General features: G+C 36.2%; 51 protein-coding genes and 2 tRNA genes. 52 read left to right on the forward strand and 1 reads right to left on the reverse strand.

Annotated features, from left to right (window positions below; translation table 11 throughout):
- The first annotated feature begins 230 nt into the window (after nt 1–230).
- The 9 genes from CN288_RS18595 to rsmI all read left to right on the forward strand — a co-directional run bounded on the left by CN288_RS18595 (nt 231) and on the right by rsmI (nt 6,751).
- A complete protein-coding gene (locus CN288_RS18595; RefSeq protein ID WP_026593095.1) occupies nt 231–410 on the forward strand; it encodes a sigma factor G inhibitor Gin in 180 nt (59 codons plus the stop codon).
- A gap of 82 nt (nt 411–492) precedes the next feature.
- Nucleotides 493–1,914 (forward strand): aminotransferase class I/II-fold pyridoxal phosphate-dependent enzyme, encoded by a 1,422-nt coding sequence (locus CN288_RS18600; protein WP_098302823.1) that lies wholly within the window; start codon nt 493–495, stop codon nt 1,912–1,914.
- Between the two features lies 1 nt (nt 1,915).
- Nucleotides 1,916–2,542 carry a dTMP kinase gene (tmk, locus tag CN288_RS18605; protein ID WP_026593097.1) on the forward strand — a complete coding sequence of 209 codons (627 nt, stop codon included), beginning with the start codon at nt 1,916–1,918 and terminating at the stop codon, nt 2,540–2,542.
- Nucleotides 2,543–2,577: 35 nt separating this feature from the next.
- Entirely contained in the window at nt 2,578–3,561 is a 984-nt protein-coding gene (gene holB / locus CN288_RS18610) for a DNA polymerase III subunit delta' (RefSeq protein WP_090694655.1), read from the forward strand.
- Nucleotides 3,562–3,566: 5 nt separating this feature from the next.
- On the forward strand, nt 3,567–4,394 hold the full coding sequence (locus tag CN288_RS18615) for a PSP1 domain-containing protein (protein ID WP_003194202.1): 828 nt from the start codon (nt 3,567–3,569) through the stop codon (nt 4,392–4,394).
- Nucleotides 4,395–4,408: 14 nt separating this feature from the next.
- Nucleotides 4,409–4,759, forward strand: a complete 351-nt coding sequence (gene yabA / locus CN288_RS18620) for a DNA replication initiation control protein YabA (protein ID WP_000412052.1) — start codon at nt 4,409–4,411, stop codon at nt 4,757–4,759.
- 130 nt (nt 4,760–4,889) lie between these two features.
- Entirely contained in the window at nt 4,890–5,630 is a 741-nt protein-coding gene (locus CN288_RS18625) for a tRNA1(Val) (adenine(37)-N6)-methyltransferase (protein WP_098302824.1), read from the forward strand.
- Complete coding sequence (locus tag CN288_RS18630; protein WP_026593100.1) at nt 5,617–5,907, forward strand: GIY-YIG nuclease family protein; 291 nt, start codon at nt 5,617–5,619, stop codon at nt 5,905–5,907. Before CN288_RS18625 ends, CN288_RS18630 begins: the two co-directional genes overlap by 14 nt.
- Nucleotides 5,876–6,751 carry a 16S rRNA (cytidine(1402)-2'-O)-methyltransferase gene (gene rsmI / locus CN288_RS18635; protein WP_026593101.1) on the forward strand — a complete coding sequence of 292 codons (876 nt, stop codon included), beginning with the start codon at nt 5,876–5,878 and terminating at the stop codon, nt 6,749–6,751. Before CN288_RS18630 ends, rsmI begins: the two co-directional genes overlap by 32 nt.
- A gap of 20 nt (nt 6,752–6,771) precedes the next feature.
- On the opposite strand, the gene CN288_RS18640 is transcribed toward rsmI, so the two are convergent.
- Nucleotides 6,772–7,056, reverse strand: a complete 285-nt coding sequence (locus CN288_RS18640; RefSeq protein WP_026593102.1) for an AbrB/MazE/SpoVT family DNA-binding domain-containing protein — start codon at nt 7,054–7,056, stop codon at nt 6,772–6,774.
- 336 nt (nt 7,057–7,392) lie between these two features.
- Between CN288_RS18640 and metG the strand changes: the two genes are divergently transcribed.
- The 43 genes from metG to lysS all read left to right on the forward strand — a co-directional run bounded on the left by metG (nt 7,393) and on the right by lysS (nt 49,246).
- On the forward strand, nt 7,393–9,402 hold the full coding sequence (gene metG, locus CN288_RS18645) for a methionine--tRNA ligase (protein WP_255260005.1): 2,010 nt from the start codon (nt 7,393–7,395) through the stop codon (nt 9,400–9,402).
- 179 nt (nt 9,403–9,581) lie between these two features.
- Nucleotides 9,582–10,349 (forward strand): TatD family hydrolase, encoded by a 768-nt coding sequence (locus CN288_RS18650; RefSeq protein ID WP_098302826.1) that lies wholly within the window; start codon nt 9,582–9,584, stop codon nt 10,347–10,349.
- 148 nt (nt 10,350–10,497) lie between these two features.
- Nucleotides 10,498–11,727: a G5 and 3D domain-containing protein gene (locus CN288_RS18655; protein WP_098302827.1), complete on the forward strand. Its 1,230-nt coding sequence runs from the start codon at nt 10,498–10,500 to the stop codon at nt 11,725–11,727.
- A gap of 123 nt (nt 11,728–11,850) precedes the next feature.
- A complete protein-coding gene (gene rnmV, locus CN288_RS18660; RefSeq protein ID WP_026593106.1) occupies nt 11,851–12,408 on the forward strand; it encodes a ribonuclease M5 in 558 nt (185 codons plus the stop codon).
- Nucleotides 12,405–13,280, forward strand: coding sequence for a 16S rRNA (adenine(1518)-N(6)/adenine(1519)-N(6))-dimethyltransferase RsmA (gene rsmA, locus CN288_RS18665; RefSeq protein WP_026593107.1), 876 nt, complete (start codon nt 12,405–12,407; stop codon nt 13,278–13,280). Before rnmV ends, rsmA begins: the two co-directional genes overlap by 4 nt.
- A 111-nt stretch (nt 13,281–13,391) precedes the next feature.
- Entirely contained in the window at nt 13,392–14,255 is an 864-nt protein-coding gene (gene yabG, locus CN288_RS18670; RefSeq protein ID WP_098302828.1) for a sporulation peptidase YabG, read from the forward strand.
- A gap of 265 nt (nt 14,256–14,520) precedes the next feature.
- Complete coding sequence (gene veg, locus CN288_RS18675; protein WP_026593109.1) at nt 14,521–14,784, forward strand: biofilm formation stimulator Veg; 264 nt, start codon at nt 14,521–14,523, stop codon at nt 14,782–14,784.
- A 92-nt stretch (nt 14,785–14,876) separates the two neighbouring features.
- Complete coding sequence (sspF, locus tag CN288_RS18680; protein ID WP_016116903.1) at nt 14,877–15,056, forward strand: acid-soluble spore protein SspF; 180 nt, start codon at nt 14,877–14,879, stop codon at nt 15,054–15,056.
- Between the two features lie 196 nt (nt 15,057–15,252).
- Nucleotides 15,253–16,122 carry a 4-(cytidine 5'-diphospho)-2-C-methyl-D-erythritol kinase gene (gene ispE, locus CN288_RS18685; RefSeq protein ID WP_139265610.1) on the forward strand — a complete coding sequence of 290 codons (870 nt, stop codon included), beginning with the start codon at nt 15,253–15,255 and terminating at the stop codon, nt 16,120–16,122.
- A gap of 54 nt (nt 16,123–16,176) precedes the next feature.
- Nucleotides 16,177–17,025 (forward strand): pur operon repressor, encoded by an 849-nt coding sequence (gene purR, locus CN288_RS18690; protein ID WP_026593111.1) that lies wholly within the window; start codon nt 16,177–16,179, stop codon nt 17,023–17,025.
- Between the two features lie 204 nt (nt 17,026–17,229).
- Nucleotides 17,230–17,604, forward strand: coding sequence for a RidA family protein (locus tag CN288_RS18695; protein ID WP_026593112.1), 375 nt, complete (start codon nt 17,230–17,232; stop codon nt 17,602–17,604).
- 152 nt (nt 17,605–17,756) lie between these two features.
- The gene (gene spoVG, locus CN288_RS18700) at nt 17,757–18,050 is read left to right on the forward strand and encodes a septation regulator SpoVG (RefSeq protein WP_000454042.1); all 294 of its coding nucleotides are present in this window, start codon (nt 17,757–17,759) and stop codon (nt 18,048–18,050) included.
- Between the two features lie 313 nt (nt 18,051–18,363).
- Nucleotides 18,364–19,743 (forward strand): bifunctional UDP-N-acetylglucosamine diphosphorylase/glucosamine-1-phosphate N-acetyltransferase GlmU, encoded by a 1,380-nt coding sequence (gene glmU / locus CN288_RS18705; RefSeq protein WP_026593113.1) that lies wholly within the window; start codon nt 18,364–18,366, stop codon nt 19,741–19,743.
- 18 nt (nt 19,744–19,761) lie between these two features.
- Nucleotides 19,762–20,715, forward strand: coding sequence for a ribose-phosphate diphosphokinase (locus CN288_RS18710; RefSeq protein WP_000107420.1), 954 nt, complete (start codon nt 19,762–19,764; stop codon nt 20,713–20,715).
- A 72-nt stretch (nt 20,716–20,787) separates the two neighbouring features.
- Entirely contained in the window at nt 20,788–21,348 is a 561-nt protein-coding gene (gene pth / locus CN288_RS18715) for an aminoacyl-tRNA hydrolase (protein WP_090694635.1), read from the forward strand.
- Nucleotides 21,349–21,418: 70 nt separating this feature from the next.
- On the forward strand, nt 21,419–21,643 hold the full coding sequence (locus tag CN288_RS18720; protein WP_026593115.1) for an anti-sigma-F factor Fin family protein: 225 nt from the start codon (nt 21,419–21,421) through the stop codon (nt 21,641–21,643).
- Nucleotides 21,644–21,750: 107 nt separating this feature from the next.
- Nucleotides 21,751–25,281 carry a transcription-repair coupling factor gene (gene mfd, locus CN288_RS18725; protein WP_098302829.1) on the forward strand — a complete coding sequence of 1,177 codons (3,531 nt, stop codon included), beginning with the start codon at nt 21,751–21,753 and terminating at the stop codon, nt 25,279–25,281.
- Nucleotides 25,282–25,416: 135 nt separating this feature from the next.
- Nucleotides 25,417–25,953 (forward strand): stage V sporulation protein T, encoded by a 537-nt coding sequence (gene spoVT, locus CN288_RS18730; protein WP_026593117.1) that lies wholly within the window; start codon nt 25,417–25,419, stop codon nt 25,951–25,953.
- A 175-nt stretch (nt 25,954–26,128) separates the two neighbouring features.
- A complete protein-coding gene (locus CN288_RS18735) occupies nt 26,129–27,730 on the forward strand; it encodes a putative polysaccharide biosynthesis protein (protein WP_090694628.1) in 1,602 nt (533 codons plus the stop codon).
- 12 nt (nt 27,731–27,742) lie between these two features.
- Nucleotides 27,743–29,206 carry a nucleoside triphosphate pyrophosphohydrolase gene (mazG, locus tag CN288_RS18740; protein WP_090694669.1) on the forward strand — a complete coding sequence of 488 codons (1,464 nt, stop codon included), beginning with the start codon at nt 27,743–27,745 and terminating at the stop codon, nt 29,204–29,206.
- A 14-nt stretch (nt 29,207–29,220) separates the two neighbouring features.
- Nucleotides 29,221–29,496 carry an RNA-binding S4 domain-containing protein gene (locus CN288_RS18745; RefSeq protein WP_026593120.1) on the forward strand — a complete coding sequence of 92 codons (276 nt, stop codon included), beginning with the start codon at nt 29,221–29,223 and terminating at the stop codon, nt 29,494–29,496.
- A gap of 59 nt (nt 29,497–29,555) precedes the next feature.
- The gene (gene yabP, locus CN288_RS18750) at nt 29,556–29,864 is read left to right on the forward strand and encodes a sporulation protein YabP (protein ID WP_090694624.1); all 309 of its coding nucleotides are present in this window, start codon (nt 29,556–29,558) and stop codon (nt 29,862–29,864) included.
- Nucleotides 29,861–30,514: a spore cortex biosynthesis protein YabQ gene (gene yabQ / locus CN288_RS18755; protein WP_026593122.1), complete on the forward strand. Its 654-nt coding sequence runs from the start codon at nt 29,861–29,863 to the stop codon at nt 30,512–30,514. Before yabP ends, yabQ begins: the two co-directional genes overlap by 4 nt.
- Nucleotides 30,511–30,870, forward strand: coding sequence for a cell division protein DivIC (gene divIC, locus CN288_RS18760; RefSeq protein WP_026593123.1), 360 nt, complete (start codon nt 30,511–30,513; stop codon nt 30,868–30,870). The genes yabQ and divIC overlap by 4 nt, the downstream gene beginning before the upstream one ends.
- An 87-nt stretch (nt 30,871–30,957) precedes the next feature.
- Nucleotides 30,958–31,443: a S1 domain-containing RNA-binding protein gene (locus CN288_RS18765; RefSeq protein WP_026593124.1), complete on the forward strand. Its 486-nt coding sequence runs from the start codon at nt 30,958–30,960 to the stop codon at nt 31,441–31,443.
- Between the two features lie 169 nt (nt 31,444–31,612).
- Nucleotides 31,613–31,686 (forward strand) — tRNA-Met (locus CN288_RS18770).
- A 13-nt stretch (nt 31,687–31,699) separates the two neighbouring features.
- Nucleotides 31,700–31,771, forward strand: a tRNA-Glu gene (locus CN288_RS18775).
- Nucleotides 31,772–32,034: 263 nt separating this feature from the next.
- Nucleotides 32,035–34,506 (forward strand): stage II sporulation protein E, encoded by a 2,472-nt coding sequence (spoIIE, locus tag CN288_RS18780; protein WP_139265609.1) that lies wholly within the window; start codon nt 32,035–32,037, stop codon nt 34,504–34,506.
- A gap of 222 nt (nt 34,507–34,728) precedes the next feature.
- Nucleotides 34,729–36,159: a tRNA lysidine(34) synthetase TilS gene (gene tilS, locus CN288_RS18785; RefSeq protein WP_098302830.1), complete on the forward strand. Its 1,431-nt coding sequence runs from the start codon at nt 34,729–34,731 to the stop codon at nt 36,157–36,159.
- Nucleotides 36,156–36,698, forward strand: a complete 543-nt coding sequence (hpt, locus tag CN288_RS18790; RefSeq protein WP_026593127.1) for a hypoxanthine phosphoribosyltransferase — start codon at nt 36,156–36,158, stop codon at nt 36,696–36,698. The genes tilS and hpt overlap by 4 nt, the downstream gene beginning before the upstream one ends.
- 85 nt (nt 36,699–36,783) lie before the next feature.
- Complete coding sequence (gene ftsH / locus CN288_RS18795) at nt 36,784–38,685, forward strand: ATP-dependent zinc metalloprotease FtsH (RefSeq protein WP_026593128.1); 1,902 nt, start codon at nt 36,784–36,786, stop codon at nt 38,683–38,685.
- A 226-nt stretch (nt 38,686–38,911) separates the two neighbouring features.
- Nucleotides 38,912–39,700 carry a type III pantothenate kinase gene (locus CN288_RS18800; protein WP_026593129.1) on the forward strand — a complete coding sequence of 263 codons (789 nt, stop codon included), beginning with the start codon at nt 38,912–38,914 and terminating at the stop codon, nt 39,698–39,700.
- 6 nt (nt 39,701–39,706) lie between these two features.
- A complete protein-coding gene (gene hslO / locus CN288_RS18805) occupies nt 39,707–40,582 on the forward strand; it encodes a redox-regulated molecular chaperone HslO (protein WP_026593130.1) in 876 nt (291 codons plus the stop codon).
- A gap of 115 nt (nt 40,583–40,697) precedes the next feature.
- Nucleotides 40,698–41,621, forward strand: coding sequence for a cysteine synthase A (cysK, locus tag CN288_RS18810; protein WP_026593131.1), 924 nt, complete (start codon nt 40,698–40,700; stop codon nt 41,619–41,621).
- A 220-nt stretch (nt 41,622–41,841) separates the two neighbouring features.
- Nucleotides 41,842–43,239: an anthranilate synthase component I gene (gene trpE, locus CN288_RS18815; RefSeq protein ID WP_098302831.1), complete on the forward strand. Its 1,398-nt coding sequence runs from the start codon at nt 41,842–41,844 to the stop codon at nt 43,237–43,239.
- 5 nt (nt 43,240–43,244) lie between these two features.
- A complete protein-coding gene (gene pabA / locus CN288_RS18820) occupies nt 43,245–43,832 on the forward strand; it encodes an aminodeoxychorismate/anthranilate synthase component II (protein ID WP_098302832.1) in 588 nt (195 codons plus the stop codon).
- Nucleotides 43,826–44,698: an aminodeoxychorismate lyase gene (pabC, locus tag CN288_RS18825; RefSeq protein ID WP_098302833.1), complete on the forward strand. Its 873-nt coding sequence runs from the start codon at nt 43,826–43,828 to the stop codon at nt 44,696–44,698. The genes pabA and pabC overlap by 7 nt, the downstream gene beginning before the upstream one ends.
- A complete protein-coding gene (folP, locus tag CN288_RS18830; RefSeq protein ID WP_081811090.1) occupies nt 44,673–45,533 on the forward strand; it encodes a dihydropteroate synthase in 861 nt (286 codons plus the stop codon). The genes pabC and folP overlap by 26 nt, the downstream gene beginning before the upstream one ends.
- Nucleotides 45,534–45,896, forward strand: coding sequence for a dihydroneopterin aldolase (gene folB / locus CN288_RS18835; protein ID WP_098302834.1), 363 nt, complete (start codon nt 45,534–45,536; stop codon nt 45,894–45,896). It abuts the gene before it with no gap.
- Nucleotides 45,893–46,408 carry a 2-amino-4-hydroxy-6-hydroxymethyldihydropteridine diphosphokinase gene (gene folK, locus CN288_RS18840; protein ID WP_026593137.1) on the forward strand — a complete coding sequence of 172 codons (516 nt, stop codon included), beginning with the start codon at nt 45,893–45,895 and terminating at the stop codon, nt 46,406–46,408. The genes folB and folK overlap by 4 nt, the downstream gene beginning before the upstream one ends.
- Nucleotides 46,360–46,563, forward strand: a complete 204-nt coding sequence (locus CN288_RS18845) for a helix-turn-helix domain-containing protein (protein WP_026593138.1) — start codon at nt 46,360–46,362, stop codon at nt 46,561–46,563. Before folK ends, CN288_RS18845 begins: the two co-directional genes overlap by 49 nt.
- Before the next feature lie 23 nt (nt 46,564–46,586).
- Nucleotides 46,587–47,585 (forward strand): tRNA dihydrouridine synthase DusB, encoded by a 999-nt coding sequence (gene dusB / locus CN288_RS18850; protein WP_098302835.1) that lies wholly within the window; start codon nt 46,587–46,589, stop codon nt 47,583–47,585.
- A gap of 161 nt (nt 47,586–47,746) precedes the next feature.
- Nucleotides 47,747–49,246, forward strand: a complete 1,500-nt coding sequence (gene lysS, locus CN288_RS18855; protein ID WP_090694602.1) for a lysine--tRNA ligase — start codon at nt 47,747–47,749, stop codon at nt 49,244–49,246.
- Nucleotides 49,247–49,648 lie beyond the last annotated feature (402 nt).

Genomic DNA, 49,648 nt, shown 5'->3' on the forward strand with positions numbered 1-49,648 from the left:
TGACTCGTGCTTTTTTTGTACTTTAAAGTGAGATGATAATAAAAAGATTATATTATGTAAGTGACAAACACACTGCCCAAATTAGATTCATATCATATGTATATAACTAAACGATGTATATTTTTCGAAAAAGTGTCAAGGAATAGGGATAAGCATATTTAAATTCAAAATGGAGAGGGGGAAATATCCTACATCATTTTCATTTAGAAGAAAGTGATAAGGAGAAACATATGGAGACAAAAAATGAGGTTTGCATTATATGTGAAAATAGGAAAAATGATGGTATACATGTACACATGAATTTTATATGTGATGATTGTGAACGGGACATGGTGGAAACTGAAACGAATAATCCTAAATATATATACTATTTACAACAACTGCGAAAAATTCAAATATCATATTCATAAATAGGCACTATGCCTATTATTTTTTTTTGTCCAGATATCTCTGTATAATAGGTAGTGAATGAAAAGTAAGGAAGAGATGAACATGAATCAAAATCAAATACCGTTATATGAAGCATTAATTCATTTTAAAGATAAAAAACCTTTATCTTTACATGTTCCAGGACATAAAAATGGTTTGAATTTTCCGGAACAGGCACAAGCAGGTTTTAATGAAGTACTGTCTATTGACGTAACAGAATTAACAGGATTAGATGATTTGCATAGTCCATTTGAATGTATAAATGAAGCACAGCAGTTATTGGCTGATGTATATAATGTGAAAAAGAGTCATTTTTTAGTTAATGGTTCTACAGTTGGAAATTTAACAATGATTTTATCATGTTGTGAGGAGAATGATATTGTTCTTGTGCAAAGAAATTGCCACAAGTCTATTATCAACGGCTTAAAGTTAGCTGGAGTGAATCCGGTATTTTTAGAGCCTTGGATTGATGAATTATATGGTGTACCAGTTGGAGTTCAGCATGAGGTTATTAAGAGGGCTGTTAAACAATATCCAGAAGCAAAGGCATTGATTTTAACACATCCTAATTATTATGGTATGGGAGTTGATTTAAAGGAAAGTATTATGTGTGCACACGCACATAAAATTCCTGTTTTAGTAGATGAGGCACATGGAGCCCATTTTTGTATAGGAGAGCCATTTCCGAAGTCGGCATTAGAATATGGTGCTGATATAGTGGTACACTCAGCGCATAAAACATTACCCGCTATGACGATGGGTTCTTATTTACATATCAATAGTGATTTAGTTCATGAAGAAAAAGTTTCCTCTTATTTAAGTATGTTACAATCTAGCAGTCCGTCTTATCCGATTATGGCTTCACTAGATGTAGCTCGCTTTGCATTAGCAAATATGAAAGAGAAAGGTTGTCATAAAATTGTGGAGTTTGCGAGGCGATTTAGAAAGGAATTGCAGAGCATTCCACAAATTGCTGTTTTACAGTATCCTTTGCAGGATGAACTGAAGGTTACAGTTCAAACGCGCTGTGAGTTATCTGGATATGAATTACAATCTATATTTGAAAAAATAGGTATATATGCAGAAATGGCTGATCCATATAATGTTTTATTTATTTTACCATTGCAAGTGAATGAGCAGTATATAAAAGCGATAGAAGTAATACGATTAGCATTAGGTAACTATACGGTAACAGACAAGATACCATCTATTCGGTATACTTATAAGGGAGCCTTTTCGTCTTTACCATTTACTTATAAGCAACTAGGTAAATATAAGAAAAAAGTTGTACCTTTACAAGAAGCTACTGGGATGATTGCAGCAGATATGGTTATTCCATATCCACCAGGCATTCCATTACTTATGTATGGAGAAAAAATTACTACAGCACACATAGAACAAATTTCTTATTTAGAAGAAATCGGTGCTCGTTTTCAAGGAAATGTACAATATATGAATGTGTATGATATAGAAAGTAGGTTTTAGGATGAAGGGATTATTTGTAACAATTGAAGGGCCAGAAGGTTCGGGTAAATCAACATTAATTACAAAGTTATTGCCGTACTTTGAAAAGAAAGAACAAAAAGTAATGGCAACAAGGGAACCTGGTGGTATTGCGATTTCAGAAGAGATTCGAGCAATCTTACACAAACAAGAGTATACGATGATGGAAGCACGTACAGAGGCATTATTATATGCTGCAGCACGTAGACAGCATTTAGTAGAAAAAGTTATACCAGCTTTGGAGAGAAATTATCTTGTATTATGTGATCGTTTTATTGACAGTTCACTTGCTTATCAAGGTTATGCAAGAGGACTAGGTATTGATAAAGTATTTGAAATTAATCGGTTTGCAACAGAAGACTGTATGCCTAGCTTGACGATTTATTTAGACATTGAGCCTGAAGTGGGATTAGCACGCATTGAAAAAGATGATAATCGTGAAGTAAATCGTTTAGATATGGAAAGCATCACTTTCCATAAGCGCGTACGTGAAGGCTATTTACAGGTTATAGATCGTTTCTCAGATCGTATAGTTGTTGTGAATGCAGATCAACCAATGGAAAAGATTGTGGAAGAAGTTGTTCAGCTTATAGAAGATAAGTTGTTATAATAGAAGGAAAGTATAAAACAAGTGAGGTATGCATTATGACAAGGACGTGGGAGCAGCTATCTGCTATACAGCCCATTGGTGTAAAAATGTTGATGAATAGTATTGCAAAAGAGCGTATATCCCACGCTTATTTGTTAGAAGGTGCAAAAGGAACCGGAAAATATGAAACGGCAATTCAAATGGCAAAAAGTTTTCTTTGTATACAAAGAGATGGTATAGAGCCGTGTCATACATGTACGAATTGCCGCCGGATTGATTCGGGTAACCATCCTAATTTACATGTCGTAAAACCAGATGGATTATCTATTAAAAAACAACAAATTCATGATTTACAGGAAGAGTTTTCAAAAACAGGTTTAGAGGCAAATAAAAAGGTGTATATTATTGAGCACGCAGATCGAATGACAGCAAATGCTGCTAATACCTTATTGAAATTTTTAGAAGAACCAAGTAGCGATACAACGGCTATTTTACTTACTGAACAAAGCCACCAAATTTTAAATACTATTTTATCGCGCTGCCAAGTTGTTACATTTAGGCCTCTTTCTACGGAATCTTTAATTGAGAGATTACAGGAGGAGGGAATTGCAATTTCTTTATCTACTCTTGCCTCGCAGCTTACGAATAGTTTTGAGGAAGCATTATTACTTTGCAATGATGAATGGTTTGCACAAGCACGAGCTTTAGTGATAAAATTATGTGAAGCGCTCGAAAAAGATACAGCCTCTCTTTTTTTTGTACAAGAAAAGTGGGGGAAACACTTTGGAGAGAAGGAACAATTACAACAAGGTTTAGATATGTTACTCCTTATTTATAAGGATTTATTATATGTTCAACTAGGAGAGGAAGATCGTTTGGTCTTTCAAGATCAAAAGGAGATGTTTCATTCTTTCTCCTACGCTCAAAAGCGCATTGTATCAGCTCTTTTTAATATATTAGAAGCAAAAAATAGAATCAACGCTAATGTAAATGCGCAGCTTGTGTTCGAACAGTTAGTGTTGCGGTTGCAGGAGGGATGACCGTTTTGTATGATGTAGTAGGTGTTCGTTTTAAGAAGGCCGGAAAAGTGTATTACTTTGACCCGAATCAATTCGATATCTCAGAAAATGAATTTGTGATCGTGGAAACTGTACGGGGTATTGAATATGGGAAAGTAGTTATTACAAAGAAACAAGTCGATGAAAACGATGTTGTACTACCACTAAAGAAAGTTATTCGCATTGCAAATGAAAATGATCGGACAATTGTTGAAGAGAACAAACATGCGGCAAAAGAAGCATATCAAGTTTGTCAACAAAAGGTAGGGGAACATAAGCTTGATATGAAACTTGTAGACGTAGAGTATACGTTTGATCGCAATAAGATCATTTTTTATTTTACAGCAGATGGTCGTATTGACTTTCGTGAGCTTGTGAAAGACTTAGCTGCAATTTTCCGGACAAGAATTGAGCTAAGACAAATTGGTGTTCGCGATGAAGCAAAAATGCTTGGTGGTATTGGTCCATGTGGTCGTATGCTTTGTTGTTCTACATTTTTAGGTGATTTTGAACCTGTATCCATTAAAATGGCAAAGGATCAAAATTTATCATTAAATCCTGCGAAAATTTCTGGCTTATGTGGCCGATTAATGTGTTGCTTAAAATATGAGAATGACGAGTATGAAGCGGCAAAAGAGCAACTTCCTGATTTAGATCAACGTATACAAACACCGCATGGTCTTGGACGCGTCATCGGATTAAATATTTTAGAAAGATTAATTCAAGTGGAACTAGTAGACAAGGAACGGATAGTAGAATATACGTTAGATGAATTAATTAATGAAGGGGTCGTTTCGAGTCAAACCACAGATTGATGAGGTGGGTGCTTGTGGAGAAAAAGGATATTTTTGCAGCAGTTTCCAGTATGGAAGAGCAAATTGGACATTTATATAAACAGTTGGGAGAATTAAAGCAACATCTTGCAGAGTTACTTGAAGAAAACCAACATATTAAAATGGAAAATGAAAATTTGCGACGTCGTTTTGAAGAAGTGCAGAATAAGGAAAAACAAAAAACTCAAAAACGAAAAGAAATGAAACCAAAAACGGATATTGGTGAAGGCTATGATAATTTAGCACGCCTATATCAAGAAGGTTTCCATATTTGTAATTTACATTATGGAAGTGTACGTAAAGAAGGAGATTGTTTATTCTGTCTGTCATTTTTAAATAAAAAATGAAATTACCTTTCCAATATATTGGAAAGGTAATTTTTTATACATGAGAGTAAAGATAAGATGAAAGGGGTCTTACTTTTACATGAATAGGGGATCAAATAGGGTAGGTTAAGTATAAGAAAGGAAATTGTATATGCACTTATATGAAGATGAACGTTTAGATTATTTACTAGCAGAAGAAATGAAAATTATTCAAAGTCCATCTGTGTTTAATTTTTCTTTAGACGCAGTGTTACTTGCAAATTTTGCGTGGGTTCCGATTCAAAAGGGAAATTTGATTGATTTATGTACAGGAAATGCTGTTATTCCGCTTTTATTAAGTACAAGAACGAAAGGAAATATTACAGGAGTAGAAATTCAAGAACGCTTGTATGATATGGGAATAAGGAGCATCCAGTATAACAAGCTAGAAGAAAGAATTCAGTTAATTCATGGAGACTTAAAGGATATGCCAGAGCGGCTGGGGCGCCATCAATACGATGTGGTAACATGTAATCCGCCATATTTTCAAACGCCAAAGGCATCTGAGAAAAACATTAACGAGCATTTAGCAATAGCTCGTCATGAAATTATGTGTACATTAGAGGATGTCGTATATGCTAGTAGTCAGCTTGTAAAGCAAGGTGGTAAGGTAGCGTTTGTTCATCGCCCAGGTCGATTACTTGATATTGTAACACTAATGAGGAAGTATAAGATTGAACCGAAACGTATGCAGTTTGTATATCCAAAGGCGGGAAAAGAAGCAAATACGCTATTGATAGAAGGAATTAAAGATGGAAATGCAGATTTAAAAATTTTACCGCCTCTTTTTGTGTATGAGAAAAATAATGAGTATACAAAGGAGCTTCGTTCGATTTTATATGGAGAAGAATAAACATTATTTTTATGTAGTGGAATGTGCAGATAGAAGTTATTACGCAGGATATACAAATAATTTAGAGAAACGGATTCAAACTCATAATAGTGGTAAGGGAGCTCGTTATACTCGTGCTAGGCTTCCTGTCACTTTAAAATATGTAGAGGTTCATGAAGAGAAAAGGACAGCTATGCAAGCTGAATATCATTTTAAACAGTTAATGCGAAAAGAAAAAGAAGCATATATGCAAAAAGGAGAACGCTATGTGGCAGCAAAAAAGCTTTCAAGCAAATGAAAAGGGAGTTTTATATTTAGTTCCAACACCTATTGGGAATTTAGAAGATATGACGTTTCGCTCAATTCGGATATTGAAAGAGGCTGATATCATTGCTGCTGAAGATACGCGGCAGACGAAAAAGCTTTGTAACTATTTTGAAATTGAAACACCAGTTATGAGTTACCATGAGCATAATAAGGAAGTAAGCGGACAGAAAATTTTAGATAAGCTAGAAGATGGAAAAACAGTAGCTCTTGTAAGTGATGCAGGTATGCCATGTATTTCTGATCCAGGTTACGACATTGTTGTGGCAGCTGTAGAGGAGCAATATCATGTTATTCCACTTCCTGGGGCAAACGCTGCCCTTACAGCTTTAATTGCATCAGGATTAGAAACGAGACATTTCTACTTTTATGGATTTTTACAAAGAAATAAAAAAGAACGTAAAGCGGAATTAGAAAAACTTCGCTATGTTCCAACTACAATGATGTTTTATGAAGCGCCACATCGGTTAGATGATACGCTAATTTCTATGAAAGAAGTACTTGGAAATAGAGAGATTGTATTGTGCCGAGAGTTAACAAAGAAATTTGAAGAATTTATTCGTGGATCGGTAGAAGAAGCGATTGAATGGACAAAACAAAATGAAGTTCGTGGTGAATTTTGTATATTAGTATCCGGGTCAAAAGAGGAAGCTGCTGTAGAGGAACAATGGTGGGAAGCTATATCAGTATACGATCATATCGAGCATTACATAAACGATCAAGGAATGCCTTCAAAGGATGCAATTAAAAAAGTTGCGAAAGATCGAGATTTGTCGAAACGAGACGTATATCAAATCTATCATGTCGATAAAAAATAAGCTTCTCATAATTGAGAAGCTTATTTTGCTGCTTGAATATATTGTTGAAGTTCGTTTAAAACTTGTTCAGCGCCTTCTTTGCTTAAAATAATTTTACCTTCAGCTAAAGAAAGGTTACCATCAGATACTTCACCAGTTACTTGGCAAGTCATGTTTGGTTTGTATTTTTTTAGGATGATTTTTTCGTCATCAACGTAAATCTCAAGAGCATCCTTTTCTGCAATACCTAATGTACGACGTAATTCAATCGGAATTACAACACGGCCTAATTCATCAACTTTACGAACGATACCAGTAGATTTCATATTCGTTATCCTCCTCATATTTTGTAAGTTCGCGAGTCTATATTTTAATTCGTCATTTTTCGACAAAATACCCTATGAACATATGATACCAATCATTTACATTTCCGTCAATTCTTAAATTCTATATTTTATGAAAGAATTATAGATTTTTATACTTCTTATATATAATAGAAAATGAAAGAATTACACAAGTATTTTACTGTATTTTTAAATTTTATCAATATTACAGATAAATAACTGTATATTTTTTTGGGATATGAGTAATAGATGATAAAGATAATCGAGCATTAATTCGTTTTTATGCGTCAGTTTTTGATATACTGTTTATAAATACATATGAGGTCATTTGGGAGGTTCAAAACAATGACAGAGGAAAATAAAACCTTTTATATTACTACTCCAATTTATTATCCAAGCGGAAAGCTTCATATTGGACATGCTTATACAACGGTAGCAGGAGATGCAATGGCACGCTACAAGCGCATGCAAGGATATGATGTTCATTATTTAACAGGTACTGATGAACATGGACAAAAGATTCAAAAGAAAGCAGAAGAACTACAAGTAACACCACAAGCATATGTTGATAACATTGTAGAAGGAATTAAAGAGCTGTGGGGGAAAATGGACATTTCTTATGATGACTTTATTCGTACAACCGAAGATCGTCATAAAGAAGTTGTCGAAAAGATTTTTAAACAACTTGTTGATCAAGGTGATATTTATCTTGATGAATATGAAGGATGGTACTCTGTACAGGATGAAACATTCTACACAGAGCATCAACTTGTGGATCCGATTATGGAAGGCGACAAAGTAGTTGGCGGAAAAAGCCCAGATAGCGGTCATGCTGTAGAACTTGTTCGCGAAGAATCTTACTTCTTTAGAATGGGTAAATATGTAGATCGACTGTTACAATTCTATGAAGAAAACCCACAATTCATCCAACCTGAATCACGCAAAAATGAAATGATTAATAATTTCATTAAACCAGGATTAGAAGATTTAGCAGTTTCTCGTACTTCCTTTGATTGGGGAATTCGTGTACCAGGTAACCCAAAACACGTTATTTACGTATGGGTAGATGCATTATCTAACTATATTACAGCACTAGGATATGGAACAGATAATGAAGAGAAGTATAAAAAGTATTGGCCAGCGGATGTTCATTTAGTAGGAAAAGAAATTGTTCGTTTCCATACAATTTATTGGCCAATTATTTTAATGGCGCTAGATTTACCACTACCGAAAAAGGTATTTGCTCATGGTTGGATTTTAATGAAAGACGGAAAAATGAGTAAATCAAAAGGGAATGTAGTTGATCCTGTTACATTAATTGATCGCTATGGACTAGATGCATTACGTTATTATTTACTTCGTGAAGTTCCATTTGGATCAGACGGTGTATTTACGCCAGAAGGTTTTGTTGAACGAATTAATTTCGATCTTGCAAACGACTTAGGAAACTTATTAAATCGTACAGTAGCGATGATTGATAAGTATTTTAACGGAGAAATTCCTGCTTTTAAAGAAAATGTAACTGAGTTTGATGAAACGTTAGTAACATTTGCACAGGATACATTACAAAAAGTAGAAGAAGCAATGGAAAACATGGAGTTTTCAGTAGCATTAAGCTCTATTTGGCAATTGGTTAGCCGTACGAATAAATATATTGACGAAACACAACCTTGGGTATTAGCGAAAGATGAGAATGATCGTGATAAACTTGCTTCCGCAATGGCACACCTTGCAGAAATGCTCCGCCAAACGGGTATTATGCTTATGCCATTCTTGACAGCAACGCCAAGCAAAATCTTTACACAACTTGGTATTACAGATGAAGCATATCAATCTTGGAATAGTCTTTCTACGATTGGTTGTATTCCAGCTGGTACGAAAGTAGTCAAAGGACAGCCAATTTTCCCACGCTTAGAGGTAGAAGTAGAGGTTGAATATATTAAAGAACAAATGAAAGGTTCTGCTCCTAAAGTGGAAGAGAAAAAGGAAGAGGAACCAAAGGCGGAGGAAATCACAATTGATGATTTCTTTAAAGTTGAATTACGTGTGGCGGAAGTAATAGAAGCAGAGCCTGTAAAAAAAGCAGACAAACTGCTAAAGATTCAACTTGATTTAGGTACAGAAAAGCGACAAGTCGTTTCTGGAATTGCTAAATTTTACACACCAGAAGAATTAAAAGGGAAAAAAGTTATTTGTGTAACGAATTTAAAACCAGTGAAATTACGTGGCGAATTATCACAAGGTATGATTTTAGCAGGCGAAGAAAACGGTGTATTATCATTAGCAACAATTGATCAAAATTTACCAAATGGTACAAAAATCAAGTAATCTTGACAATGTAAGAGGTGTTTCACGTGTAACATTCGTGGAGCATCTTTTTTCTTGTTAGAAATCTTTCTGAAATTCCCTTTTTTGTATTAAAATTGTAATATTGTTGTCATTACGTTGTTAGGAAAGTAATTTTCCCCTATGATAGAATTTATTTCAAATAAAAGGAGTTATTTGTCATGTTGTTTGATACACATTCACATTTAAATGCAGAGCAATTTGAAGAAGATTTACAGGAAGTCATTGCAAGAATGAAAGAAACCGGAGTTACATATACAGTTGTTGTCGGGTTTGATGAAATAACAATAAAGAAGGCCATTGAACTTGCAGAAACATATGATTTTATTTATGCAGCAGTTGGCTGGCATCCTGTTGATGCAATTGATATGACGGAAGATCATTTAGTTTGGTTAGAGGAATTAGCTGCTCATCCGAAAGTTGTTGCTCTTGGTGAAATGGGATTAGATTACCATTGGGACAAGTCTCCAAAAGAAATACAGAAAGAAGTATTCCGTAAACAAATTCAGTTAGCTAAGAAAGTAAAATTACCGATCATTATACATAATCGTGACGCGACACAGGATATTATAGATATTTTAGAAGAAGAAAATGCAGCTGAGGTAGGAGGTATTATGCATTGTTTTGGCGGTAGTGTAGAAGTAGCGAAGCAATGTATTGATATGAACTTCTTAATCTCATTAGGAGGACCAGTAACATTCAAAAATGCAAGGAAACCAAAAGAAGTTGCTATGGAAATCCCAATGGAAAAATTATTGATAGAAACAGATTGTCCATACTTAACGCCACATCCATTTCGCGGTAAACGAAATGAACCAAGTTATGTCAAACTTGTAGCTGAAGAAATCGCAAACTTAAAAGGAATTTCATATGAAGAGGTTGCACAAGTAACAACAGAGAATGCAAAAGCCTTATTTGGTGTTAAATAAGAGAAAAGAATGGGACTTCCCATTCTTTTCCTTTATACCTTCTCCTATCGTTATCTTCCAATGAAAAGAGCTACTAGAAATAGTGGGAGAGAAGTACAAGCTAGGTAGTGAAATTTAAATCTGGTTGAGGAAAAGGGGGCATCTTCTTGTGAGTCTTGATAAGAAAGGGATGTTAAGAGGACTAAGAATAAGTAAAAATGTTGCAATAAAGGTTATAAGTGCGTTGGTTATTTCTGGGTCAATTGGAACAGCTACTTATGCAGCTACAATTGACAAGATTGTTGTAGAAGTAGATGGAAAGAAGAAAGAAGTGTATACGTATGCAAGTACTGTAAAGGATTTACTATCTGATGAAGAAATTAGTGTTACGAAGGAAGATAAAGTATATCCTGCATCTTCTAATAAGATTACTGATGGAATGAAAGTTGTGATAGAAAAGGCAAAACCATTTAGTATAGTTATAGATGGAAAAGAGCAAAAAGTATATTCGACTGCTAAAACGGTAGGAGAATTATTAAAAGAGAAGAAGATAGAACTTAGGCAATATGATAAAGTGTATCCAGCTATACATAAGGCTTTAGGTAGTAAACAAAAAGTAATGATTCAAAGGGCATTTCCAGTTACATTACATGGCAGCGATCAATCACAACAACTATGGTCAACTTCGACTACTGTCGCTGACTTTTTGAAAGAACATCAAGTTTCCTTGGATGAATTTGATAGGGTGGAGCCAGCTTTAGAGGAAAATGTAAAAGCAAATATGGCAATAAAAGTGATTCGAGTAGAAAAAGTCAGCGATGTAGTGGAAGAACCTATTCCCTTTTCTGAAGTGAAACAAGAGGATGCTTCCTTATCAATTGGGACAGAGAAAACGATTCAAGAAGGAATAGCAGGGAAAAAGAAGAAAACTTTTGAAGTCATAAAGGAAAATGGAAAAGAGATTTCAAGAAATCTTCAAAAAGAAGAAATTATACAAGAGGCGCAGAATCAAAAGGTTGCTGTTGGTACGAAGCAAGAAGTAATGCAAGAGAAAGTGGAAGGGCAGAAAACGGAAACGAATGAAGCAAAATCTGAGGGAGAACCTCCAGGTCGTGAATTCTATGTAGAAGCAACAGCATATTCTCCAAATTGCGGTGGTTGCCAAGGGATAAGCGCAGGTGGATATAATTATAAGGCAAATCCTAATATGAAGTTAATTGCCGTTGATCCAAGTATAATCCCACTTGGGACAAAAGTCTGGGTAGAGGGATATGGATATGCTGTGGCTGGAGATACGGGTGGAGCGATAAAAGGGCATCGAATTGATTTGTTAATGCCGACTGAAGCACAGGTATACTCGTTTGGCAGAAAACAAGTAAAGATTAAAGTGTTACAATAAGAAGAGTAGGCAGAGGATTTTTTCTCCTCTGCTTTTTAAATTGTATCAATGGGAAAATAATAATGGAAAAGTATTCGTTTTTTTGTTTTACTAAGTAGAGACGAAATGAGTGTGGAGGCAGTCATGAAAATTAAAGAGATTATCGTTGTAGAAGGTAAAGATGATACAGTTGCAATTAAGCGTGCTGTTGATGCAGATACAATTGAAACGAACGGTTCAGCAATCGGTGATCATGTCATTGAGCAGGTAAAGTTGGCACAGCAAAAACGAGGCGTTATTATTTTGACAGATCCTGATTACCCGGGAGAACGTATTCGGAAAATTATTTCTGAAAAAGTGCCGGGTTGTAAGCATGCTTTCTTACCGAAAGAAGAGGCGCTTGCAAAAAGAAAAAAAGGAGTCGGAATTGAACATGCTTCCAATGAATCTATTCGACGTGCTTTAGAAAATATTCATGAGGAAATGGAAGCTTATATGAGCGAAATTAGTTGGAGTGACTTAGTAGATGCTGGTCTAGTGGGCGGAGAACAGGCAAAAAGTCGTAGGGAAAAGATGGGCAAGCTATTAAAGATTGGTTATACAAATGCAAAGCAGTTACATAAACGTTTACAAATGTTTCAAGTTTCAAAAGAAGCATTTGCGGAAGCATATAAACAAGTATTACAGGAGGAAAAGAAATGAAGGATATCGCAACACCGAATCGTACGAAAGACATTGTTGAAAAGTACGGGTTTTCATTCAAAAAGAGTTTAGGACAAAATTTCTTAATCGATACAAATGTATTAAATCGTATTGTGGATTATGCGGAAATTGATCCGGAGAGCGGAGCGATTGAAATTGGCCCTGGTATTGGAGCTTTAACAGAGCAGTTAGCAAAACGTGCTAAGAAGGTAGTAGCTTTTGAAATCGATCAACGACTATTACCCATTCTAGATGAAACATTAGCTCCTTATGGTAATGTAACTGTAATTAATAAAGATGTTTTAAAAGCAGATGTACATGAAGTGTTCGGGGAGCAGTTTGAAGAAGGACAAGACGTAATGGTAGTAGCAAATTTACCATACTACGTCACAACACCAATTTTGTTTAAATTATTGGAAGAAAAATTACCAGTTCGCGGATTTGTTGTTATGATGCAAAAAGAAGTAGGAGATCGTTTGGCAGCTAGACCAGGAACGAAAGACTACGGTTCTTTATCTATTGCGATTCAATATTATACAGAGGTAGAAACAGTTATGACCGTTCCACGCACTGTATTTGTACCACAACCAAATGTAGATTCCGCAGTTATTCGTCTTTTAAAACGTCCAAAGCCAATTGTTGAAGTGAAAGACGAGAAGTTTTTCTTCGAAGTAGTAAGAGCAAGCTTTGCACAACGTCGTAAAACGTTGATGAATAACTTATCAAATAATTTGAATGGTTTCCCGAAGGATAAAGAGTTATTAGATCGTATTTTAACGGAAGTAGGCATTGATCCGAAACGCAGAGGCGAGACATTATCAATTGAAGAGTTTGCAACGCTGAGTAATGCGTTAGTCTCTTATAAACAATAAAAGGACAGCTCGATTCGAGCTGTCCTTTTTGTCACCCTTTTCACTCTAAATTCATACGTTAAAAACAGAACGTGGTTAGTGAGATGGCCTAATGAGTTTGGAGGTAGGATAATGGCTGTGCATGTTGGAGACTTAGTGGAACGACAATCTTATAACCGAGACATTCTTTTTCGCATTATAGAAATAAAAGGTGAAGTTGCAATATTATTTGGAGAAGAAGTTAGGCTTGTGGCAGATGCGCCACTTGAAGATTTAATTAGCATTGATCAGAGGGAGTATAAGAAAAGAGCAAAGCGTGAAAAGGAAACGATGGAGCAAACATACCGTTTGTTTCAACAAGATTATGTCTTGATGAAACAACGTCATGAACACAATTCTACAGGTGGATATACGAGTGAAGTCAATTATTTTCAAATGCCGGGTAGGGTTTTGCATATAGATGGAGATCCATTATATTTACGGAAATGTTTAGATTTATATACAAAGATAGGTGTTCCTGTGCAAGGGATACATTGTAAAGAAACAGAAATGCATGAAAAGGTAGTTGAGTTAATCGATCATTTCCGTCCAGATATTTTGGTAATTACGGGTCATGATGCATATACAAAATCTAAAGGAGTTATGGGAGATTTAGCAGCTTATCGTCATTCTAGGCATTTTGTACAGGCCGTTCGAGAAGTAAGAAAAAAATATCCCTCTTTAGACCAGCTTGTTATTTTTGCTGGAGCGTGTCAGTCTCATTTTGAAGCTTTAATTCGAGCTGGTGCTAATTTTGCTAGTTCGCCATCGCGCATTAATATTCATGCATTAGATCCAGTATATGTAGTGGGGAAAATTAGTTTTACTTCTTTTATGGAACGCGTAAATGTATGGGATGTTGTTCGAAATACGATTACTGGACAAAAAGGTCTTGGTGGTATTGAGACCCGGGGGCTTTTGCGAACAGGATTACCTTTTCAATATTATGAAGAGTAAGCAAGGTATATATTTACCTTGCTTTTCTTATGGAGATATAGATTTGTTTAATAAAAATATTCCTGAAACGCGAATTTGTAAGTGTTTGGATAAAAACAGATAAGAACGTACAGACTATACAATGATACTTTTACAATATAGTAATTCTTCTATCTATTCGAACGCATTAGGTTTTGGCGAAGAAATTGCCCGTTACGTATAGGCAATGATCGGGATAGATATATCATGTATTCATTCTAAATTACAGCGAGGTGTAGCGAAGTATATGTCAAAACGTTTAGATGAAATTAAAAGTGAATTAGATCATCACCTTGGAAAGCGCCTTATGTTAAAGGCGAATAGTGGAAGAAGAAAGACAGTGGAACAATCAGGTGTACTAGCAGAAACATATCGTTCTGTTTTTGTTGTCCAGTTAGATCAACAAGAGGATACACTGCAGCGTGTTTCCTATAGCTATGCAGATGTTCTAACAGAGACAGTAGAATTAACGTTTTATGATGATCCCCATAACGAGGTTATTTTAGGATAACAACCCACTATGTTACATATATTACCACAAATGAAAAAGGACGTTTTTTTGCATACTAATTATACCGTAGCAACATAAGGAGGGACCCTGCATTGAGTAGACGAAGAGGAGTCATGTCAAATCAGTTTAAAGAAGAGCTTGCAAAAGAGCTTGGATTTTATGATGTTGTTCAGAAAGAAGGATGGGGCGGAATTCGTGCGAAAGATGCTGGTAATATGGTGAAACGTGCGATTGAAATTGCACAGCAGCAATTAATGAAACAAAACCAGTAATTGTAAGATAACTTCTATGCTACGGGAGCCGAGGAGAAATTCCTCGGCTTTTTGTACGCCAAAAGGTATCATCATTTTGCATAAGTAGTTTCATTCTGAATGCTTTTCGTTATAATTAGGGAAGTGTCATCGTCTTACTATAAATTTATGGTAAAATAAACGATAAAAGATTGAGTACATAGAGTGGGTGAATAGGTTGAAACTACTAGTGAAAGCACCAGCAAAGATTAATCTGTCGTTAGATGTACTAGGGAAAAGACAAGACGGCTATCATGAAGTAAAAATGATTATGACAACAATCGATTTAGCAGATCGTTTAGAGTTAACGGAGTTATCAGAAGACCGGATTGAAATTGTATCCCATAATCGGTATGTCCCAGACGACCAGCGTAATTTAGCTTATCAAGCTGCGAAATTATTAAAAGAAAAATTTAAGGTGAAGCAAGGGGTATCTATTGCTATTGAAAAAACAATTCCAGTAGCAGCGGGGTTAGCTGGTGGAAGCAGTGATGCGGCTGCTACATTAAGAGGACTTAATAAGTTATGGAGTTTAGGCCTAACAATAGATGAATTAGCGGAACTTGGGGCAGAAATTGGATCAGATGTATCCTTTTGTGTATATGGCGGAACAGCGATTGCTACAGGAAGAGGAGAAAAGATTGAGCATATAAAGACGCCTCCTTCTTGTTGGGTTATTTTAGCGAAGCCTCATATTGGTGTATCTACCGCTGACGTGTACGGGAATTTACAATTAAATCGTGTTACACATCCAGATGTAGAGCAGATGGTTGAATGCATTAATAGTGGTGACTACAAAGGAATTTGTGGTGCTGTTGGAAATGTACTAGAAGACGTGACGTTTAAGATGCACCCTGAAGTTGCGCGTATTAAGGCACAGATGAAACGTTTTGGTGCAGATGCAGTTTTAATGAGTGGTAGTGGACCAACTGTATTTGGATTAGTACATCATGATTCACGTATGCATCGTATTTATAATGGGTTAAAAGGATTCTGTGAACAAGTATACGCAGTACGTCTATTAGGAGAGCGAGAAACGCTTGAATAAAGACGTATAATACGTTATGATTTGTTTAGAATATTCGTGATTTGGGGTGAGAGTGTGAAAATTAGACGGAGTACAAGACTAGTTGATATGACTTATTATTTATTGCAGAATCCTCGTCAGTTAGTTTCTCTCACTTTTTTTGCTGAACGGTATCAATCAGCTAAATCTTCCATTAGTGAAGATTTAGTTATTATTAAGCAAACGTTTGAGCAACAAGGAGTCGGCACATTGCAAACGATACCAGGGGCAGCAGGAGGAGTGAAATATATTCCATATATAAGTGAGGAAGAAGCAAGTCTGATTATTAATGAGCTTTGTAGCTTGTTTGAGAATCCAGATCGTATCCTTCCAGGTGGATACTTATATATGACAGATCTTTTAAGTAATCCACGTTATATTAATGGGGCAGGTCGCCTATTTGCTTCTGTATTTGCGAGACAACCGATTGATGCTGTTATGACGGTAGCAACAAAAGGAATTCCACTTGCATATGCGGTAGCAAATTATTTAGATGTACCTGTGGTAATTGCAAGAAAAGATAATAAGGTAACAGAAGGACCAACAGTTAGTATTAACTATGTATCAGGTTCATCTAAGCGCATTCAAACAATGACTTTAGCAAAACGTAGTCTTCCAGAAGGTGCTAATGTTTTAATTGTCGATGACTTTATGAAGGCTGGAGGAACAATTCAAGGCATGATTAGCATGCTAGAGGAGTTTAATGCTAATGTTGTTGGGATTGGCGTGTTAGTAGAATCAACAGATATTGAAGAAAGACTTATTAATAACTTTGTTTCTTTAATTCGTTTATCCGAAGTAGATGTTAAAGAAAAAACAATTCAGGTGGAAAAAGGAAATTATTCACTTGTACCATTTAACGAAGGGCTTGTAGAAGCTGAATAAAAAGGTAAAGCATAGGCTTTATCTTTTTTCATAAATGAAAGTGCTAGTGGACGTTAAGTCTTTTTAGGATTATGAAAGTCTTAACGCCCATTAGCACAGGTCATCCTAACTATATTTAGATGGGATGAATTGAGTTTGTGTGGGAAGAAAATTTCCGATGCGTTTTTATTCAAAGAAAATAAAATAGTAAAAGGATGAGAAAATATGAAAGTAGTTCAAACAAATCAGGCACCACAAGCAATCGGCCCATATTCACAAGGAATTATCGTGAATAATATGTTTTATAGCTCAGGACAAATTCCATTAACTGCAGGTGGAGAACTTGTAACAGGTGATGTAAAGGTACAAACAGAGCAAGTATTTCAAAATTTACAGGCTGTATTAGAAGAAGCCGGTGCATCATTTGATACAGTTGTAAAAACAACTGTATTTTTAAAAGATATGAATGATTTTAATGATGTAAATGAAGTATATGGAACGTATTTTTCTGCACATAAACCAGCTCGTTCTTGTGTGCAGGTTGCAAAATTACCGAAAGATGTTTCTGTCGAAATTGAAGTAATTGCCCTTGTAAAATAAAGCTTTGTAAGCGATAACGTCTGTTAATTCTTATATTCCACTAAATTAAAAATTTTTATCTTAAAAATTTTTAAAAAATTAAAGGGAAAATAGAAAATTTGTGGAATTTATACAAACATATCGCTTATTTAGAAAAGGGTGGTGAACACAAGATGGAAGTGACTGACGTAAGATTACGCCGCGTAAACACAGAAGGCCGTATGAGAGCGATTGCCTCTATTACCCTAGACCATGAATTTGTTGTTCATGATATTCGTGTAATTGATGGCAATAATGGATTATTTGTAGCAATGCCAAGTAAACGTACTCCAGATGGAGAGTTCCGTGATATTGCGCATCCAATTAATTCTAACACACGCTCAAAAATTCAAGATGCGGTTTTAACGGAGTATCACCGTTTAGGCGAGTTAGAAGAAGTTGAGTTTGAAGAAGCTGGAGCTTCGTAAAATTCGAATAAAAAGGGCTCTAATAAAAAGAGCTCTATAATTTTGTAACAAACTCCTGTAAACACTTACAGGAGTTTGTTTTTTATTATTTAGTTTGACATTAAAGCTTCACTATTGCCGCGTTATATGTAACCCCCTACTTTCTTTAAAGTCATTCGAAATAGTATAGCTTATTTCCTAAAAAAGATACTAAAGAGTAAAACATCTTCCAAGAAGTATGGTAAAATTTAATAGTTATGCTGTGTTTCTTGAAATATATAGTGATTTAGGATAATATCTTTAATGGATAAATAGGTTGCGATGGAGGGTCTATATGTCAAACAGATTTGCAGTGATTCTAGCTGCAGGTAAAGGCACACGTATGAAGTCCAAGCTATACAAAGTGCTTCATCCTGTATGCGGAAAACCAATGGTACAGCATGTAGTGGATCAAGTATCTCAATTAGGATTGCAGAAACTTGTAACAGTAGTTGGACATGGTGCTGAAAAAGTACAAGAACAACTAGGGAACGTAAGTGAATTTGCATTACAAGCAGAACAACTTGGTACAGCACATGCTGTTGATCAAGCTGCTGATGTACTTGCAAATGAAGAAGGAACAACTTTAGTTATTTGTGGCGATACACCGCTTATAACGGCGGAAACAATGGAAGCATTGTTAAAGCATCATGAAGAAGCAGGGGCGAAAGCAACGGTGTTAACAGCATACATAGAAGAGCCTGCTGGATATGGCCGTATTGTTCGTAATGAAAATGGCCATGTTGAAAAAATCGTTGAGCATAAAGATGCAAATGAAGTAGAGCTATCTATTAAAGAAATTAATACAGGTACGTATTGTTTTGATAATAAAGCACTATTTGCTTCACTTTCTAAAGTTTCAAATGATAACGTACAAGGTGAATACTACCTTCCGGATGTTATTGAAATTTTGAAAAATGAAGGTCATATTGTATCAGCTTATCAAACAGAGCATTTCGATGAAACATTAGGTGTTAATGACAGAGTCGCTCTATCGCAAGCGGAAATGATTATGAAAAAACGTATCAACCAAAAAAATATGGTAAATGGTGTTACAATTATCGACCCAAGTAACACATATATTTCTGCGGATGCAATAATTGGCAGTGATACAGTTCTTCATCCAGGAACGATTATTGAGGGCAAAACTGTAATTGGTTCTGATTGTGAAATTGGTCCACATACAGTAATACGCGATAGTGAAATTGGAAACCAAACAACAATTCGTCAATCTACTGTACATGATAGTAAGATTGGTACGGAAGTTTCAGTTGGCCCATTTGCACATATTCGCCCAGATTCAGTTATTGGGGACGAAGTTCGCGTTGGAAACTTCGTGGAAATTAAAAAGACTGTTTTTGGTAATAGAAGTAAGGCTTCACACTTAAGCTATATTGGGGATGCACAAGTTGGAGAAGACGTGAATCTTGGGTGTGGTTCAATTACGGTGAACTACGATGGTAAGAATAAATTTAAAACGGTTATTGGAGACGGCGTATTTATTGGTTGTAATTCAAACCTTGTTGCTCCTGTAACAGTTGAAGATGGTGCTTATGTTGCGGCAGGATCTACAATTACTGAGACTGTTCCATCAAAAGCATTATCGATTGCACGTGCACGTCAAGTTAACAAAGAAGACTATGTTGATCAATTGCTGAATAAGAAAAAATCATAATGTGGAGGGTTAATCTAGATGTCGACTCAATATCTAAATTCTAATTTGAAAGTATTCTCTTTAAACTCTAATAAGGAACTTGCTGAGCAAATTGCAAAGCATATTGGAGTAGGGCTAGGAAAGTGTTCTGTTGACCGTTTTAGTGATGGAGAAGTTCAAATTAACATTGAAGAAAGTATTCGTGGTTGCGATGTATTCATTATTCAATCTACAAGCTTCCCAGTAAACGAACATATCATGGAATTACTTATTATGATTGATGCATTAAAACGTGCATCTGCAAAAACAATTAATATCGTTATTCCTTACTATGGTTATGCGCGTCAAGACCGTAAAGCGCGTTCTCGTGAACCAATTACGTCAAAACTTGTAGCAAACTTGCTTGAAACAGCAGGTGCAACTCGTGTAATCACTCTAGATTTACATGCTCCACAAATTCAAGGTTTCTTTGATATTCCAATCGACCACTTAATGGGTGTACCGATTCTTTCTGATTACTTTGAGACAAAAGGTCTTAAAGATATCGTAATCGTATCTCCTGACCACGGTGGTGTAACACGTGCAAGAAAAATGGCGGACCGCCTAAAAGCGCCAATCGCTATTATTGATAAACGCCGCCCACGTCCGAATGTATCGGAAGTTATGAATATCATTGGTAACATTGAAGGTAAGACAGCAATTTTAATTGATGACATCATTGATACAGCTGGTACAATTACATTAGCAGCAAACGCTCTTGTTGAGAACGGTGCTTCTGAAGTATATGCTTGCTGTACACACCCAGTTTTATCTGGTCCAGCAATTGAGCGTATTCAAAATTCAAATATTAAAGAGTTAGTTGTTACAAACTCTATCGTATTACCAGAAGAGAAGAAAATTGACAAAGTACACGAGCTTTCTGTTGCTCCATTAATCGGAGAAGCAATCATTCGCGTTTATGAAGAAGAATCTGTGAGTGTATTATTCAATTAATTGGATAGAATGAGACGTAACCAAATTTGGTTACGTCTTTTCGTATCGTAAAAAGAAAGTAGTGGTACAAGAATGAAATTAATAGTAGGACTTGGGAACCCAGGTAGAGAATATGAATTAACAAGGCATAATATCGGATTTATGGGAATTGATGAACTTGCGAAGCGCTGGGGTATTTCTTTAAATGAACAAAAGTTTAAAGGTATGTATGGTTCAGGGTTTGTTAATGGTGAAAAAGTAATTTTATTAAAGCCGTTGACGTATATGAATTTATCTGGAGAAAGTATCCGTCCGCTTATGGATTACTATAAAATTGATGTGGAAGATTTTGTTGTCATGTACGATGATTTGGATATTCCAGTAGGTAAATTGCGTCTTCGTATGAAAGGTAGTGCAGGCGGTCATAATGGTGTGAAATCGACAATTTCTCATTTAGGAACACAAGAGTTTCAACGTATTCGTATGGGGGTTGATCGTCCGAAAAATGGCATGAAAGTAGTGGACTATGTATTAGGACGTTTTACAGCAGAAGAGCTGCCAGAGGTAAATCATTCTATTGAAAAAGCTGCGGATGCATGTGAAGAGTGGTTAAAGAAACCATTTCTTCAAATTATGAATACTTTTAACGGTTAATGTTCTAATTTGGAATATTTTGCGATGTTTTTATCCATACTAGTAGTAATTGTACACTTAGGAGGATAGTATGGAAGGACATTATTACTGTAGACATTGTGGGGGTAAAGTGGGTTCCATTACGGCAGAAAAGGTATACAGCAAAGTTTTATTTCAACTAACAGAGCAAGAACGATTGGATATGATTCATTTTCATGAAAATGGAAATATACATATAAAAACAATCTGTGAGTCGTGCCAAGAAACGCTCTCATCTTATCCGGAATATTATGAGTATGAAAAATTTTTGCAATAAAATGTTGTCGCTTTGGCATGCCCAAAGCATTTTTCTGTTTTCTTTTTCCAAAATATTTGCATAAAAATATATTAACTTGCTCTTTTATGTTGAGAGGAGTTTTGAAAATGATAGGGTTATTAGAGCAATTTTATAAAAATAAAGAAATACAATCCATTATTAATGGACTAGAAGAGGGATTGAAAGAACAGCTTGTATCAGGTATGGCAACTTCTTCTCGTTCTCTATTAATGGCTGCTTTATATAAGAAAACAAAGCAGTCACAGCTTGTTGTGACACATAATCTGTATCAAGCACAAAAAGTATATGAGGATTTAGTATCACTGCTTGGTGAAAAAGATGTTTGGCTATATCCAGTTAATGAATTAATTGCGTCAGAAATTGGGGTTGCAAGCCCTGAGCTTAAGGCGCAGCGCATTGAAGTGTTAAACCGTTTAGCTATGGGAGAGAACGGTATTATCGTCGCTCCTGTTGCCGGATTACGTAGATTTTTACCAATAAAAGAATTATGGAAGCAAAAACAAATCGAGATTAGTCTAGGGCAAGAGATTGATTTAGATGAATTGCTTCATATGTTGCATGATATAGGATATGAACGTAAGTCAATGGTAGAAGCTCCTGGAGAATTTAGTTTGCGCGGGGGAATATTGGATATTTATCCGTTAACTGAAGAATTACCGTTTCGTATAGAATTCTTTGATACGGAAGTAGATTCTATTCGCTTATTCGATGTAGAAGAACAACGCTCTCAAGATAAAAAAGAAAGCGTAAGATTCGGTCCTGCGACGGAATTTTTATTTTCAAAAGATGAATTGAAATTAGGGGTAGAGCGTCTTGAAGAAGGTTTAATGAAGACGATGCAGAGGCTCTGTGATGATAAAATTAAGACAGCGGTACTGGAAACTGTTAGTCATGAGATAGAAATATTAAAAAACGGACAGACAATAGAGCAAATGTTTAAATATTTATCTATCTTTTATAAAGAACATGCTAGTCTAATAGACTATTTACCGGAGAATGGTGTTGTTATTTTAGATGAAATTTCGCGCATTCAAGAAACGGCATCACACCTTGAGGCAGAAGAAGCAGAATGGTATACATCGCTTCTGAGTGAAGGGACAATTATTCAGGATTTGGAGTTCTCTCATCAATTTGAAGAGTTTTTACATCATAAAAAAAGAAGCTTTGTATATTTAACATTATTTTTGCGCCACATTGCGCATACGCACCCGCAAAATATTGTTAATGTAACTTGTAAAACAATGCAGGACTTTCATGGGCAAATGCAGCTGTTAAAAACAGAAATTGATCGATGGACTGAAGGAAATTTCACGACAGTTGTATTAGGAACAGATGAAGAACGCGCAAAAAAATTACAATATATTTTAAGTGATTATGATATTGAAGCAGATATTATAGAATCTACAGATATATTGCTTCCTGGTCGTCTTCAAATCGCTGTAGGTGATTTGCATGCAGGTTTTGAAATGCCGATGCAGAAGTTTGTTGTTATTACAGAAAAAGAGCTTTTCCATAAAAAAGTAAAAAAATCACAACGTAAGCAAAAACTATCCAATGCAGAGCGTATTAAAAGTTATTCTGAGTTAAAAGTTGGCGACTACGTTGTTCACGTGAATCATGGTATTGGTAAATTTTTAGGAATTGAGACCCTAGAAATTAATGGTGTTCATAAGGATTATTTGAATATTAAATATCAAGGTAATGATAAGTTATATGTGCCAATTGAACAAATTGATCAAGTACAAAAATATGTAGGGTCAGAAGGTAAGGATCCGAAAGTTTATAAACTAGGCGGAAATGATTGGAAGAAGGTCAAAACGAAGGTAGAAAAATCGGTTCAGGATATTGCGGATGACTTAATTAAGTTGTATGCAGAGCGTGAAGCTTCAAAAGGATATGCATATACGCCAGACACTGCCGAACAGCAGGAGTTCGAATCATCTTTCCCATACCAGGAGACCGAAGATCAGTTGCGTTCTATTGAAGAAATTAAGAAAGATATGGAACGTGGGCGTCCGATGGATCGACTTCTATGTGGTGATGTTGGATATGGTAAAACAGAAGTTGCGATTCGTGCGGCATTTAAAGCAATTATGGATGAAAAGCAAGTTGCGATTTTAGTACCGACAACGATTCTTGCGCAACAACACTATGAAACGATTCGAGAGCGTTTTCAAGATTACCCAATTAATATTGGATTGCTAAGCAGGTTCCGTACTAGAAAACAACAAAATGAAACGATTAAAGGTTTAAAAGATGGAACGGTTGATATTGTTATTGGAACACATCGCATTTTATCTAAAGATGTAACCTATAAAGATTTAGGTTTACTCATTATCGATGAAGAGCAGCGATTTGGTGTTACACATAAAGAAAAGATTAAACAATTGAAAGCAAATGTTGACGTATTAACATTAACAGCAACGCCAATTCCACGTACGCTCCATATGTCTATGCTAGGTGTACGAGATTTATCTGTTATTGAGACGCCACCAGAAAACCGTTTCCCGGTACAAACATATGTGGTGGAGTATAATCCAGGATTAATTCGAGAAGCGATAGAACGGGAACTTGCAAGGGGTGGCCAAATTTATTTCTTATATAATCGTGTTGAAGATATTGAAAGAAAAGCAGATGAAATCTCTATGTTAGTTCCAGAAGCACGTGTGACGTATGCACATGGGAAAATGAATGAGGGTGAATTAGAATCTGTCATGTTATCATTTTTAGATGGACAGCATGATGTTCTTGTAAGTACCACAATTATTGAAACAGGCGTTGATATTCCTAATGTAAATACATTAATTGTATTTGATGCCGATCGCATGGGATTATCACAGCTTTATCAGCTTCGTGGACGCGTTGGTCGTTCAAACCGCGTTGCTTATGCATACTTTGCTTATAAGCGTGATAAAGTGTTATCAGAGGTCGCTGAGAAGCGTTTGCAGGCAATAAAAGAATTTACAGAGCTTGGATCTGGATTTAAAATCGCAATGCGAGATTTATCTATTCGTGGTGCTGGAAACTTGTTAGGTGCTGAGCAACATGGATTCATCGATTCCGTCGGATTTGATTTATATTCCCAAATGTTAAAGGATGCAATCGAGCAGCGTAAAGGAACGCAAGGGGTTGAAAATGTAATTGATGTTGAAATTGATTTAGAAGTGGATGCATATTTACCAGATGCTTATATTTCTGATAGTAAGCAAAAAATTATGATGTACAAACAATTTAGAGGTGTCTCTACAATTGAAGATATTGAGGAATTGCAAGAAGAAATGATTGATCGTTTTGGAGATTATCCGCAAGAAGTTGGATATCTATTGCAAATTGCAAATATTAAAGTATTGGCAACGAAAGAACAGATTGAGCTAATTAAACAAACAAAATTTGAAGTGACATTTTTATTCTCAGAGCAAGCAAGTCAAAATATTGATGGTGGAAAATTATTCATGCTCGGTAATAGCTTTGGGCGCATGATTGGCCTTGGTATGGAAGGTTCTCGTTTGAAAATTGTTATGAAAACGAATGGATTAGATACATCAAAATGGTTAACAATTGCCGAAAATTTATTAAAAGGCTTGCCTGATGTGAAAAAAGAAGTAATAAATGCCTAAAACAAAATAAAAAATGTAATTCGACGTGCATAGAAGAACTAATGTGTAAAATACTATGTTTAACAGTTGGTGATTTTTACATGAACAGGTAAATTCACCACTTTCATCATCAGTAGAAAGTGAGGCAGCATTAGAATGAAAGCAACTGGAATCGTACGTCGAATTGATGATTTAGGTAGGGTGGTAATTCCGAAAGAAATTCGTAGGACTCTTCGTATCCGAGAAGGGGACCCGTTAGAAATTTTTGTTGATCGCGATGGAGAAGTAATTTTGAAAAAATATTCTCCGATTAGTGAATTAGGTGATTTTGCAAAAGAATATGCTGATGCTTTATACGATAGCTTAGGACATAACGTACTCGTATGTGATCGCGATTCCATTATCGCTGTAGCTGGGGTATCAAAAAAAGAATACTTAAATAAAAGTGTCGGTGATTTAATCGAAAAAACGATGGAAGATCGAAAGTCTGTTGTTATGACAGATGAAAGTGAAATTTCGATTATTGATGGGGTAACTGAAAAGGTTAGCTCTTATACAGTTGGCCCAATTGTCGCAAATGGGGATCCAATTGGAGCTGTTATCATTTTTTCAAAAGAAGCGATTATAAGTGAAGTAGAGCATAAGGCGGTAAATACCGCTGCAAGCTTTTTAGCAAAACAAATGGAACAGTAATTTTTCTTAATTATAATGTTTGTTATAAAAAGGAATTTTTTTCGGAAAATAGGATTGTATTTCATTAAAAGGTAGCGTCTTGCTACCTTTTTTATTGTATAAATCTAAAAAGAAGCCTGTTTTTTTCTTTGTGATATAATACGAGGGATGAGAATAGGAAAAGGAGTTTTCTCGTATGGAAGCGAAGAAGTATCAAGCTTTTTGGCGCGGGGCTATTATATTAACGATTGCAAGTTTTATTACGAAAGTATTAAGCGCTTTTTACCGTATTCCATATCAAAATATAGCGGGTGATGTGGGTTTTTATATTTATCAACAAATTTACCCGTTTTATGGATTTTGTTTAATTTTAGCTACTTATGGTTTTCCCATCATCATTTCTAAGATGGTAGCAGGGCGTTTGGAACAAGGGAAGCAAGAAGAGGCAGAGGAGATTATTTGTGTTTCTTTTTGGTTTTTATTGGGAATTGGCTGTATAGGTTTCTTTACAGTGTTTTTTGGTGCTCACACAATTGCTTCAGTTATGGGTGATGTAAATTTAGATAAACTGCTAAGAGTTATTTCGTTTTCATTCTTGTTAATGCCTTTTTTATCTGTTGCAAAAGGATACTTTCAAGGATTTAACAATATGATGCCGACAGCTATATCACAAGTGATGGAGCAAACGATTCGTGTTTCAATTATTGTGTTTTTATCGCTGTTTCTCATGGCACATCAATTTGATTTATATACAGTTGGAGCAGGGGCGATGTTTGGATCGATTGCAGGTGGATGTATCGGTATAATCGTGCTTTTATTTTATATGCGACATAATTTCCGTTCAATTTTTTTGCGAGGATGGAAAAGGATACGAAATAAGAAAGAGATAATTCGAATCCTTTTTTGGCAAGGAATAGCTATTTGTGTTAGTAATTTAGTGTTAATTTTTATCCAAATGGCAGATTCAGTTTCATTTTATACTTTGCTTATTCAGGCAGGAGAACCAGGAGAAATTGCAAAAGTATTAAAGGGTGTTTACGACAGAAGTATTCCTCTTATGCAGCTTGGTACAGTTGTGACAACTTCGTTTTCACTTTCGCTTATTCCGATTATTACAGCGGCGAAAGAGCGAGGGGATAGACTGTTTATTCAACAAAAGGTGCAGTTAGCACTGAAGATAACTTTTGTAATTGGCGTTGCAGCTTCATTAGGGCTAGCGTGTATTATTAAACCGACAAATATTATGTTGTTTGAAAATAGTGAGGGATCAAGTGTATTAGCTATTTTAGCTGTTACTATTTTATTTAGTTCCTTATCCATTACAACAGCTTCTATCCTGCAAGGGCTTGGTCAAACTGTAAAGCCAGCGTTGTTTGTTGTATTTGGTGGGTGTCTAAAATTATTGTTCAATTATATATTAATGCCACAATTGGGTGTAACTGGAGCGGCTGTAGCAACGGTAATTTCACTTATGGTTATTGCCTTATTAAATAGTACTTTGCTTATTCGAGTTATAGAAGAGCCGCTCATTCAGAAACAAAGCATATTGGGTATAACGGTCAGTGGATTAGGAATGGCTATTATATTAATGCTATTTATGTTTATTTATGAAGGATTTGGACTAGCAAGTGATGAAGGACATAGAGGCTTGGCTGTAGTAGAAGCATTACTAGGCGTAGTGATTGGCGGCTTGGTATATCTATTTTTAATTATGAAATTTAATGTTTTTACAAAAAAAGAATTAGGAACTGTTATGAAGCAAGAAAAGGTACAAGCTTCATTGAAGAAGAGTGGATAGAGGTGAATGGTTGTGAGTAGAGTAATCACGATTTTAGGATTAGGTGCTGGTGAGTTAGACCAGCTGACAATGGGTGTGTACAGAAAGATAAAAGAAGCAGATCATATGTATATTCGTACGAAGGAACACCCAGTTATTGAAGAATTAGAAAAAGAAGGTGTAAAATATACAGCTTTTGATGATGTATATGAGGCGCATGATACATTTGAGATTGTGTACGAAACAATTGCAGATACGTTAATAGAACAAGCGCAAAGTACGGATATTGTATATGCTGTACCAGGTCATCCACTTGTTGCGGAGCGAACTGTTCAATTGCTTTTACAAAAAGGGAAAGAAAAGCAGATTAAGGTGCAAATTGAAGGTGGACAAAGCTTTTTGGATCCGATGTTTGCTAGTTTGAAGATAGACCCAATTGAAGGGTTTCAGTTGATTGATGCAACTTCATTTGAACGAGGTCAATTAGAATTACGCCAACATTTAATTTTTTGCCAAGTATATGATGCGTTTGTTGCATCTGAGGTGAAATTAACACTAATGGAGATGTTGCCAGATGAGTATGACGTGTACATTGTAACAGCTGCAGGGACGTCGTTTGAGCAAGTGAAAAAAGTTCCGCTCTATATGTTAGATCATGAAGCAGAATTGAACAATTTAACAAGCGTATATGTGCCGCCTGTTAATGAGAGAGCTTCTTTATATCAACAATTTGATGTGCTCCGAGAAATCATTGCTGAGCTTCGTGGACCAAATGGTTGTCCATGGGATAAAAAACAAACGCATCAGTCTTTAAAGAAATATTTAATTGAAGAAGCATATGAAGTGCTAGAAGCAATTGATGAGGAAGATGATGATCACTTGGTTGAAGAGCTTGGTGATGTGTTATTACAAGTTATGCTTCATGCTCAAATTGGAGAAGATGAGGGTTGGTTCTCCGTTGATGATATTATCCGAACGCTATCTGAGAAAATGGTACGTCGTCACCCGCATGTATTTGGAGATATGGATGTGGAGAATGCGGAAGAAGTTGTTTCAAATTGGGAAGAAATTAAAAAACAAGAAAAGGGACATGTAAGGGAATCTATTTTAACAGGAATTCCTAAAAGTTTGCCACAATTAATGCGTGCGTATGAAATTCAGAAAAAAGCAGGAACAGTTGGTTTTGATTGGGATGATGTACAGCCAATGATGGAGAAAGTTTTTGAAGAATTGAAAGAGTTCGAGCAAGAAGTTGCAAAGATGGATAAGGAAAAAATGTTAAGTGAATTTGGAGATTTATTATTTGCTTTTGTTAATATTGCTCGTTACTATAAACTGAATCCAGAAGAAGCATTGCATACAACAAATGAAAAATTTATAAGCCGATTTATATACATGGAAGCGAAAGTAGCTGAAATGAATAAGGAAATGCAGGAATTAACTTTAGAGCAAATGGACGCTTTATGGGAAGAAGCAAAACAGATAGAGAATCAATAAGGGGGGGAAATGAGATGCGTTTAGATAAATTTTTGAAAGTGTCACGTTTAATTAAAAGAAGAACATTGGCAAAAGAAGTAGCCGACCAGGGAAGAATTATGATTAATGGGCAAGCTGCAAAGGCAAGTTCTGATGTAAAAGTAGATGACGAGCTAACAATTCGTTTTGGGCAAAAGGTAGTAACTGTAAAGGTAAATGAGTTAAAAGAAACAACGAAAAAAGAAGATGCAGCTAACATGTATACAGTAGTTCGTGAAGAGAAAGTGAAAGCAGAAGAAGGCTTGTTCTAAATTATTTCATCTCCTCATACATTATTTACTAGATAGTATAAAGCTATGGGGGGATTGACGTGAATAAGGGCTACTCAGCTTTGTCTTCTAATCAACAGAATGTTTCTGTAGAGCATGATATTATTATGCGTGGTAGACGTGTAATAGATATTACAGGCGTAAAACAAGTAGAGAGTTTTGATAGTGAAGAGTTTTTATTAGAAACTGTAATGGGGTTTTTAACAATTCGTGGTCAAAACTTACAAATGAAAAATTTAGATGTAGAAAAAGGCATTGTATCCATTAAAGGGAAAATTCATGAGATATTGTACATTGATGAAAATCAAGGGGAGAAAGCTAAAGGATTCTTTAGTAAGTTGTTTAAATGAGTTTAACGATTCAACTGTATACAATGCTTTCTATGATTGGAATGGGTGCTTGGATTGGGGCGGCGTTAGATACATACCAACGTTTTTTAAAGCGACCACAGCGTAAGCGTTGGCTTGTATTTATATATGATATACTGTTTTGGATTGTCCAAGCACTGTTTGCCTTTTACGTATTGCTCATTGTAAATGAAGCTGAATTACGTATATATGTTTTTGTAGCTTTGCTTTGTGGCTTTGCTGCATATCAAAGCTTATTGAAAGCAGTGTACATGCGAGTATTGAATTTTCTCATTTATGTTTTTGTGCAAACGATACAATTTTTTATTCAAATTGTACAGCTACTTATGATAAAACCTGTTATTATTATAGCGCAGCTTATTATTGCTTTTATATTATTCTTATTTCGTATACTATTTTCAATCGGGCGTGTGTTGTGGAAATGTTCTGCATGGATATTACTTTTGGTATGGAAAGTTTTTTTCTGGCCTGTTCGATTTCTTACTTTGCTTATATGGAAACATCTCCCTAATCGTGTTAAACTTTTTATAAAGAGATATGTGGGAATACTGGAACATACAAAGAAATTGAAGAAGTATATCTGTCAAATCTGGGAGCGTATAAAAAAGAAGTTAGGGGGACCTCGGAAATGAGGGAACTGAAGCAAAGAATGATCGTAGAACAGAATCCAAATTCTGTAAAAGAACATATAATACAAACGAACGAAAACAGAAAGCGATTATATCGCCGATTAGCAGTTTTTTTTGTGTTTGCTTTTACAACTATTGCGAGTATTAGCGTAACGTTTTATCAACAAAATAGTTCCATTAAAGCAAAAGAAGTAAAGATTGAAGAGATGAAAAAAGAATTGGGTTCATTAACAAAGAAAGAAAAAAAATTACAAGATGATGTTCAAAAGTTGAATGACGAAGAGTATGTTTTAAAGATTGCTAGGAGAGATTATTTCTTCTCTGGAAAAGGAGAGATAATTTTTCCTGTTTCTAAGTAGAGTGTGTCTTATTGACACTATATTTTAGGATTATATATAATAAAGTAAAATTTGACTTTTTAATCACTAAGGAGGAGCATTTTTTTTATGTCAATCGAGGTAGGCAGCAAGTTACAAGGTAAAGTAACAGGTATTACAAATTTTGGGGCTTTTGTGGAGCTGCCAGAAGGCTTAACGGGTCTTGTTCATATTAGTGAAGTTGCTGATAATTATGTGAAGGATATTAATGATCACTTAAAAGTAGGCGATGAAGTAGAAGTAAAAGTTATTAATGTTGAAAAAGATGGGAAAATCGGTCTATCTATCAAAAAAGCGAAAGAACGTGTAAGACCAGAAGGAGATCGTCCACGCGGTGAATATCAACGTGGTGGTGATCAACAACGTTCTGGACGTCCGCAACGCAATCGTTCTTTTAACAGAGATAACCGTGGTGGCCGTGATAACGGTGGGAATCAAAAAGAAACATTCGAGCAAAAGATGGCACGCTTTTTAAAAGACAGTGAAGATCGTTTGACTTCTTTAAAGCGTAATACAGAATCTAAACGTGGTGGCCGTGGCGCTCGTCGCGGATAAAACGAACGTTTTATTTTTCACATATAGAGAGGTGCCCAGGGTAATTTACTCGGGGTGCTTTTTTATGTAAATGAGTATATTAAAAAAAGAATAAAAAACTTTTTGAAACATGTTGACTTTAAAACGTATTTGATATAAGATACTAATTGTCCGTTAAATAAGACGACATGGCGGTGTAGCTCAGCTGGCTAGAGCGTACGGTTCATACCCGTGAGGTCGGGGGTTCGATCCCCTCCGCCGCTATATTTATTTTAACGGCCCGTTGGTCAAGTGGTTAAGACACCGCCCTTTCACGGCGGTAACACGGGTTCGAATCCCGTACGGGTCATCTAAAAAAGATCATGCATATACGCATGATCTTTTTTTGTTAAAAAATTGTAAAAGAAGTACAAAGCTTCTACAAAAACACCTTTTATTTTTTGAATTTTCACTCCTTTATAAGTGTTTGGCCTTAACAACTTGTATATATATAGGTTTATTTTGAATAAAAAGTCGAACGATTATGTAGGTGAGAACTGTTGTTTTGACAAAAATCCCAATAATTATCTTTTATAATGACAGTAATTAAACTATGCAGGTGGTGTTAAAAATATGCCAAAAGCAGGAAGGAACACTGTAAACACAAGTACACTGGCTATGAATGATGGGCAACTCAGATCAATCACATGGACAAGCAAGTTGAAAGTGAAATTAGAGCAAGTTTTCTTTAGATGGGGATTTGTTATTGCTGTAATCGGTTTTCTTTTAGGACGAGCATATATATTAACGAACATTTTGCCGTTTGCACTACCATTTTTTGCTGCTGTTTATGTAATGAAACGTGATAAGATGCCGCTCGCATTTCTTGCCCTTATGGGTGGTGCGCTTTCCGTTTCAATAGATAATTTGTTTTTTGCCTTTGCATCTATTTTTACTTTCTTCATTTATAATATCTTCTTTAGTCGGTTTACACGTAAAATTGTTGGACTTGTACCATTTCAAGTATTTATCTCCGCATTAACCGCACATCTCGCTGTTGTTTACTTCGCGCAGCAAACTGTCACGACATATGATTTACTCGTAAGTACCATTGAAGCAGGACTTAGTTTTGTTTTAACAATGATTTTTTTACAAAGTGTGCCATTGCTAACAGAAAGAAAAGGGAAACAGCAAGCATTGGAAACAGAAGAAATTGTTTGTTTAATTATATTACTTGCATCTGTATTAACAGGTACAACAGATTGGTTTATTTACGACGCCTCAGTTCAACATATTTTTACTAGATATTTAGTACTATTATTTGCTTTTGTTGCAGGTGCAGCTACTGGTTCAACAGTAGGGGTTGTTACGGGATTGATATTGAGTTTAGCAAATGTAGCTAGTTTGTCTCAACTTAGCTTATTAGCCTTTTCGGGGTTACTTGGTGGATTATTAAAAGAAGGAAAGCGTCTTGGAGTTAGCTTAGGGTTGTTAATTGGTACAAGTTTAATTACATTATACGTCGATAAACAAACGAATATTATAACAACTTTAATAGAATCTGGAGTAGCGATAGGGTTCTTTCTATTAACGCCAAAGGTAATTATTGATCGGTTTGCTAAATTTATGCCAGGAACACAAGAGCATTCTCATGATCAACAACAATATTTAAGAAGAATGCGTGATGTTACGGCGAATAAAATTAATCAGTTTGCAAATGTATTCTCTGCATTATCTAATAGTTTTTCAATATATGGATATGTGGAAGAAGAGGACAAGGAGACGGAGGCTGATTTATTTTTAAGTACAATTACAGCAAAGACATGCCAATCGTGTTTTAAAAAGGATCAATGCTGGGTAGTGAATTTCGATAAGACATATGATTATATGAAACAAATTATGGATGAAACAGAAGAAGGAACGCTTCAACATAACCGTAAGTTGGTTCGTGAGTGGGAAAAACACTGTGTAAGAGGAAAAAAAGTAACAGATTTAATGGCAGGGGAATTAGGTCATTTCTATGAGGGTCAAAAGTTACGAAAACAAATGAAAGAGAATCGTAGAATTGTGGCAGAACAATTATTAGGTGTCTCGAAAGTAATGGAAGATTTTGCGAAAGAAATTCAGCGTGAACGGGAAAATCATCAAGTGCAGGAAGAACGGATTTTACAAGCATTTCGTGACTTTGGTGTTGAGGTGGAACATGTTGATATTTATTGTTTAGATAGAGGAAATATTGATATTGAAATGATGATTCCTGCGGCATCTAATCAACATGGTGAATGTGAAAAATTAGTTGCTCCGATGCTTTCGGATATTTTAAAAGAAAATATTGTGGTTAAACATGAGGAGCCTTCTGCTTATCCAAATGGTCATAGTATGATATCTTTTGGGTCAGCAAAAACATTTTCTCTTGATACAGGGCTTGCTACAGCAGCAAAAGGAGGAGGATTTGTATCAGGGGATTCGTATGCGATGATGGATTTAAGTGTTGGAAAGTATGCTCTTGCTATTAGTGACGGAATGGGAAATGGACAAAGGGCACATATGGAAAGTAAAGAAACGGTCAAATTGTTACAAAAAATACTACAATCCGGTATTGATGAAGAAATTGCCATTAAGTCTATTAATTCAATTCTTTCATTGAGAACGACAGAGGAAATGTTTACGACGCTCGATTTAGCTATGGTAGATTTACGTGACGCGAGCGCTAAGTTCTTAAAAATTGGTTCAACACCAAGCTTTGTAAAACGTGGAAATACCGTTTTTAAAATAGAAGCAAGCAATTTGCCAATGGGAATTATTGAGGATGTTGAGGTAGATGTTGTTGGTGAACAATTAAAAACAGAAGATATTCTAGTTATGATGAGCGATGGGATTTTTGAAGGAGCACAGCATGTGGAAAACCATGAATTGTGGATGAAACGTAAAATTAAAGAACTGCAAACAGATGATCCGCAAGAAATTGCTGATATTATTATGGAAGAGGTTATTCGTTCTGGTGATGGTTATATTAATGACGATATGACAATTGTCGTTGCGAAGGTAAAGAAGAATATGCCAAAGTGGGCTACGATTCCACTTGTGGGTAAACAAGCGCAATAGGGGAGTGTAAGTTTTCAAAATTTGGTTCTGAGGTCTAGGGTAATACCTAGGCCTTTTTTTATAGGAGGAATTAGTTTCATTTGTCCTGTGAAGATAGGAGATGGATGTAAGATAAAAATGTGAATTTTGTACATCTTTTTTTTGCACAAAGTTTGTAAAAGTTGTACCATTATAAGCAAGGCAAGATATTGTTTTTTTGTTTAATGAAAGGTGATTGCAAAGTTGAAAGATACATTTGTTGAAAAGGTAGATGAGTTTGCAAAACGGCATGATGTATTAAAAGAACATTCGACAATTGTTGTAGGAGTTTCTGGAGGCCCTGATTCTTTAGCTCTTTTATATTATCTATTAGAGAAACGGGAAGAGAAAGAATTGAAAATTGTAGTTGCGCATGTAGATCATATGTTTAGAGGAGATGAATCCTACAAAGACTTACAATTTGTGGAGAAACTTTGTCAGAAGGTCGGGGTTATTTGCGAAACGATAAGAATTAATGTGTCGCAATATCAACAGCAATATGGAATGAATGCACAGGTGGCTGCTAGAGAATGCCGATATGCATTTTTGGAAAGAATAATGAGGAAATATGGTGCATTGTATGTAGCCCTTGGACATCATGGAGATGACCAAGTGGAGACGATTTTAATGCGCCTCGTCCGAGGGAGTACTCCGAAGGGATATGCGGGAATTGCTGTGAAACGCCCTTTCCATAATGGGTATTTAATTAGACCATTATTAGCGGTAACAAAGGAAGAAATCAATGCTTATTGTAATAGGCTAGGGATTACACCTCGCATGGATCCGAGTAACGAAAAGGAAGTATATACAAGGAATCGATTACGTAAGCATGTTCTACCTTATTTAAAAGAGGAAAATCCGCATGTGCATGAGAAATTTCAAAATTTTAGTATGCTTATGCAAGAGGATGAGGCGTATTTGCAGGAATTAGCTTTTGAAAAGATGAATAAAGTAATTACAAAAAAAAGTAATAAACACATCGTCTTATCAATTCCTGCCTTTGAATCCATGCCTATGCCTTTACAAAGAAGAGGGATTCAACTAATATTAAACTATCTTTATGAATACAAGATTCCGTCTTCGCTTTCTTCTATACATATTGACAAAGTTATTGCATTTTTTAAGCGAACGCATCCTTCAGGCTCACTTGACTTTCCTAGTGACCTAAAAATTGTTCGTACATATGAAGAATGTAGTTTCCGGTTTAAACAAGAAATTGTTTTTCCTTTTTCACAAGTTTTATCAGTACCTGGTGCCATTACATTAGCAAACGGGGATGAGCTTGTAGCAGAAGTAAATGAGGAACTACCAAGCAACATGAATGAAACGGTATTTGTTGCTAAGTATAATGATATATCATATCCTCTTCATATCCGCTCTAGAGAAAATGGAGATCGCATGTCAATACAAGGTATGAGTGGTACAAAAAAGATAAAAGCTATTTTTATCGAGGCAAAAGTACCAAAAGAAAAAAGAGAAGAGTGGCCGATTGTTTGTGATGCAAGAGGGAATATTATTTGGGTTCCATTGTTAAAACGATCTGCATTTGCCATTTCACATGGAACAACAGATAAGGATAAATATATGATTATTCACTACAAAAGCAAGGAGTCTTCCAGGAGGATAATGAAATGATGAATCAAGATATCGAAAAAGTATTAATTTCCGAAGAACAAATACAAGAAAAGGTGCACGAGCTAGGTGCAATTATTGCAGAGGATTATAAACATACAGTACCTCTTGCAATTGGTGTATTAAAGGGTGCAATGCCATTTATGGCAGACTTATTAAAAAGAACAGATACATATCTTGAAATGGATTTTATGGCTGTTTCTAGCTACGGTCATTCTACAGTTTCAACAGGTGAAGTGAAAATTTTAAAGGACCTTGATACTTCTGTAGAAGGTCGCGATATTTTAATCGTTGAAGATATTATTGATAGCGGTCTTACATTAAGCTACTTAGTGGACCTATTCAAATATCGTAAGGCGAAATCTGTAAAGATTGTTACGCTATTAGATAAGCCAACAGGTCGCAAAGTAGACCTAAAAGCAGATTACGTTGGATTTACTGTTCCTCATGAATTTGTAGTAGGATATGGCTTAGATTATAAGGAGCAATATCGTAATCTTCCTTATGTTGGAGTATTAAAACCAAGCGTTTACTCAAATTAATTAACTACAGGCGTTATCATTGGATAGGAAAGTTTTTCTATGTTACGATTTACTATAGTGTTTATGCCGTGAGAGGAGGTTAGGAATGAATCGTATCTTCCGTAATACCATCTTTTATTTACTGATATTTTTAGTAGTAATTGGAATCGTGAGCTATTTTAATGGTTCAACACAAAAAACGACATCAGTTAGCTACGATAAATTCATTACTAAACTTGAAAAGGGTGAAGTGCGTAATGTGCAACTTCAACCAAAGAATGGTGTATTTGAGGTAAAAGGACAATTTAGCAATGCTAGTAAGGAAGAGCAATTTGTTACTTATGCGCCAAATACTGAAGAATTACAAAAGAAAATTAATGACAAAGCACAAGGTGCTGAAGTAAAGTATCAACCAGCTGAAGAAACAAGTGCTTGGGTGACATTCTTTACTTCTATTATCCCGTTTGTAATTATCTTCATTTTATTCTTCTTCTTACTAAACCAAGCTCAGGGCGGTGGTAGCCGTGTTATGAACTTCGGAAAGAGCAAGGCGAAGTTATACAATGATGAAAAGAAAAAAGTACGCTTCAGAGATGTAGCTGGAGCAGACGAAGAGAAACAGGAGCTTGTTGAGGTAGTAGAATTCTTAAAAGATCCTCGTAAGTTTGCTGAGGTTGGTGCCCGTATTCCTAAGGGTGTTCTATTAGTTGGACCTCCAGGGACAGGTAAAACATTACTTGCGCGTGCTGTTGCAGGTGAGGCTGGCGTTCCTTTCTTCTCTATCAGTGGTTCTGATTTCGTAGAGATGTTCGTCGGTGTCGGTGCTTCCCGTGTACGTGATTTATTTGAAAATGCGAAGAAAAATGCTCCTTGTATCATTTTTATCGATGAAATTGATGCGGTAGGTCGTCAACGTGGAGCGGGTCTTGGCGGTGGTCACGATGAGCGTGAACAAACGTTAAACCAACTTCTTGTTGAAATGGATGGATTCGGTGCAAACGAAGGTATTATTATCATCGCTGCAACAAACCGTCCTGATATTCTTGATCCAGCATTATTACGTCCAGGACGTTTTGATCGTCAAATTACAGTTGATCGTCCAGATGTAAATGGACGTGAAGCAGTACTGAAGGTACATGCTCGTAATAAGCCGCTTGATGAGGATATTAACCTAAGAGCGATTGCAACTCGTACACCAGGATTCTCTGGTGCAGATCTTGAAAACTTATTAAATGAAGCTGCGTTAGTAGCTGCACGTCAAGATAAAAAGAAAATTGACATGTCTGATATCGATGAGGCGACGGATCGCGTGATTGCAGGTCCTGCTAAGAAAAGTCGTGTTATTTCTGAAAAAGAACGCAACATTGTCGCATTCCATGAAGCAGGTCACACTGTAATTGGTGTTGTACTTGATGAAGCGGATATCGTTCATAAAGTAACAATTGTCCCTCGTGGTCAAGCTGGTGGATATGCAGTAATGCTTCCGAAAGAAGATCGTTACTTCATGACAAAGCCAGAATTACTTGATAAAATCACTGGTTTACTCGGTGGCCGAGTGGCTGAGGAGATTGTATTTGGTGAAGTAAGTACAGGAGCTCACAACGACTTCCAACGTGCGACTGGCATTGCGAGACGTATGGTAACGGAATTTGGTATGAGTGATAAGCTTGGACCGATGCAGTTTGGTAGCTCACAAGGTGGTCAAGTGTTCTTAGGAAGAGATTTCCATTCAGAACAAAACTACAGTGATGCAATTGCACATGAAATTGACATGGAAATGCAAAGTATTATGAAAGAATGTTACGCTCGTGCAAAACAAATTCTTACTGAAAAACGTGATAAGCTAGATATTATTGCAAAAACACTACTTGAAGTGGAAACGTTAGATGCAGAGCAAATTAATCATTTATATGATTATGGAGTTTTACCTGAGCGTAAGAAGTCATCTGAAGATGTGAAAGTAAATATCACAATGAAAAAAGATGATGAGAACGTAGAAGATAAATAAAAAATGAAGGAGTGACAATAGTCACTCCTTTTTTCTATGCTGAGGAATTTATGTAATGGTATATAAATTTGAAGCTTCTTTGCATTAAAAATTGAAATGATGAACGATCTTTTTGTAAAATGATGAAGATGGAAAAACTGATTATATGGGTATGTATGATATGATAGCATTATAAGTTTTGTACATACTGCACAAATATAGATTAAATAAGATAAGTGGTGAGAATATGATTTTTGTATTGGATGTAGGGAATACAAATGCGGTACTTGGTGTATTTGAAGATGGGGAACTTCGCCAACATTGGCGTATGGAGACGGACCGTCATAAAACGGAAGATGAATATGGTATGTTAGTGAAACAGTTACTTGAACATGAGGGCCTTTCTTTCCAAGATGTGAAAGGAATTATTGTATCTTCGGTTGTACCACCAATTATGTTCGCCTTAGAGCGTATGTGTGAGAAGTATTTCAAAATTAAACCGCTTGTAGTGGGGCCAGGAATAAAAACAGGTTTAAATATTAAATATGAAAATCCACGTGAAGTTGGAGCGGATCGTATTGTAAATGCTGTAGCTGGCATCCAGTTATATGGAAGTCCTCTGATTATTGTCGATTTTGGAACGGCTACTACATATTGTTATATTAACGAGAATAAGCATTATATGGGTGGTGTAATTACACCGGGCATTATGATTTCGGCAGAGGCTTTATACAGTCGGGCAGCAAAACTTCCTCGTATTGAAATTACAAAACCAAGTAGTGTTGTTGGGAAAAATACGATAAGTGCAATGCAATCAGGGATTCTTTATGGATATGTTGGACAAGTGGAAGGTATTGTGAAGCGTATGAAAGAAGAAGCTAAACAAGAACCGAAAGTTATTGCAACTGGTGGATTAGCAAAATTAATTGCGGAAGAATCTAATGTAATTGATATTGTAGATCCGTTTTTAACATTGAAGGGCTTGTATATGTTATATGAACGTAATGCAAATTTACAACATGAGAAGGGTGAATAAATAAGGATGAAAGATTATTTAGTAAAAGCGTTAGCGTTTGATGGAGAGGTTCGTGCATACGGTGTACGTACAACAAATACAGTAAGTGAGGCACAAAGACGTCATGATACATGGCGGACTGCTTCTGCTGCGCTTGGGCGTTCGTTAACAGCTGGTACAATGATGGGAGCTATGTTAAAAGGTGACCAGAAGCTGACGATTAAAGTAGAAGGGAATGGTCCGCTTGGTCCGATTTTAGTGGATGCTCATGCAAATGGAGATGTACGTGGGTATGTAACGAATCCACATGTTGATTTCGAATCGACGGAGCAAGGTAAGTTACGTGTATATCAAGCTGTGGGTACAGAGGGTTCTTTAACGGTTATTAAAGATATCGGTATGCGTGAACCATTTATCGGACAATCTCCAATTGTTTCAGGTGAATTAGGAGAAGACTTCACATATTATTTCGCTGTTTCTGAGCAAACGCCTTCTTCTGTTGGTGTTGGAGTTCTTGTAAATGGGGATGATAGCATCTTAGCGGCTGGCGGATTTATTTTGCAGATTATGCCAGGTGCGCAAGAGGAGACAATTTCATTTATTGAGGAACGCCTACAAAAAATTCCGCCTGTGTCAAAGTTAATTGAACAAGGTCTTTCACCAGAAGAATTATTATATGAAGTATTAGGGAAAGACAAAGTGAAAGTATTAGAAACAATGGATGTTCAATTTAATTGTACATGTTCTCGTGAGCGTATTGAGAGTGTATTGATTAGTCTGGGTAAGAAAGAATTAGAACAAGTTCGTGAAGAAGAGGATGAGACAGAGGTGCATTGTCATTTCTGTAATGAACGATATAAATTTTCTAAAGAAGATATTACAAACTTAATTGAAAGCTTGTAATAAAATTGTTCATGGGGAATCAATCCTTCGAATGGATTGACAAATAGGGAATTTTCTGACAAAATTAAAAAATAGACAAAACCAATAAAAATACTCGGTGTTAGGAGTGACAGGAATGCGAGTGGCACAATCAGTTTCAGAATTAATCGGGAAAACGCCGATCGTTAAGTTGAACCGCATCGTAGAACAAGACAGTGCAGACATTTACTTAAAATTAGAATTTATGAATCCTGGAAGTAGCGTAAAAGATCGTATTGCACTATCCATGATCGAAGTTGCTGAGAAAAAAGGTTTATTAAAAGAAGGCGATACAATCATTGAGCCGACTAGCGGTAACACAGGAATTGGTTTAGCGATGGTGGCAGCTGCAAAAGGTTATAAGGCGATTTTAGTAATGCCAGAAACAATGAGTATCGAACGTCGTAACTTATTACGCGCTTATGGAGCAGAATTAGTATTAACTCCAGGTCCAGAAGGAATGGGTGGTGCAATTCGTAAGGCGACTGAATTGGCAAAAGATCATGGTTACTTTATACCACAACAATTCCAAAACCAGGCGAATCCAGAAATTCATCGTTTGACGACAGGTCCAGAAATTGTTGAGCAGATGGGCAATCAATTAGATGCATTTATTGCTGGTATCGGTACTGGTGGGACAATTACAGGTGCTGGTGAAGTGTTAAAGGAAACATATAAAGACATTAAAATTTATGCAGTAGAACCTGCAGATTCTCCAGTGTTATCTGGCGGAAAACCAGGTCCACATAAAATTCAAGGTATTGGGGCTGGATTTGTTCCTGAAACATTGGATGTAGAAGTATATGATGAAATTATTCAAGTGAAGACAGAACAGGCATTTGAATATGCAAGAAGGGTAGCTCGTGAAGAAGGTATTTTAGTTGGTATTTCTTCAGGTGCTGTCATTTATGCTGCGACAGAAGTTGCGAAAAAACTTGGTAAAGGGAAAAAGGTTCTTGTAATTATTCCAAGTAATGGTGAGCGTTATTTAAGCACTCCACTTTATCAATTTGAATCATAATCAGTGCGGTCAGAAGAAAGCATTCCTTAACAGGGATGCTTTTTCTTTTTTCGTTTGAAAATAGGAAAAGAGTGAATGACTAGAAAACTTCATGTAAAATAAGTAGTAGTAAAGTTAAATTATTTTCACTAGCTCTCAAGGATAATTATTTCCTATTAACTATCTGTAATTTGAGATGATTCGTCTAAGGGAGTGGGATAAAAGAAGACGGGGTGTTGATATGCAACGAAGAAAATCTTTAGCGCTTTCTATTCCATATCAGTTAGATTTTTTTAAGCAGTATAAGTTTCTTTCTCAGAATAAGAACCAACATATCTTACTAGAAAGTGGTCGCGGTGGTCGTTATACTATTGCAGGGCTTGATCCTGTAGCGGTAATTCGGGGGAAGAATGAAACGTTACATATAAGTGAAAGTGGTAAGGAAACAATACAAAGAGGGAATCCATTAGATTTGATGCAACATTATATGGAACAATGGAAAACGGATCATAATCCAAAGTATCCTCCGTTTCAAGGTGGTGCAATTGGATATTTTAGTTATGATTGTATCCGTTATATTGAGAAGCTTCCACCTCTTGCTAAGGATGATGTGGATATACCTGACGTATTCTTTTTATTATTCAATGATGTGTTTGTGTATGATCAAAAGGAAAAAGTGCTATGGATTATTACACATTATATAGATGAACGTGAAGAAGCGGAAAATCGTTTAAATGAATGGAAGAATCTTTGGTTGAAGGAAGCTCCTGAAGTTAAAGTACCATTTGAATGTCCTGAAAATAGAAATGAAGCAGTAGCTTTTACAGAAGAAGGATTTATGGAAGCTGTTCAGCGTATTCAAGAGTACATTGGAGCTGGGGATGTATTTCAAGTAAATCTGTCGACAAGGCAAGAGAAAACATTGCAAACACATCCGCTCGAAATTTATACGAGTCTTCGTGAAATTAATCCATCACCATATATGGGGTATTTAGAACTTGGAGATTTTCAAATTGTTAGTGGCTCACCTGAATTATTAATTAAAAAGCAAGGGACTGAAGTGAGTACTCGTCCGATTGCTGGCACGCGTTCTCGAGGGAAGGATGAGCAAGAAGACGAGAGTTTGGCGAAAGAGTTAATTGAAAATGAAAAAGAACGAGCGGAACACGTGATGCTTTTAGATTTAGAGCGAAATGATTTAGGGCGAGTTTGTAAGTACGGGACTGTTGAAGTAGATGAATTTATGGTAATTGAAAAATATTCGCATGTTATGCATATAGTTTCTAATGTTCGTGGAGAGGTCCGGGAAGATAAGGATGCTTTTGATTTAGTAAGAGCTGTGTTTCCGGGTGGAACGATTACGGGAGCACCTAAAATACGTACAATGGAAATTATAGAAGAATTAGAACCGGTTCGCCGTGGGATTTATACAGGTTCAATTGGTTGGATTGGTTATTCAGGGGATATGGAGTTAAATATTGTGATTCGGACGCTTCTTGCAAAGGATGGACAAGCGTATGTGCAGGCCGGGGCAGGAATTGTAATTGATTCAAATCCGAAAAATGAGTATAAAGAGTCGTTAAAAAAAGCAATCGCTCTATGGCGTGCAAAAGAATGCAGCGAAGAAACGGTTAGGTGAGAGAAATGATATTGATGATTGATAATTATGATTCTTTTACATTTAATTTAGTACAGTTTCTTGGAGAACTTGGACAGGAACTGGTAGTTAAGCGTAATGATGAAGTTACAATTTCAGATATTGAACAAATGAAACCAGACTTTTTAATGATTTCTCCAGGGCCTTGTAGTCCTAATGAAGCTGGTGTAAGTATGGATGTTATTAAGCATTTTGCAGGGAGGATTCCGATTTTTGGAGTGTGTCTTGGTCACCAATCGATTGCGCAGGTATTTGGAGGAGATGTTGTTCGTGCGGAACGTTTAATGCATGGGAAAACCTCTCCGATGTATCATGATGGGAAAACAATTTTTTCGGAAATTCCCAATCCATTTACGGCAACTCGTTATCATTCTCTTATTGTTAAAAAGGAAACATTGCCAGAATGTTTAGAAGTAACATCTTGGACAGAAGAGGGAGAGATTATGGGGCTTCGTCATAAAACATTGCCAATCGAAGGAGTGCAATTCCACCCGGAGTCTATTATGACTTCCCATGGGAAAGAGTTACTGCAGAACTTTATCCGCAGTTATAGTCCGAGTGTATCATCATGTTAATTTATGTAAATGGTACATATGTGGAAGCGAGTGAAGCAAAAATCTCCCCATATGATCATGGATATTTATATGGACTAGGTGTTTTTGAAACGTTTCGTATTTATGACGGGCATCCATTTTTATTAGACGATCACTATGAACGTTTAATGGATGCTCTTTCTACGCTCCAAATCGAGTGGACGATGACAAAAGAAGATGTGTGTCGCATTTTACAAGAATTACTTGTAAGAAATGGGCTAAATCATGCGTATATTCGCTTTAATGTATCGGCTGGTATAGATGAAATAGGTTTGCAAACAGAGGTTTATGAAGAGCCTTCTGTTATTGTATTTATAAAGCCTTTGGCAGCTCCAGGTGTAGTAGTGGAAAAGGAAGGCGTTATTTTGAAACAAACACGAAATACACCGGAAGGAGCGTTTCGTTTAAAGTCTCATCATTATTTAAATAACATTTTAGGAAAACGTGAAATTGGAAATGTTGTAAGTAAAGAGGGGATTTTCTTAACTGAAGCCGGTCATATAGCGGAAGGGATTGTTTCGAATCTCTTTTTTGTGAAGGGAAGTGTTTTATATACGCCTTCGCTTGAAACAGGAATTTTAAATGGGATTACTCGCGCTTTTATTATACAGATTGCTGAAATGTTGAATATACAAGTGGAGGAAGGTTTCTTTACGAAAGATGAGTTACTTTCCGCTGATGAGGTGTTTGTAACAAATTCTGTTCAAGAAATCGTGCCATTTCGCCATATTGAAGAGAGAGATTTCCCGGGTAAAGAAGGCGAGGTTACAAAGCAACTGATGCGTGTGTATGAAATGCATAGAGGAAAGCTTTGGAGCCGAAATGAATTGCGGAGAGGAGATGTGTAGTGTGAAGTGGAGTTATGATTTACACTGCGGCGAATATACGCTGAATTTAAATAAAAAGACATTAATCATGGGGATTTTAAATGTTACACCAGATTCATTCTCAGATGGTGGAAACTACGATGAGGTAAACGCAGCTGTAAGTCACGCGAGAGAAATGGTGGCCGGCGGTGCTGATATTATTGATATTGGTGGGGAATCAACTCGTCCTGGCTTCGCGAAAGTTTCAGTGGAAGAAGAGTTAAGACGCGTGATTCCGATGATTCGAGCGATTTCGAAAGAAGTGAAAGTGCCTATTTCTATTGATACGTATAAAGCTGAAGTAGCTAAGCAAGCAATTGAAGCGGGTGCCCATGTTATTAATGATATATGGGGAGCGAAGGCTGAACCGAAAATTGCGGAAGTGGCAGCACGTTATAATGTACCGATTATCTTAATGCATAATCGTGATAACACAAACTATCGTAATTTAATGGCTGATATGATTGCGGATTTATATGAGAGTGTTAAAATTGCAAAAGATGCGGGTGTACCTGATGAAAATATTATTTTAGATCCAGGTATCGGTTTTGCGAAGACGGTAGAACAAAATTTAGAAGTGATGCGTAATTTAGAAAAGCTAAATGTATTAGGGTATCCAGTTCTTCTTGCGACTTCCAGAAAATCATTTATTGGTCATGTTTTAGACTTGCCGGTAGAGGAACGTGTAGAAGGAACTGGGGCGTCAGTATGTCTTGGTATTGAAAAAGGTTGTGAAATGATTCGTGTTCATGATGTGAAAGAAATGGCGCGTATGGCGAAGATGATGGATGCGATGATTGGTAAGGGGGGGAAGTGATTGGATAAAATTTATATCCATGACATGGAGTTTTATGGCTATCATGGTGTATTTCCAGAAGAGAATAAACTGGGACAAAGATTTAAAGTCGATTTAACTGTGGAGCTGGATTTAAAACAAGCGGGTGAAAGTGATAACTTAGAGCATTCGGTAAACTATGGGGAGCTCTTTGAACTTTGCAAGCAAGTAGTTGAGAATCAAACGTACAAACTTGTAGAAAGTATAGCGGAAAATATAGCGGCGAATATATTGACTCGATACGTAAGTATTTTACGGTGTACAGTAAAGGTTGTTAAACCAGACCCGCCAATCCCAGGGCATTACCGTGCTGTGGCGGTAGAAATTACGAGAGAACGATTATGAAAAATGATGTATACGTTTCGTTAGGATCAAATATTGGTGATCGCTATGCTTATTTATTGGAAGCGATTGAGTTATTAAATAAAAATCCTTATATTCAAGTGAAAGATGTTTCTTCTGTATATGAAACAGATCCAGTTGGATATACAGATCAAAATCGTTTTTTAAATCTAGTTATAAAAATTTCTACCAATTTACTACCGCAAGAGTTGTTGAAAATAACGCAAAAGGTTGAGATTGATTTAGGAAGGAAAAGGGAAATTAGATGGGGCCCAAGAACCATTGACCTTGACATTTTGCTCTATAATCAAGAAAATATTGAAGCAGAGAATCTTATTGTTCCGCATCCGCGGATGTTCGAAAGAGCTTTTGTTATCGTTCCGTTGTTAGAGATTAATCGAGATATAAAACGAGATATTTCACGTTCACAAGTAGATGAAATGAAAAGGCGAGAGGGAGTAACGGTATGGAAGCAGAAAAATGGGGAAGACGCATTCGTGCTTTTCGGAAATTAAAAGGTTATACGCAAGAAGGTTTTGCAAGGGAATTAGGGGTATCTGTATCCGTTTTAGGAGAAGTCGAGAGAGGGAATAGAACCCCTTCTCAAGATTTTGTAGTAGAAGTTGCGAAGACATTAAATATTTCAATAGATGAATTAATGCCAAAGTGAGGACAAAGGAAGGAGATAGTCGAGTGTTAAAGATTGCAAACATCGAGATGAAGAATCCAGTTGTATTAGCACCGATGGCGGGGGTATGTAACTCCGCATTCCGTCTAACTGTAAAAGAATTTGGTGCGGGTTTAGTATGTGCTGAAATGGTAAGTGATAAAGCGATTTTATTTAATAACCAAAGAACATTAGATATGTTATATATTGATGAGAGAGAGAAGCCACTAAGTTTACAAATTTTTGGTGGTGAGAAAGAAACGCTTGTTGGTGCTGCGAAATATGTAGATAAAAACACAACGGCGGATATTATCGATATCAATATGGGTTGCCCAGTTCCGAAAATTACAAAGTGTGATGCTGGTGCAAAATGGTTATTAGATCCAAATAAGGTGTATGAAATGGTAGCGGCAGTTGTAGATGCTGTTGAAAAGCCGGTTACAGTTAAAATGCGTATTGGTTGGGACGAAGACCATATTTTTGCAATTGAAAATGCTAGAGCTGTTGAACGTGCAGGTGGCCAAGCAGTGGCGGTTCACGGACGTACACGTGTTCAAATGTATGAAGGAAAAGCGGATTGGGATATTATTAAACAAGTAAAACAATCTGTAAATATTCCGGTTATCGGAAATGGTGACGTGGAAACACCTCAAGATGCAAAACGCATGCTTGATGAAGTTGGTGTCGATGGTGTTATGATAGGTCGAGCGGCCCTTGGTAATCCTTGGATGATTTATCGTACGGTAAATTATTTAGAAACAGGAGAGTTATTACCAGAACCAACGGTGCGTGAGAAGATAGATGTATGTATGCTCCACTTAGATCGTCTTATTGATTTAAAGAACGAAGATATTGCAGTAAGAGAAATGAGAAAGCACGCAGCTTGGTATTTAAAAGGTGTTCGTGGTAATGCAGGAGTGCGTAATGCAATTAATACGTGCAATACGCGTGAGGACCTTGCTTCCTTGCTAGGGGCATTTGTAGAAGAAGTAGAAGCAAAACAAGAAACAATTCACGTTGGTTAAAAAAAGGGGAGAGAACGTTTGACATTCCTGCCCTCACTACCTATAATTACGTGAAAGAAAGAAGAACTGCCAGTATACTACTGGCAGTTTTTCTAGTTGAGTAGAAAATGATATACTGTATATATTGTAAAATTTAATAGAGCTGGAGTGATATCAATACCATGGATAACATGAACCACGAAGAATTAAATGACCAATTGCTTGTTCGTCGTGAGAAGTTACATAATTTACGCGAACAAGGGATCGATCCGTTTGGTAAACGTTTTGAACGTACGAATTCAACCAAAGAATTATTAAACTTGTATGGGGAGCTCTCTAAAGAAGAATTAGAAGAGAAAGAAATCTCAGTTTCTATTGCTGGTCGTATTATGACGAAGCGCGGTAAAGGGAAAGCAGGTTTTGCGCATCTTCAAGATTTACACGGACAAGTTCAAATTTATGTTCGTAAAGATGCTGTTGGAGATGAGCAATATGAATTATTTAAGACAGCTGACTTAGGTGATTTAGTAGGAATCGAAGGGAAAGTTTTCAAAACAAACGTAGGAGAACTTTCAGTAAAGGCAACAGGCTTTACGTTACTAACGAAAGCACTTCGTCCATTGCCAGATAAATACCATGGATTGAAAGATGTTGAACAACGCTATCGCCAACGTTACTTAGATTTAATTACAAGTATGGAGAGCCGCGAAACATTTGTTACTCGTAGTAAAATCATTCGTGAAATGAGAAGGTATCTAGATGATAATGGTTACCTTGAAGTAGAAACACCGATGATGCATGCGATTGCCGGTGGGGCATCTGCTCGTCCGTTCATCACACACCATAATGCATTAGATATGGAACTATATATGCGTATTGCAATTGAATTGCACTTAAAGCGTCTTATTGTAGGTGGTTTAGAGAAAGTATACGAAATCGGCCGTGTATTCCGTAATGAAGGTGTATCAACGCGTCATAATCCTGAATTTACAATGATTGAATTATATGAAGCGTACGCTGATTATAAAGATATTATGAAACTAACAGAAAATATGATTGCTCATATTGCGAAACAAGTACTAGGTACAACAACAATTCAATATGGGGAATATGAAATTAATTTAGAGCCAGAATGGACACGCCTTCATATGGTAGATGCGATTAAGCAATACTCTGGAGCGGACTTCTGGAGCCCGATGAGTGTAGAAGAAGCACGTGCACTGGCGAAAGAACACGGTGTAGAAATTAAAGACACAATGGAAGTTGGTCATATTATTAATGAATTCTTTGAACAGAAAGTAGAAGAAAAATTAATCCAACCTACATTTATCTATGGTCATCCAGTGGAAATTTCTCCTCTTGCGAAAAAGAATGATGAAGACCCACGCTTTACAGATCGTTTCGAGTTATTTATTGTTGCGCGTGAGCATGCAAATGCATTTACAGAATTAAATGATCCAATCGATCAAAAAGAGCGTTTTGAAGCGCAATTAAAAGAGCGTGAGCAAGGTAATGATGAAGCACATATGATGGATGATGATTATATTGAAGCACTTGAGTACGGTATGCCTCCTACAGGTGGACTTGGAATTGGTATTGACCGTCTTGTTATGCTATTAACAAATGCACCATCTATTCGTGATGTGCTGTTATTCCCAGCGATGCGTCACAAGCAAGACTAATCTAAGCTTTGGAGATTTCTCCAAAGCTTTTCTTTATGTTATTTTCTAGTATAGTGAAGTTTAAATGGTTTATTTCCTATATAGAAGAAAGGGGTCTTTATATAGGGATTTAGTGCTAGTTTTATACTTTCTTATTCCGTTAAAAAATTTTATTAAAAAACTATTGCATTTTAATAAATGAACTGGTATATTTATATTCGTTGTCACGAAAGACAACAAAGAAAACAAACAAAAAACAACTTTTCAAATAAAAAAGTTGTTGACGAAAATATAACAAAATGTTATATTGATAAAGTCGCTTCGGCGGCAAGAGAGTTCTTTGAAAACTGAACGAAACAAACAACGTGAAACGTCAATTTTTATTTTAGATGCTAGACAAACCAACTTTATTGGAGAGTTTGA

The organism is Bacillus sp. AFS023182 (assembly GCF_002560575.1).
Taxonomy (GTDB): Bacteria; Bacillota; Bacilli; order Bacillales; family Bacillaceae_G; genus Bacillus_A; species Bacillus_A arachidis.

Coding starts and splice junctions, on each gene's coding strand:
- folP (WP_081811090.1), top strand. CDS start 44,673: ATGAATTGCGGAGAGGAGATGTGTAGTGTGAAGTGGAGTTATGATTTA.
- CN288_RS18800 (WP_026593129.1), top strand. CDS start 38,912: ATGATTTTTGTATTGGATGTAGGGAATACAAATGCGGTACTTGGTGTA.
- spoVG (WP_000454042.1), top strand. CDS start 17,757: ATGGAAGTGACTGACGTAAGATTACGCCGCGTAAACACAGAAGGCCGT.
- rsmA (WP_026593107.1), top strand. CDS start 12,405: ATGAAGGATATCGCAACACCGAATCGTACGAAAGACATTGTTGAAAAG.
- CN288_RS18600 (WP_098302823.1), top strand. CDS start 493: ATGAATCAAAATCAAATACCGTTATATGAAGCATTAATTCATTTTAAA.
- lysS (WP_090694602.1), top strand. CDS start 47,747: ATGGATAACATGAACCACGAAGAATTAAATGACCAATTGCTTGTTCGT.
- spoVT (WP_026593117.1), top strand. CDS start 25,417: ATGAAAGCAACTGGAATCGTACGTCGAATTGATGATTTAGGTAGGGTG.
- yabQ (WP_026593122.1), top strand. CDS start 29,861: ATGAGTTTAACGATTCAACTGTATACAATGCTTTCTATGATTGGAATG.
- CN288_RS18735 (WP_090694628.1), top strand. CDS start 26,129: ATGGAAGCGAAGAAGTATCAAGCTTTTTGGCGCGGGGCTATTATATTA.
- glmU (WP_026593113.1), top strand. CDS start 18,364: ATGTCAAACAGATTTGCAGTGATTCTAGCTGCAGGTAAAGGCACACGT.
- CN288_RS18745 (WP_026593120.1), top strand. CDS start 29,221: ATGCGTTTAGATAAATTTTTGAAAGTGTCACGTTTAATTAAAAGAAGA.
- pabC (WP_098302833.1), top strand. CDS start 43,826: ATGTTAATTTATGTAAATGGTACATATGTGGAAGCGAGTGAAGCAAAA.
- CN288_RS18720 (WP_026593115.1), top strand. CDS start 21,419: ATGGAAGGACATTATTACTGTAGACATTGTGGGGGTAAAGTGGGTTCC.
- veg (WP_026593109.1), top strand. CDS start 14,521: ATGTCAAAACGTTTAGATGAAATTAAAAGTGAATTAGATCATCACCTT.
- folK (WP_026593137.1), top strand. CDS start 45,893: ATGAAAAATGATGTATACGTTTCGTTAGGATCAAATATTGGTGATCGC.
- ftsH (WP_026593128.1), top strand. CDS start 36,784: ATGAATCGTATCTTCCGTAATACCATCTTTTATTTACTGATATTTTTA.
- CN288_RS18845 (WP_026593138.1), top strand. CDS start 46,360: ATGGAAGCAGAAAAATGGGGAAGACGCATTCGTGCTTTTCGGAAATTA.
- CN288_RS18650 (WP_098302826.1), top strand. CDS start 9,582: ATGTTGTTTGATACACATTCACATTTAAATGCAGAGCAATTTGAAGAA.
- hslO (WP_026593130.1), top strand. CDS start 39,707: ATGAAAGATTATTTAGTAAAAGCGTTAGCGTTTGATGGAGAGGTTCGT.
- pth (WP_090694635.1), top strand. CDS start 20,788: ATGAAATTAATAGTAGGACTTGGGAACCCAGGTAGAGAATATGAATTA.
- tmk (WP_026593097.1), top strand. CDS start 1,916: ATGAAGGGATTATTTGTAACAATTGAAGGGCCAGAAGGTTCGGGTAAA.
- CN288_RS18630 (WP_026593100.1), top strand. CDS start 5,617: ATGGAGAAGAATAAACATTATTTTTATGTAGTGGAATGTGCAGATAGA.
- spoIIE (WP_139265609.1), top strand. CDS start 32,035: ATGCCAAAAGCAGGAAGGAACACTGTAAACACAAGTACACTGGCTATG.
- CN288_RS18595 (WP_026593095.1), top strand. CDS start 231: ATGGAGACAAAAAATGAGGTTTGCATTATATGTGAAAATAGGAAAAAT.
- pabA (WP_098302832.1), top strand. CDS start 43,245: ATGATATTGATGATTGATAATTATGATTCTTTTACATTTAATTTAGTA.
- CN288_RS18640 (WP_026593102.1), bottom strand. CDS start 7,056: ATGAAATCTACTGGTATCGTTCGTAAAGTTGATGAATTAGGCCGTGTT.
- holB (WP_090694655.1), top strand. CDS start 2,578: ATGACAAGGACGTGGGAGCAGCTATCTGCTATACAGCCCATTGGTGTA.
- CN288_RS18710 (WP_000107420.1), top strand. CDS start 19,762: ATGTCGACTCAATATCTAAATTCTAATTTGAAAGTATTCTCTTTAAAC.
- trpE (WP_098302831.1), top strand. CDS start 41,842: ATGCAACGAAGAAAATCTTTAGCGCTTTCTATTCCATATCAGTTAGAT.
- CN288_RS18765 (WP_026593124.1), top strand. CDS start 30,958: ATGTCAATCGAGGTAGGCAGCAAGTTACAAGGTAAAGTAACAGGTATT.
- rnmV (WP_026593106.1), top strand. CDS start 11,851: ATGAAAATTAAAGAGATTATCGTTGTAGAAGGTAAAGATGATACAGTT.
- CN288_RS18625 (WP_098302824.1), top strand. CDS start 4,890: ATGCACTTATATGAAGATGAACGTTTAGATTATTTACTAGCAGAAGAA.
- rsmI (WP_026593101.1), top strand. CDS start 5,876: ATGTGGCAGCAAAAAAGCTTTCAAGCAAATGAAAAGGGAGTTTTATAT.
- yabG (WP_098302828.1), top strand. CDS start 13,392: ATGGCTGTGCATGTTGGAGACTTAGTGGAACGACAATCTTATAACCGA.
- hpt (WP_026593127.1), top strand. CDS start 36,156: ATGATGAATCAAGATATCGAAAAAGTATTAATTTCCGAAGAACAAATA.
- metG (WP_255260005.1), top strand. CDS start 7,393: ATGAGGTCATTTGGGAGGTTCAAAACAATGACAGAGGAAAATAAAACC.
- divIC (WP_026593123.1), top strand. CDS start 30,511: ATGAGGGAACTGAAGCAAAGAATGATCGTAGAACAGAATCCAAATTCT.
- cysK (WP_026593131.1), top strand. CDS start 40,698: ATGCGAGTGGCACAATCAGTTTCAGAATTAATCGGGAAAACGCCGATC.
- mfd (WP_098302829.1), top strand. CDS start 21,751: ATGATAGGGTTATTAGAGCAATTTTATAAAAATAAAGAAATACAATCC.
- CN288_RS18695 (WP_026593112.1), top strand. CDS start 17,230: ATGAAAGTAGTTCAAACAAATCAGGCACCACAAGCAATCGGCCCATAT.